36 protein-coding genes and 2 tRNA genes are annotated in these 47,002 nt (G+C 73.1%); 10 read left to right on the top strand and 28 right to left on the bottom strand.

Annotated features, from left to right (window positions below; all coding sequences use genetic code 11):
- Nucleotides 1–28 precede the first annotated feature (28 nt).
- Nucleotides 29–102 (bottom strand) — tRNA-Met (locus ACWGE1_RS15000).
- 47 nt (nucleotides 103–149) lie between these two features.
- A complete protein-coding gene (locus ACWGE1_RS14995; protein WP_453420919.1) occupies nucleotides 150–764 on the bottom strand; it encodes a TetR/AcrR family transcriptional regulator in 615 nt (204 codons plus the stop codon).
- 89 nt (nucleotides 765–853) lie between these two features.
- Between ACWGE1_RS14995 and ACWGE1_RS14990 the strand changes: the two genes are divergently transcribed.
- Nucleotides 854–1,930 carry an FAD-dependent oxidoreductase gene (locus ACWGE1_RS14990; protein WP_453420918.1) on the top strand — a complete coding sequence of 359 codons (1,077 nt, stop codon included), beginning with the start codon at nucleotides 854–856 and terminating at the stop codon, nucleotides 1,928–1,930.
- 210 nt (nucleotides 1,931–2,140) lie between these two features.
- On the opposite strand, the gene ACWGE1_RS14985 is transcribed toward ACWGE1_RS14990, so the two are convergent.
- From ACWGE1_RS14985 to ACWGE1_RS14975, 3 genes are all read right to left on the bottom strand, one after another.
- Nucleotides 2,141–4,003: a tetratricopeptide repeat protein gene (locus tag ACWGE1_RS14985; RefSeq protein ID WP_453420917.1), complete on the bottom strand. Its 1,863-nt coding sequence runs from the start codon at nucleotides 4,001–4,003 to the stop codon at nucleotides 2,141–2,143.
- Nucleotides 4,004–4,204: 201 nt separating this feature from the next.
- Nucleotides 4,205–4,278, bottom strand: a tRNA-Met gene (locus ACWGE1_RS14980).
- 64 nt (nucleotides 4,279–4,342) lie between these two features.
- On the bottom strand, nucleotides 4,343–7,225 hold the full coding sequence (locus ACWGE1_RS14975; RefSeq protein WP_453420922.1) for a UPF0182 family membrane protein: 2,883 nt from the start codon (nucleotides 7,223–7,225) through the stop codon (nucleotides 4,343–4,345).
- Nucleotides 7,226–7,352: 127 nt separating this feature from the next.
- On the opposite strand from ACWGE1_RS14975, the gene ACWGE1_RS14970 reads away from it, so the two are divergent.
- Nucleotides 7,353–7,922 (top strand): PPA1309 family protein, encoded by a 570-nt coding sequence (locus ACWGE1_RS14970; RefSeq protein ID WP_453420916.1) that lies wholly within the window; start codon nucleotides 7,353–7,355, stop codon nucleotides 7,920–7,922.
- A 42-nt stretch (nucleotides 7,923–7,964) separates the two neighbouring features.
- On the opposite strand, the gene ACWGE1_RS14965 is transcribed toward ACWGE1_RS14970, so the two are convergent.
- From ACWGE1_RS14965 to ACWGE1_RS14950, 4 genes are all read right to left on the bottom strand, one after another.
- Nucleotides 7,965–9,056, bottom strand: coding sequence for a YlbL family protein (locus tag ACWGE1_RS14965; RefSeq protein ID WP_453420915.1), 1,092 nt, complete (start codon nucleotides 9,054–9,056; stop codon nucleotides 7,965–7,967).
- 126 nt (nucleotides 9,057–9,182) lie between these two features.
- On the bottom strand, nucleotides 9,183–9,395 hold the full coding sequence (locus ACWGE1_RS14960; RefSeq protein WP_453420914.1) for a hypothetical protein: 213 nt from the start codon (nucleotides 9,393–9,395) through the stop codon (nucleotides 9,183–9,185).
- Between the two features lie 145 nt (nucleotides 9,396–9,540).
- On the bottom strand, nucleotides 9,541–10,002 hold the full coding sequence (locus ACWGE1_RS14955) for a molybdenum cofactor biosynthesis protein MoaE (protein ID WP_030010759.1): 462 nt from the start codon (nucleotides 10,000–10,002) through the stop codon (nucleotides 9,541–9,543).
- A 146-nt stretch (nucleotides 10,003–10,148) separates the two neighbouring features.
- Nucleotides 10,149–11,315, bottom strand: coding sequence for an SDR family oxidoreductase (locus ACWGE1_RS14950; protein ID WP_453420913.1), 1,167 nt, complete (start codon nucleotides 11,313–11,315; stop codon nucleotides 10,149–10,151).
- Nucleotides 11,316–11,507: 192 nt separating this feature from the next.
- On the opposite strand from ACWGE1_RS14950, the gene ACWGE1_RS14945 reads away from it, so the two are divergent.
- Together ACWGE1_RS14945 and ACWGE1_RS14940 are read left to right on the top strand one after the other, a co-directional pair.
- Complete coding sequence (locus ACWGE1_RS14945) at nucleotides 11,508–12,914, top strand: zinc-dependent metalloprotease (RefSeq protein WP_453420912.1); 1,407 nt, start codon at nucleotides 11,508–11,510, stop codon at nucleotides 12,912–12,914.
- The gene (locus tag ACWGE1_RS14940; RefSeq protein WP_453420911.1) at nucleotides 12,911–13,441 is read left to right on the top strand and encodes an NUDIX hydrolase; all 531 of its coding nucleotides are present in this window, start codon (nucleotides 12,911–12,913) and stop codon (nucleotides 13,439–13,441) included. Before ACWGE1_RS14945 ends, ACWGE1_RS14940 begins: the two co-directional genes overlap by 4 nt.
- Nucleotides 13,442–13,510: 69 nt before the next feature.
- Here ACWGE1_RS14940 and ACWGE1_RS14935 read toward each other — a convergent pair whose 3' ends face one another.
- The 4 genes from ACWGE1_RS14935 to ACWGE1_RS14920 all read right to left on the bottom strand — a co-directional run bounded on the left by ACWGE1_RS14935 (nucleotide 13,511) and on the right by ACWGE1_RS14920 (nucleotide 17,312).
- The gene (locus ACWGE1_RS14935) at nucleotides 13,511–14,266 is read right to left on the bottom strand and encodes an AIM24 family protein (protein WP_453420910.1); all 756 of its coding nucleotides are present in this window, start codon (nucleotides 14,264–14,266) and stop codon (nucleotides 13,511–13,513) included.
- A gap of 17 nt (nucleotides 14,267–14,283) precedes the next feature.
- Entirely contained in the window at nucleotides 14,284–14,964 is a 681-nt protein-coding gene (locus tag ACWGE1_RS14930; protein ID WP_327419403.1) for an AIM24 family protein, read from the bottom strand.
- Between the two features lie 20 nt (nucleotides 14,965–14,984).
- Entirely contained in the window at nucleotides 14,985–16,634 is a 1,650-nt protein-coding gene (locus ACWGE1_RS14925; protein WP_453420909.1) for a TerD family protein, read from the bottom strand.
- Between the two features lie 138 nt (nucleotides 16,635–16,772).
- A complete protein-coding gene (locus ACWGE1_RS14920) occupies nucleotides 16,773–17,312 on the bottom strand; it encodes a M48 metallopeptidase family protein (RefSeq protein WP_453420908.1) in 540 nt (179 codons plus the stop codon).
- Between the two features lie 245 nt (nucleotides 17,313–17,557).
- Between ACWGE1_RS14920 and ACWGE1_RS14915 the strand changes: the two genes are divergently transcribed.
- Together ACWGE1_RS14915 and ACWGE1_RS14910 are read left to right on the top strand one after the other, a co-directional pair.
- Nucleotides 17,558–18,721: a ThiF family adenylyltransferase gene (locus ACWGE1_RS14915; protein WP_453420907.1), complete on the top strand. Its 1,164-nt coding sequence runs from the start codon at nucleotides 17,558–17,560 to the stop codon at nucleotides 18,719–18,721.
- A 41-nt stretch (nucleotides 18,722–18,762) separates the two neighbouring features.
- Nucleotides 18,763–20,091: an ABC1 kinase family protein gene (locus tag ACWGE1_RS14910; protein WP_453420906.1), complete on the top strand. Its 1,329-nt coding sequence runs from the start codon at nucleotides 18,763–18,765 to the stop codon at nucleotides 20,089–20,091.
- Nucleotides 20,092–20,103: 12 nt separating this feature from the next.
- Here ACWGE1_RS14910 and ACWGE1_RS14905 read toward each other — a convergent pair whose 3' ends face one another.
- The 5 genes from ACWGE1_RS14905 to ACWGE1_RS14885 all read right to left on the bottom strand — a co-directional run bounded on the left by ACWGE1_RS14905 (nucleotide 20,104) and on the right by ACWGE1_RS14885 (nucleotide 23,954).
- Nucleotides 20,104–20,310, bottom strand: coding sequence for a hypothetical protein (locus ACWGE1_RS14905; RefSeq protein WP_453420905.1), 207 nt, complete (start codon nucleotides 20,308–20,310; stop codon nucleotides 20,104–20,106).
- A gap of 97 nt (nucleotides 20,311–20,407) precedes the next feature.
- A complete protein-coding gene (locus ACWGE1_RS14900) occupies nucleotides 20,408–20,737 on the bottom strand; it encodes a hypothetical protein (protein WP_453420904.1) in 330 nt (109 codons plus the stop codon).
- Nucleotides 20,734–21,105 carry a WhiB family transcriptional regulator gene (locus tag ACWGE1_RS14895; RefSeq protein WP_453420903.1) on the bottom strand — a complete coding sequence of 124 codons (372 nt, stop codon included), beginning with the start codon at nucleotides 21,103–21,105 and terminating at the stop codon, nucleotides 20,734–20,736. The genes ACWGE1_RS14900 and ACWGE1_RS14895 overlap by 4 nt, the downstream gene beginning before the upstream one ends.
- A gap of 183 nt (nucleotides 21,106–21,288) precedes the next feature.
- Nucleotides 21,289–21,612, bottom strand: coding sequence for a hypothetical protein (locus ACWGE1_RS14890; protein ID WP_453420902.1), 324 nt, complete (start codon nucleotides 21,610–21,612; stop codon nucleotides 21,289–21,291).
- 167 nt (nucleotides 21,613–21,779) lie between these two features.
- Nucleotides 21,780–23,954 (bottom strand): ATP-dependent DNA helicase UvrD2, encoded by a 2,175-nt coding sequence (locus ACWGE1_RS14885; protein ID WP_453420901.1) that lies wholly within the window; start codon nucleotides 23,952–23,954, stop codon nucleotides 21,780–21,782.
- A gap of 170 nt (nucleotides 23,955–24,124) precedes the next feature.
- Here ACWGE1_RS14885 and ACWGE1_RS14880 point away from each other — a divergent pair, with 170 nt between their 5' ends.
- The gene (locus ACWGE1_RS14880; RefSeq protein ID WP_031151539.1) at nucleotides 24,125–24,385 is read left to right on the top strand and encodes a mycoredoxin; all 261 of its coding nucleotides are present in this window, start codon (nucleotides 24,125–24,127) and stop codon (nucleotides 24,383–24,385) included.
- A 65-nt stretch (nucleotides 24,386–24,450) separates the two neighbouring features.
- Here ACWGE1_RS14880 and nudC read toward each other — a convergent pair whose 3' ends face one another.
- The 5 genes from nudC to ACWGE1_RS14855 all read right to left on the bottom strand — a co-directional run bounded on the left by nudC (nucleotide 24,451) and on the right by ACWGE1_RS14855 (nucleotide 35,040).
- Nucleotides 24,451–25,407 (bottom strand): NAD(+) diphosphatase, encoded by a 957-nt coding sequence (gene nudC / locus ACWGE1_RS14875; protein WP_453420900.1) that lies wholly within the window; start codon nucleotides 25,405–25,407, stop codon nucleotides 24,451–24,453.
- A gap of 52 nt (nucleotides 25,408–25,459) precedes the next feature.
- Nucleotides 25,460–26,866 (bottom strand): dipeptidase, encoded by a 1,407-nt coding sequence (locus tag ACWGE1_RS14870; protein WP_453420899.1) that lies wholly within the window; start codon nucleotides 26,864–26,866, stop codon nucleotides 25,460–25,462.
- A gap of 9 nt (nucleotides 26,867–26,875) precedes the next feature.
- Nucleotides 26,876–30,913: a UvrD-helicase domain-containing protein gene (locus ACWGE1_RS14865; protein ID WP_453420898.1), complete on the bottom strand. Its 4,038-nt coding sequence runs from the start codon at nucleotides 30,911–30,913 to the stop codon at nucleotides 26,876–26,878.
- A gap of 44 nt (nucleotides 30,914–30,957) precedes the next feature.
- The gene (locus tag ACWGE1_RS14860) at nucleotides 30,958–34,497 is read right to left on the bottom strand and encodes an ATP-dependent helicase (protein ID WP_453420921.1); all 3,540 of its coding nucleotides are present in this window, start codon (nucleotides 34,495–34,497) and stop codon (nucleotides 30,958–30,960) included.
- A 183-nt stretch (nucleotides 34,498–34,680) separates the two neighbouring features.
- Nucleotides 34,681–35,040 carry an MGMT family protein gene (locus tag ACWGE1_RS14855; RefSeq protein ID WP_453420897.1) on the bottom strand — a complete coding sequence of 120 codons (360 nt, stop codon included), beginning with the start codon at nucleotides 35,038–35,040 and terminating at the stop codon, nucleotides 34,681–34,683.
- Between the two features lie 158 nt (nucleotides 35,041–35,198).
- On the opposite strand from ACWGE1_RS14855, the gene ACWGE1_RS14850 reads away from it, so the two are divergent.
- From ACWGE1_RS14850 to ACWGE1_RS14840, 3 genes are all read left to right on the top strand, one after another.
- Nucleotides 35,199–38,012, top strand: coding sequence for a flippase-like domain-containing protein (locus ACWGE1_RS14850; RefSeq protein WP_453420896.1), 2,814 nt, complete (start codon nucleotides 35,199–35,201; stop codon nucleotides 38,010–38,012).
- 101 nt (nucleotides 38,013–38,113) lie between these two features.
- Nucleotides 38,114–39,388, top strand: coding sequence for an SUKH-4 family immunity protein (locus ACWGE1_RS14845; protein WP_453420895.1), 1,275 nt, complete (start codon nucleotides 38,114–38,116; stop codon nucleotides 39,386–39,388).
- A 70-nt stretch (nucleotides 39,389–39,458) separates the two neighbouring features.
- Nucleotides 39,459–41,054: an alpha/beta hydrolase gene (locus tag ACWGE1_RS14840; protein WP_453420894.1), complete on the top strand. Its 1,596-nt coding sequence runs from the start codon at nucleotides 39,459–39,461 to the stop codon at nucleotides 41,052–41,054.
- Between the two features lie 60 nt (nucleotides 41,055–41,114).
- Here ACWGE1_RS14840 and moeZ read toward each other — a convergent pair whose 3' ends face one another.
- The 5 genes from moeZ to pelF form a co-directional block, all read right to left on the bottom strand.
- The gene (moeZ, locus tag ACWGE1_RS14835; protein WP_453420893.1) at nucleotides 41,115–42,293 is read right to left on the bottom strand and encodes an adenylyltransferase/sulfurtransferase MoeZ; all 1,179 of its coding nucleotides are present in this window, start codon (nucleotides 42,291–42,293) and stop codon (nucleotides 41,115–41,117) included.
- Between the two features lie 63 nt (nucleotides 42,294–42,356).
- A complete protein-coding gene (locus ACWGE1_RS14830; RefSeq protein WP_453420892.1) occupies nucleotides 42,357–43,112 on the bottom strand; it encodes a spherulation-specific family 4 protein in 756 nt (251 codons plus the stop codon).
- Nucleotides 43,100–44,110, bottom strand: a complete 1,011-nt coding sequence (locus tag ACWGE1_RS14825) for an NAD-dependent epimerase/dehydratase (protein WP_453420891.1) — start codon at nucleotides 44,108–44,110, stop codon at nucleotides 43,100–43,102. Before ACWGE1_RS14825 ends, ACWGE1_RS14830 begins: the two co-directional genes overlap by 13 nt.
- A 134-nt stretch (nucleotides 44,111–44,244) precedes the next feature.
- Nucleotides 44,245–45,225, bottom strand: coding sequence for a hypothetical protein (locus ACWGE1_RS14820; RefSeq protein ID WP_453420890.1), 981 nt, complete (start codon nucleotides 45,223–45,225; stop codon nucleotides 44,245–44,247).
- Nucleotides 45,222–46,841, bottom strand: coding sequence for a GT4 family glycosyltransferase PelF (gene pelF / locus ACWGE1_RS14815; RefSeq protein ID WP_453420920.1), 1,620 nt, complete (start codon nucleotides 46,839–46,841; stop codon nucleotides 45,222–45,224). Before pelF ends, ACWGE1_RS14820 begins: the two co-directional genes overlap by 4 nt.
- Nucleotides 46,842–47,002 lie beyond the last annotated feature (161 nt).

Genomic DNA, 47,002 nt, shown 5'->3' with positions numbered 1-47,002 from the left:
CCATTGGATCCGGGCCCTGAGTCTTCAGTAGCGGGGACAGGATTTGAACCTGCGACCTCTGGGTTATGAGCCCAGCGAGCTACCGAGCTGCTCCACCCCGCGTCGGTAAACCCAACGTTACGTGAAGGCCCCCGGCAGATGCAAATCGGTTAACCGGCCAGACCCCGGTGCAGGAGAGCCGTCAGCGTCTCCACCACCTCGTCGTCATCGAGCCCGGCCCCGCCGGTCAGGGCGGCGTACCCCAGCATCGAGATCATCGCCCCCATCGCGGCGGCGACGAGCTCGGGATCCCCGGGCAGCTCACGGCCCTGTTCGCGCATGTACGCGAGGTGCTCGCGCAGCGGCGCGGTGTCCCCGACGAGACGCCCCCAGGCCTGCCCCGAGCCGGGCGGTTCGGCCATGGACTTCTGGAAGAGGGCGACGACGACGGGCAGATGGTCCCGGAAGGCGTCCCAGGCGACCGCCACATGCGTCCGCAGCTGCGCCCGGTCGGAAAGGTCGTGCTCGCGGGGGTGATCGTGGGCGCCGACCTCCGCGTCCACCTGGGCCCCCATGTCCGCGAGCAGCGCGTCCAGCAGCTCGTCCTTGCCCGCGAAGTGCTCGTAGAAGGACCCGGTGGACCGGCCGGCGGCCTTGGTGATGTCGGTGATCTTCGTCTGGGCGTAGCCGCGCTCCAGGAAGAGCGCCCGCGCAGCCTCCTTGAGCGCCGCCTCCGTGCCGGCCGCCCGCTCCTTGCGCACTCCCACCGCGATCCCCGCTCCCACTTGACTCCGCCTTTTCGGCCTCATCATACTGAACCGAGTTTCACCGAATCAAAGTTCAGTGAATACTGATTCAGCGAAAGGGGTCGGGCATGCGTGTGTCAGTCATCGGGGGCGGAGTCGCCGGAGCGGCGAGCGCGATCGCCCTGCGCCGGGCGACCGGCGCGGAGGTCACGGTCCACGAGGCGTACGAGGATCCGGCCGGGCAGGTGGGCTCGCACCTCAGCCTCGCCGTCAACGGGCTGCGGGGGCTGGAGACCCTGGGCTGCCTCCCGCAGGTACAGGCCGCCGGGTTCCCGGTCGCCCTGCAGCGGATGTGGTCCTCCTCGGGCAAGCTCCTCGGGGAGGTGCCGCGCGGCCGGCTCGCCTCGGACGACCTGCACAGCACGACGCTGCTGCGCGGGCGGCTGGTGGAAGTACTGCGCGCGGAGGCGGCTTCGGCCGGGGCCCGGATCGAGACGGGGCGGCGGGTGGACCCGGCGGACCTGGACGCGGACCTGGTGGTGGCGGCCGACGGCATCTGGTCCGCCACCCGCTCGGCGCTGGACCCGGCGGCGCCACAGGTGCAGTACGCCGGGCTCTACTGCGTGTCGGGGGTCTCCGAAGGCGTGCACCTCCATCCGGGCACCTACCACTTCGTCTTCGGCCGACGAGGTACGTTCCTCTGCGTCCCGGCGGCGGACGGCACGGTCTGGTGGGCGGCCCAGGTGCCCGCCCCGGAGCCCCCGGACCCGGCGGAGGTCACCCGGGCCCTGCTGGCGGAGCTGTACGGCAAGGAGGAGCTGCCGCTGTCCCTGATCCGGGCGGCCACCCGCGTCGACCGCTCGATGCCGATGCACCGGCTGGCGGACGTACCCGTCTGGCACGACGGGCGCACCGTCCTGATCGGCGACGCGGCCCATCCGGTCGGGGCCGGGCAGGGCGCGTCGATGGCGATCGAGGACGCGGTGGCCCTGGCCAGGTGCGTGGCATCGGTTCCGGGCGTGGACCGGGCCCTGGCCGAGTACACCCGGCTGCGCCGCCCGCGGGTGGACCGGATGAACCGGTCCGCGGCGACGAACCGCGCCGCGAAGACCCCGGGCACGGTGCGGCGCCGGGTCAACGACCTGCTGCTGCCGATCGCCTTCCGGCACGCCTACGCCCGCTCCACCTCCTGGCTCTACCGCTAGGGAGTGTCCGCAAAGTAGCGCCGGCGCCCGGAGGGCGCGGCCCGCGGCGTCCGGCGCGGTGCATCGCAAGGCGGACAAGCGCAGCTCGTACCTGTTCGTACTCGCGCACTTCGACAACGCGGCGAGGCACCGTGCCGGGCGCCGTGCCGGGCGTCGCGGGCCAGGCGGGACTTTCGCCCACCCCCCAGGGGGTGGGCGCCCCGCCGGGGCTCAGGCCGAGAGTTCCTCGGCCAGGGCCTCGCGGAGCCGGGCGGCGCGTTCCGAGACCTCGGCCGGGCCCAGTTCCATGGCTCGGACGCACCACTTCTGGCCCTCCGCGAGGTCCCCGTGGCGGGCCGCCAGCAGGCCGAGGCGCAGGGCGGCGCGGCCGTGGCCCGCCACCGCCGCACGGGTCCACCACAGGGCGGCCTCCGGCTCGTTCCCCTCGCGGGCCAGCAGCAGCCCGAGGTTGAAGGCCCCGTTGCGGGAGCCGGCCTCGGCCGCCTCCCGGTACCAGCGCGCGGCGACCGCCAGGTCACCGCGGGCGGCGGCCAGCATGCCGACCCGCACCTGGGCCCGGCGGTGCCCCAGCTCGGCGGCCCGCTCGTACCACTCCTCGCTCTCGGTGCGCGGGGCGCCGCCCACCGGCTCGCCCAGGGCCACCGGCTCCGGCGGCGGGGCCAGCGACTCCAGCAGCGCGGCCAGGCGGAAGGCCGCCTCCGCGCTGCCGCCGCCCGCCGCGCAGCGCAGGTGCCGCTCGGCGGCGCGGTCCTCCCCGTCCCGCACCAGCGCGATGCCGACCTGCAGCGCCGCGTCGGTGTGGCCCGCCGATGCGGCGCGCTCGTACCACTTCAGCGCCGTGCGGTCCTCGTCCCGGCTGGCGAACAGGATCCCGAGGTTGAAGGCGGCGTCGACGCTGCCCGCCTCGGCCGCCTTGGAGAACCACGGCTCGGCGCCCGCCGCGTCCCCGACCTGGAGCAGCATGATGGCCAGCGCGTTGGCCGCCTCGCGGTGCCCGGCGTAGGCGGCGCGCCGGTACCACTGCTCGGCCTGCGCGGTCCGGTCCTGTGCGACGCACAGCAGAGCAAGGTTGTACGCCCCGTTTTGATCGCCCGCGTCCATGGCGGTCCGGTACCAACGCTCCGCGGTCTGGGTCTCGCCGCGCGCGGCGTGCAGCGCGCCCAGCGCGTTGGCGGCGTTGCCGTCACCGTCCTGGGCAGCCCGGTGCCACCACACGGCCGCACTCTCCTCGTCGCCCGCGTCGCGCAGCAGGAAGCCGAGCGCGCACGCCGCCCGCGCCTCCCCCTGCTTGGCGGAGGTCAGGTACCAGCGCCCGGCCTCCTTGAGCTCGCCGCGCGCCTCCAGCAGGGCGCCCAGGTGCAGCGCGGCGCGCCGGTGCCCGCGCGCCGCGGCCTGCCGGTACCACTGCTCGGCCTCGGCGGGGTCGCCCTTGCGCAGGTGCCTCGCGAGCCGGTACGCGGCTTCGCGGTGCCCCTGTTCGGCGGCGGCGCGGAACCAGCGCTCGACGCCCTTGTCCCCGCGGTGCTCCAGCAGGTCGGCCAGTCCGTACGCACCCAGCGCGTGGCCGGACTCCGCGGCCTGCCGCATCCAGTACTCGGCGGCGGGCTCGTCCCCGCGCTCGCGGAAGTAGCGTCCCAGCGCGTGGGCGGCGGGGGCGGAACCGGCGACGGCGGCGACGCGCCACCAGCCGGCTGCCTCCTCGGGGTAGCCCCGCTGGTGCAGCAGCACACCGAGGTTGTTCGCGGCGGCGCGGTCCCCCTCGCCGGTGGCTCCCCGCAGGTACGGCTCGGCGCCGTCGAGGTCGCCGCGGCGCAGCAGCAGCGCACCGAGCACGCTCATGGCGCCCGGGTCGCCCTTGTCGGCGGCCACCCGGTGCCGGGCTTCCAGCTCGGCGTCGCTCGCCGCGTCGGTCTCGGCGAACATGTCCTCCGCGCTGTGCTTGTCCAAGAAGTCCGCATCGGTCAGCGCGGTCTGCGCGTCGACGACCGGAGCCGCCCCCTCGGCCTCTGCGCCCGTCACGGACTCCGCCCTCACAAACCGCCCTGTCTCCAGCAGAGTTGACCTGTCCCCCATAAATCCCATCGTCGCATCACCTGCTACCCGCGTACACCTGGTATGTCGCAGCCAGTGAGGTCACTACAGCGTTTTGTCGACATGCCCACAGTGGGGTAAGTCAAACACGCTCCACCGCCAACTCACCCTCCCTGGCTACCGCGTGTCCGCCCCGGGCACGACGAAGGCCCGGATCCCATGGATCCGGGCCTTCGTCTTCAGTAGCGGGGACAGGATTTGAACCTGCGACCTCTGGGTTATGAGCCCAGCGAGCTACCGAGCTGCTCCACCCCGCGTCGGTGAAACCACAGTATCACGACGCGGGGTGGAACCATTACCCAGCGATCACCGGCCCGTTGATCACTGGCCCGCCGGCTTGGGCGCCGTCAGCTTCGCCTCCGCCTCGATCGCACGCTTCAGCGCTTCCTTGATCTCTTCCTGGGCCTTGCCGAAGGCCGCCCAGTCGCCGGCCTGCCGGGCCTTCTCGGCATCCTCGACGGCACGCTGCGCGTCGGCGAGCGCCGCCTTGACCGTCGGGTCCGTGATGGTCGGCGGCGTGACGGTGCCGTCACCCGGAGGCTGGACCGGGGGCACCGGCGTGGTGGGGGCCTCGGCCCCGAAGACCACGTTCAGCGCCTTCTCCAGCGTGTCCTCGAAGGCGGTCTGGCCGCCGTAGGTCACGAGCACCTTGCGCAGCAGCGGGTACTTCAGGCCGGAGCTGCGGACGTAGACCGGCTCCACGTAGAGCATTCCGCCGTCGAGCGGCACCGCGAGCAGGTTGCCGTACTCGATCTCCGAGTCACCACCGCGCAGCAGGCGGATGGACTCGGCGATCTTCGGCTCGGACTGGAACTTGCTCTGCACCTGGCCGGGGCCGTCCGGCGGCTTGCTGGTCGGCATCTTCAGAATGCGGATCTTGCCGTAGTCCGGGGTGCCCGGATCGGCGTTGACCGCCATGAAGGCACTCAGGTTGGGCCGCTCGTTCGGCGTGAACGTCGTGGTGAGCGAGAAGACCTGGTCCTTCTCCTTCTGGCCCGGCATCTTCATCGACAGGTAGTACGGCGGAACGGCCGTACCGGCCTTGGTCGTCGGGTCGTCCGGGACGGCCCAGGCCTCACTGCCGCTGAGGAAGGTCTGCGGGTCGGTGACGTGGTACCGCGTGAGCAGCTCGCGCTGGACCTTGAAGAGGTCCTGCGGGTAGCGCAGGTGGTCCATGAGCGGCTTCGCGATGTCGCCCTTGGGCTTCACCGTGCCCGGGAACGCCTTCATCCAGGTCTTCAGGACCGGGTCCTTGGTGTCCCACTGGTACAGGTCGACCGAGCCGTCGTACGCGTCGACGGTGGCCTTGACCGAGTTGCGGATGTAGTTGACCTGGTTCTCCTGGGCCACCACCGCGCGCTGGCTGTTGGTCAGCGAGTCCGCGGTGCTCTGGCCCAGCGTGGTGCGCGAGGCGTACGGGTAGCCGTTGGTGGTCGTGTACGCGTCGACGATCCACTTGATCCGGCCGTCGATCACCGCCGGGTAGGGCGCGCCGTCGATGGTCAGCCACGGGGCGACGGCCTCGACGCGCTGCTTGGGCGTGCGGTTGTAGAGGATCCGCGAGCCGTCGCCGATGGCGCCCGAGTACAGGATCTGCGGCTCGTTGAAGGTGAGCGCGTAGGCGGCCCGGTTGACCGGGTTGTCGAGATTGACCCCGGAGTCGCCCTGGTAGCTCGTCTCCTTCTCGCCCTTGTCGTCCGAGTAGTCGAGCTCCTTCTGCGGTCCGCCGACGATCGAGTACTGCTTCGTCTGCTCGCCGTAGTAGATGCGCTGCTCGAAGTCCGTGCCGAACATCCCCTTGGAGGGCAGGTCGGACTGGGTGAAGTCGGGGGCTCCCTGGTCACCGACCGTGGTGCCCTTGGCGGCGACCACGCCGTAACCGTGCGTGTACTTGAAGTGGTCGTTGATCCAGTTGTTCTTCGGGATGCCGCCGATGTTCAGCTCGCGCAGGCCGATGACCGTGTCCTGGCCGCTGTACCGGTCCACGGCGAGCGTGGACGGGAAGGCGTAGTAGCCCTTGACCTGCTGGAGCTGCTGGAAGGCCGGCGAGACGATGTTCGGGTCGAGGAGCCGGATGCTGGCCGTGCTGTCGGCCTGCGGGCGGAGCTTGCCGCGGTCCTGCGTCTGCGGGGAGCCCGGGTAGTCCGTGACCTCGGAGGCGGCGATGCCGTAGGCGTCGCGCGTCGCCTTGATGTTCTTCTGGACGTACGGGGATTCCTTGGCCTGCTCGTTCGGCTGGACCTGGAACTTCTGCACGATCGCCGGGTAGAGCCCGCCGATCAGGATCGCCGAGAGCACCATCAGGCCGAAGCCGATGACCGGCAGCTGCCAGGTGCGGCGCCACAGCGTCGCGAAGAACAGCACGGCGCAGATCGCAGCGATGGCGACGAGGATCGTCTTCGCCGGGAGATAGGCGTTCGCGTCGACGTAGCGCAGGCCCGTCCAGTTGTCGGCGGCCTTGAAGTCGCTGGACTTCACGGCGAGGCCGTAACGGTCGAGCCAGTAGGCGACCGCCTTGAGCGTGACGAAGAGGCCGAGCAGCACCGACAGGTGGCCGGTCGCGGCGGCGGTGGCGCGGGCGCCCGGGCTGGTCACGCGCAGTCCGCCGTACAGGTAGTGCACGACGGCCGCGGCGATCACCGACAGCACGACCGCGGCGAAGCCGAAGCCGAGCAGGAAGCGGTACCAGGGCAGGTCGAAGGTGTAGAAGGACACGTCCATGTGGAACTGCGGGTCCTTCGTACCGAAGGTCACCCCGTTCACGTACATGAGCCAGGTCTTCCACTGACCGGCCGCCGAGGCGCCCGCGATCAGGCCGACGAGGACGGCGATCCCCAGCAGCAGCCACTTCTTGTACGGGGCGATGCTCATCCGGTAGCGGTCGAGGCTCTGCTGTTCCATCGACATCGCGCTGAGCGGCGGCCGCAGCCGGTGGGCCAGCCAGATGTTCAGCCCGACCGCACCGGCCATCAGCAGACCGAACACGGCGAAGAGGCCGATCTTGGTCCACAGGGTGGTGGTGAAGACGGTCGAGTACTTCACGGAGCGGAACCAGAGCCAGTCAGTCCAGAAGCCCGCGAACATGATGAAGAGCATGGCCAGGACGGCCAGCACGCCCAAGGTCATGAGGAGAGTTCTCGCCCGCCGGGAGGGGCGGCCGACTCTCATCCGTGGCCCGGAAGGGCCTCCGCCGCGGTCCGGCATCTGGAAAGCCAAGGTGCGCACCTCGAAAGCTGAGTCTGGTAATGAACGGGCCCCCGATCGTAGAGCCCACTCATGCAACTTACTGAGGCTTCGGTCAGTTCCCGGTATCGGGTGGAAAGGAGGCAGGATGTTGCCCATGTCCAACCTTTCGCCTTCCCCCGGCACCCCCATGGCGGCCAGTCCGCTGACCCGCGCCTGCCTCGAGATCGACGAGTACGCGGCCGGTCTCGGCTGGGACAAGCCCGCGCGGCTCTTCGCGCTCGTCGACACCGCCCGGCTCAAGAAGCAGGAGCCGCGGCTCGCGAGCCAGCTCGGTCTCGACCAGGACGACGCCGGCAAGTCCTCCCTCACCCCGATCGAGCAGGACGAGGTCCCGGCCGGGACCCCGCTCGACAAGTTCCTGGGCACCATCGCCTGGCCCGACGCCGTCGTCGGCTGTGCGCTCACGGTGGAGCGGCTGATGCTGCCGCCGTCGGCGGAGGCCTCCGTACCGGAGGGCCTGAACGACAAGCAGCTGTCGAAGTGGGTCGCCGGTCACCCGGAGCGGCAGGAGGTCCGCCTCACGGTGGCCGTGCTGCGCGACGGCTCGCGCGAGTCGGCCGTACGGCTGCGCGAGAAGGACTCCTCGACGGAGGTCCTCACCGGTGCGGGCCTGGTGCCCGGCCTGGCCGAGGCCCTGGCGGCGACCTTCTCGTAGGTCCGGCCCGGCGCGGGTCCGGCCGTCAGGGGGGCGGAGCGGTCAGGGCTTGGCGCTGCACTGCGGCAGCCCGGCCGTGTCCCCCTTGCTGATCTTCTCCAGCGCCTTCGTGGCGTCGCCGATGGTGGCGACCTTCACCAGGGTCAGCCCGTCGGGCACGTTCGAGGCCGCGGAGGCACAGTTCTCGACGGGCGTCAGGAAGTACTCGGCGCCGGCCTGGCGGGCGCCGATGGTCTTCATCTGGATGCCGCCGATGGGTCCGACCTTGCCCGCGTCGTCGATGGTGCCGGTGCCCGCGACGAACTTCCCGCCGGTCAGGTCCTCCGGGGTGAGCTTGTCGACGATGCCGAGGGCGAACATCAGACCGGCGCTCGGGCCGCCGACGTCGGCGAGCTTGATGTCGATCGTGAACGGGAAGGCGTGGTCGGAGCCGGCCCGGATGCCGACGATGGCGTGACCGTCGCCCTCCGCCTTCCCCGCGGTGATCGTCACCTTCGAGGAGCCGGGCGCCTCGTTGTTGGCCTTCGCCGCCTCGGCCGCCTCCTTGGCGGGCACGATGGTGAATTCCACCGGCTCGCCCGGCTTGTGCTTGGTGACGAGCTTGGCCACGTCCTCGGGCGCGGTGACGGCGGTGCCGTCCACGGCCTTGATCACGTCCCCGGCGTGCAGCCGGCCCTCGGCGGGGCTGGCCTTGACGACGGAGGAGACGATCACCCGGGCGGTGACCGGGATGCCGAGCTGCTTCAGGGCCGCCACCTTGGCGCTCTGCTGCGACTGGCTGAACTCCTCGGCGTTCTCCTGGGTGGACTCGGCGTCCGTCTTGCCGTTCGGGTAGAGGTTCTCGTGCGGGACGACGATGTTGTCGCCGGCCAGCCACCCGTACACCGCTTCCACCAGGCTCATGTCGTAGTCCGCGCCGGTGACGCGGACCGTCGTCATGTTGAGGTGGCCGCTGGTCGGGTACGTCTTGCGTCCCGAGATGTTGAGGACGGGCGCGCCGTGCGAGTCACCGAGCGTGTTCACGGTCGGGCCGGGGCTCATCTCGGAGTACGGGACCTTGATGAACAACCCTGCGCAGAGCAGCGCGAACAGCACCAGGGTGGAGGCGAGCATCGTCGCGGTGCGGCGTGGCATGGATCCGACAGTACGGGACGGCCATGGCGGGCGGCCCTCGGGGCCGGTCCGTACGGGGGCCGTACGCGAAACTCTCAGCGGAATCTCACGGACGGCGGCGCACCGGAACGGGACGGACGCGGAGCGTCAGACGGCGTCGGAGGCGGAGTGGGAGTGCGAGGAATGGACGTCCGCCTTCACCCTGGCCTGGTCTGCACCGGCCATGGCTTCACGGAACCGTGCGTAGCCCGCGAGCTCGGATATGTCACCCTGTGTGCGGTCGCGTGCCGCCCAGCTGCCCCATATCGCCGCTCCGATCGCGGCGAAGAGCGGAATCAGCAACCACGCCAAAGACGCCATGGGCGTGCCTCCCTACCCCGAAGTACGTTTCGTTGGTGGCTTCAACGCTCGTGCCCGTGGGGGGGTTACGCAAATCGAGGGCGTGTTGCGCGGCCGAACGGGTGCGAGGTTACCGCCTTCCGGGTACCGCTCCCCGACCGGGGGTTCAGCAGGCGCCGACCCACTCCTCCGTGCCGTCGCTGAAGGTCTGGTGCTTCCAGATCGGGACCTCGTGCTTGAGGTCGTCGATCAGCATCCGGGCGGCCTCGAAGGCCTCGCCGCGGTGCGGGCAGGACACGGCGACGACGACGGCCAGGTCGCCCACGGCCAGGTCACCGACGCGGTGCACGGCCGCCAGGGCGCGGACCGGGAACTTGGCCACGACGCGCTCGGCCACGCGGCGCATCTCGGCCTCGGCGGTCGGGTGGCAGGAGTAGCCGAGCGAGTCGACGTCCGCGCCGCTGTCGTGGTTGCGCACCGTGCCGACGAAGAGCGTCGTGCCGCCCGAGGCGTCGTCGCCGACGGCCTGGAAGACCTCGTCGATCGAGAGGGCGGTCTCGCGGATCTGGAGCAGCCGGATCGGGTCCGAAGCGGCCTGCTCACCGGGGTGGTCGAAGTGCGGTGCCATGCCTTCATCGTGCCCTAGCCGCTGACCCGGCGAAATAGCAGATTCGCCCGGGGCGGGCCCGCGGTCTTGGGAGCCTCCTACAGGACGGGGCCCGCGGATGCCCGCGGTCCGCCCGGCGGACGGCACGTGCGGCGCCGCGGGTCCGGTCAGATCCCGCGCCGCTTGCGCGCCAGGCGGACCGCGGCGGCCGCGCCCAGGAGGGCCACCGTCGCGCCCGCCGCCCCGGCCGCGGTGGCGGCGTCCCGGCGGCCCAGCCGGCGGCCGGCGACCGTGTGGCGGCCCGAGACCTCCTGGAGGAGCTCGGCGAGCACCTCCTCGTTGGTCCAGCGCGGCCGCCAGCCCGCCGCGTGCAGCCCGCTGACGCTGACCACCCAGGGGTGCATCGTGTAGGCGAGGTCCCCGGCCGGGGACGGGGTCAGGCCGATCCGGTGCAGCCGGGCCGCGGCGCCCAGGGCGACCGCGGAGGGGAGCTCCATGCGGCGGATGCCGCTCAGCTCCTCGACCTCCTCCTGCTCCAGCCATCCCTCGCAGCCCACGGCCAGCTCGCCCTCGACCTTCTCCAGGGCCGCGTACTCCAGGGCGCTGACCAGGTCGTCCACGTGGCAGAACTGCCAGGTGGGGCGGGATCCCGCCACCACGAGCAGCCGCGGGGACTCGAAGTACCGGGTCAGGGCGGTGTCCGTGCCGCCGACGAGAACGGCCGGGCGGATCACGGTGACGTTCAGTCCGGGGTGCGCGCGGGGGGCCCGGCGGCCGAGGCGCTCGATCTCCAGCAGGTCGCCGACACCGGTCGCCTCGGCGGTGGCCCGCAGCTCGGAGTCCTCGGACAGGGGGATGTCGTTGTCCGGCAGGGCCCCGTAGACCATCGCCGAGGTGCAGAGCACGACCCGGTGCACGCCGGCCGCCGCGGCGGCCGTCAGGACGGTCTGGGTACCGCGCACGTTGTACGCCGTACGGGCCGCCGGGTCCGTCTCCAGGTCGAGGTCCAGCGCGAGGTGGACCACGACGTCCGCGCCGCGCAGCTTCTCGGCGATCGCGGGGTCCCGTACGTCGAGGATGTACCACTGCGCGGCGGCGCAGTCCCCCCGCCGCTCGTCGATGGCGACGACCTGCTTGACCTCGTCGGAGGCGGCCAGGCGGCTCACCAGCGCGGCGCCGACGCCCGAGGCGGCGCCGGTCACGGCGATCACGGGGCTGCGCCGGCGGTCGGCCGCCGGGTTTCGCGGCTGGCGAACGCCGGGGGCGCCGTCACCGTGCTCTGAGCTGTTCTCGTCGTCGGGCATCGCGCGAAACTGCGGATCTGGGGAACTCACCGGGCGTCTCCAGCGGTTGTCTTCAGTAGGGACGCGCCGTGACGCGTGCCCACCAGGTGATGTCCATCCTGCCGCAGCCCAGGAGTCGGCGGAGCACCGAGCCCGGATGCGGGTGCGGTGTCTACGCTGGGTGGTGTTGTCGGACCATTGCCCGTCGGCACCCGCCGGCGGCCCTACGAGCCGAGGAAACCCGTGAGCGACACCCCATTCGGATTCGGCCTTCCGCCGGAGGAGCCGGAGAACGGCGACGAAGGCCAGAAGAAGGGCAACCAGGGCGGTCAGGGCGGCCCGGCGAATCCCTTCGGGTTCCCCGGCATGGGCCTGCCGGGCGGCGCGGGCGCCCCCGGAGCGGACAACCCGTTCGCCGCGATGTTCGGTTCCATGAACCCGAACGACCTCGGTGCCGCCTTCCAGCAGCTCGGCCAGATGCTGAGCTACGAGGGCGGTCCCGTGAACTGGGACATGGCCAAGGACATCGCGCGGCAGACCGTCGCGCAGGGCACCGCGGACGGCGTGAAGGACGCGAGCGTCGGCATCGCCGAGAAGTCCGCCGTCGAGGAGGCCGTGCGCCTCGCCGACCACTGGCTGGACGGTGTGACCTCGCTGCCCTCGGGCGCCACCACGGCCGTGGCCTGGAGCCGCGCCGAGTGGATCGAGGCGACCCTCCCGGTGTGGAAGGAGCTCGTGGACCCGGTCGCGGAGCGGGTCGGTGCGGCCATGGGCAGCGTCCTGCCCGAGGAGATGCAGGCCATGGCGGGCCCGCTGCTCGGCATGATGCGCTCCATGGGCGGCGCCATGTTCGGCCAGCAGATCGGCCAGGCCGTCGGCACCCTCGCGGGCGAGGTCGTCGGCTCGACGGACATCGGCCTGCCGCTGGGCCCGGCCGGGAAGGCCGCACTGCTGCCGCTGAACATCGAGAGCTTCGGCAAGGACCTGGGCGTGCCCTCGGACGAGGTGCGGCTCTACCTGGCCCTGCGCGAGGCGGCGCACGCCCGGCTCTTCGCCCACGTGCCGTGGCTGCGCTCGCACCTGTTCGGCGCGGTCGAGGGCTACGCCCGCGGCATCAAGGTCGACACCTCGAAGCTGGAGGACGTGGTCGGCCAGCTGGACCCGTCCAACCCGGAGCAGTTGCAGGAAGCGCTCCAGGGCGGCATGTTCCAGCCGCAGGACACCCCCGAGCAGAAGGCCGCCCTGGCCCGCCTGGAGACGGCGCTCGCGCTGGTCGAGGGATGGGTCGACGCGGTGGTGCACGAGGCCGCCAAGCCCCGGCTGACCTCGGCGGACGCGATGCGCGAGACCATGCGGCGGCGGCGCGCCTCGGGCGGGCCGGCCGAGCAGACCTTCGCGACGCTCATCGGCCTGGAGCTGCGCCCGCGCCGGCTGCGGGACGCCTCGCGGCTGTGGGCCTCGCTCACCGACGCCCGCGGGGTGGACGGCCGCGACGGCCTGTGGGAGCACCCGGACATGCTGCCGACGGCCTCCGACCTGGACGACCCGGACGGCTTCGTGCACCGCGAGCAGCTGGACTTCTCCGAGATCGACAAGATGCTCGGCGAGGCCGCCGAGAAGCGCGAGCAGGACGGCGACGAGAAGAAGTGAGCCTGCACGAAGACGCGGTCCTCGTCCTGAAGGCGTACGAGGACCAGCCGGAGCTGCGCGATCTCTACCTGGAGCACCTGGCGGCCCACCCGGACGGGGTCTACAAGCCGTGCGGGGCCGGGCACATCACGGGCAGCGCACTGGTGATCGACCCGGTGCGGGGGCGCGTGCTGCTGACGCTGCACAAGAAGCTCGGCATGTGGCTCCAGATGGGCGGCCACTGCGAGCCCGGTGACCGGACCCTCGCCGACGTGGCGCTGCGCGAGGGCCGCGAGGAGTCGGGCATCGTGTCGGGGCTGACCCTGCTGGAGGGCGGACCGGTGCGCCTGGACCGGCACCCGATCCCGGCTCCCTGCCACTGGCACCTGGACGTGCAGTACGCGGCGCTGGCTCCGGCCGGCGCGGTGGCGGAGATCAGCGAGGAGTCCCTGGACCTGCGCTGGTTCCCGTACGAGGAGGTGGCGGCGGTGGCCGACACGTCCGTCGTGCGGCTGCTGGAGGCGACGCTGGCACGGCTCGGCGGCTGAGCGCGCCGACGCGGACGCGGCGAAGGGGCGGTCCCGTGCGGGGCCGCCCCTTCGCCGTGCTCGGAACCGTCAGTTCCAGGCGTTGTTCTGGTTCTGCGCGTGCGAGCCGTGCTGGCCCATGCCGAACTGCGCGGCGACGCCCTGACCGAGCTGGGCGTTCTGCGGCGGCAGCACCTCACTGGGCTGCACCAGCGCGAAGCCGGTGCCGAGGAAGCTCAGCTCCCAGCCCTCGCCGGTGTTGCCGCGCCGCCGCCACACCCCGCTGGAGTGCGTCTGGGCCTGCATCTGCACCCGCAGCGAGGTGGACCAGGCGACGATCGCGTCCGCGTCGACGTTGACGTACTTGTCGGGCGTGACGTGCATCATCAGCGGCTGCCCGGAGGTCATCAGGGCGACCTTGCCGCGGCCGGAGATGTTGAGCTGGTACTTGCCCGAGCCGGAGATGCCGTACTGGCTGTCCACCGCGATGACCTCGGTGTGCAGGGTGGAGTCCAGGGCCAGCACGTAGCTGCTGTCGACCGTGAGGCCGTCCTGGTCCACGTCCACGACGTGCACGTACTGGGCGAGGTTGGCCAGGTAGACCGTGCCCTGCCCGGAGCAGCGCATGAGGTCCAGGCCCTCGCCGGTGCGGCGGCGGGCATTGCGCTGGCTGGTGGTCTGGTACTCGCCGTCGAAGTCGATGAGCCCCTGGTAGGCGACCATCGCGCCCTTGCGGGCGAGTACGTCGTCGGAGCCGGTCAGCGAGACCCGCAGCAGCTGCGGGTTCTGGATGGCGTACCGGTCCTGGGACTGCGCCTCGGCGTGGGCGAAAAGTGCGCTCTGCATGATGTGTCCGCTCCCCCTCAGCCCCGGACCCGGAGCCGGTCGGTGCTGTCCTCGCTGGGCTGTACGACGACGATGCCCTGGCCGGAGAAGGCCATCTGGTAGGCCTCCCCGCTGCCCCGGCCGATCATCGACGAGGCCTTGAAGCTGCGCTTGCCCTTGACCTTGAGATTCGGCGACCAGGCGACGAGCGCGTCGGGGTCGACGTACGTCTCGTCCTCGCCGCGGCCGCAGTCGACCACGATCGGGGTGCCGCGGGAGGTCAGGGCGACCCACCCGGTGCCCGCGATCTGGACGTTGAACAGGCCCTGACCGGCGAACTTGGCCAGCCCCTTGACCCGCTCGACGCCCCACTGGAGGTGGGCGTCGAAGGCGAGCAGGTTGGTGCCGTTGACCGAGAGCGAGTCGTTGTTGAGGTTGATGACGACGACGTCGGCGCCGTAGTCGGCGAGGTAGAGCAGGCCGTCGCCGGTGCACTTCATCAGGGGGGCGCCTTCGCCGGTGACCCACTGCGAGGCCATCTGACGGACGGCCGGCGGGTTGGGCTCGTACTGGACGAAGCCCTCGTAGGCGACCATCGAGCCGGTGCGGGCGAAGAGGTCCTGGCCGCTCTGCATGGCGACCTTGAGCATGGCCCGGCCGTGGTTCTCCATGCGGGCCGTGACGGGGGTCGGGGCGTAGCCCGCGAGTTGCTGGTTCATTGCGTTCATGTCGGGCTCCCTCAGACCTCGTACGGCTGGACGACGATGAAGTTGCCGGGAGCGCCGCGGAACTGGAGGTTCACGGTCTCCCCGCTGTGGCCGGGGTAGGCGTTGCGCCGCAGCCGGACCTGGCTGGAGATGATCACCTGCGAGGCGGAGGACCACGCGACGATGGCGTTGCTGTCCGCGAAGGTGGTCGGGGTGACGGGCAGGACCACCGGGACGCCGTGCGTCTTGACGATCACCGTGCCGGTGCCCTGGAACTGCATGGTGAACAGGGCGCCGCCGGGGATGCCGTGGCCCTCGATGCGGCGGACCTCGTGCTGGAGCGACTCGTCGAAGGCGAGGACGGCCTCGGCGGAGACGCAGATCCCGTCGCCCTGGAGCTCGATGGCGTGCAGGTGGGCGCCGTTCTCCGCGAGGAAGACCTGGCCGCGGCCGGTGCAGCGCATGAGCTGCATCTCCTGGCCGGTGGCGTTGCCGACGATGCGGCCGGCGAAGCCCGCGCCCTTGTAGCTGAAGTCGACCTTGCCCTGGTACAGGACCATGCTGCCCTGGCGGGCGAGGACGGCCTGGCCGCCCATCGCGAGGTCGACCCGCATGAGCTGCTGGTTCTGCGGGGTCCAGCGGGTGCCGGTGGGGGCTTCCTTGTACGGCTGGAGCGCGGCGGCGAGGCCCGCTCCGGCGGCTGCCTGCTGCGGCTGCTGCGCGTACTGCGGCGGCTGCTGGCCGAAGGCGGGCTGCTGCTGCCCGTACGGGGGCGGCTGCTGGCCGGGGACCTGGCCGTAGGAGGGCTGCTGCGGCGGCTGCCCGTAGGGCGCGGGGGCCGGCGCGGGCGGCGGCACCTGACCGTACGAGGGCTGCTGCGGCGGCTGGCCGTAGGGCGCGGGGGCCGGCGGGGCGATCGGCGCGGCCATGGTGGGCGCGGCGTGCACCGGGGCCGGGGCCGCGGGCTGCTGGTACTGCGGCTGGGCGGGGGCGCCGGGAGCGGGCGCGGGCGCGCCGAAGGACGGCGCGGGGGCCGGGGCCTGCGGAGCCTGCTGGGCCGGGGCGCCGAAGGACGGGGCCGGGGCGGCCGCCTGCGGCGGCGGGGCGAATCCGGGCGAGGCGGCGGCCGGGGCCTGCTGCTCCGGCTGCGCGTCCTCGGCGACCTCGCCGCCGAAGTTCCGCAGCAGCGCGTCGAGCCCGCCGTCGAAGCCCTGCCCGACGGCGGCGAAGCGCCACACGTCCTTCAGGTAGAAGTCGCCGAGCATCACGGCCCGCTCGGTGGTGAACTCCGACCCGGTGAAGGCGTACCGGACGACCTCTTCGCCGCCGGCGACGATCCGGATGTAGCCCGGGCCGATCTGCGACATCTGTCCGGCACCGTCGATGGTGGCGGTGAAGGACAGTTTGTGGATGGATGCCGGAATGCGGTCCAGCGTCACCCGGAAGGATTCGGTGTCGCCCGACTGGGCACCGAGTTGCTGAATGGACTCTTCCGGCGACTTCGGCTGATTGAAGAAGACGAAGTAACGGTCGTCCGACAGCTGCTCATTGGCGTCGAGGCCGAAACAGCTGATGTCGAAGGCGAGTCCTGACCCGGAGATCTGGACGCCCACGTACAGATCGGTGCCCGCCGTGAGATCACTGATCTTGGCCTTGTGGCCGCGTTGGAATTCCCTGGCCATACGTACGACCGTCCCCCATCCCGACTGTGAATGCGTGCCGCTCAGGCTAACGGCAACTGCCGACATCCGGCCAAGCCGGTACCGACCCGGTACAAAACACTCTGCGTGACGTGACGGGCGGGCGGCCGGCCCCCGGGCTCATTCCTCGCGGGCGGCGGGGACCTTGGGCAGCCGCTCGGCCGCGACCACGCCCTCCAGGTAGCCGCGGGCCCGCTCGGTGCGCGGGTACGCCTCCAGCAGGGCCCAGAAGCGGGGTCCGTGGCCGGGTACGAGGAGGTGGGCCAGCTCGTGCAGGAGCACGTAGTCGACGACGTACTCGGGCATGCCCTGCAGGCGGTGCGAGAGCCGGATGCTGCCCTCGGCGGGGGTGCAGGAGCCCCAGCGGGTGTTCTGGTTGGTGACCCAGCGGACCGTGCGGGGGCGGGCGCGGCCGTCGAAGTACTGCTCGGACAGCTGTCCGGCGCGCTCGGTGAGCTCCGCGTCCCCGAAGGTGCGTCTGCTCTCCTGGGCGGCCAGCTTGTCGAGCATGACGCCCACCCAGCGCTGCTCCTCGGCCTCGGACATCCGGGCAGGGATGAGCACGACCGTACGGTCACCCTCGCGGTAGGCGGATACGGTCCTGCGGCGGCGCGCGCTCCGGCGGACTTCGACGGCGCGCTGCGGTGGGTCGGCGGACACGCCACGACGGTACCCGTTGGCGGTCGCGGAAGTCCCGCCCGTCCGGGGTTCGAACACGAGGGATTCGCAGCCGATTTCCGGAACTCCATTTCCCTTCACCCTCCTTCACATCTCTTCCTCTCATATGCCTAATACCTCCCACCTGTGGACAAATTTCTGCACGGATTCCGGCGGACGGGCAGTGTTGCGGAAGAGCGGGAAACGGGCGGTGCGCGTGCGCACGGGAAATCGAGGGGGGATCGGACATGTATCCGAAGGTGAAACCGGCGTTGGCGCGGGCCTGGCGGGATCTCGAAACGGTTCAGTTCGGGGTGACACCGGCCCATGCGGTGGTGCTCGGCCCCGTGGACACGGCGACGGGTGCGCTGATCGACCGGATCGACGGGACCCGGGGGATGGACATGCTCCGGGCCGAGTCCTCGGCGATGGGGCTGCCGGACGGCCGGGCCGACGAGGTGGTCAGGACGCTGGCGGGAGCGGGTCTGCTCGACGACGCCACGGCGGGCGGACCGCGGGCCCAGGCCCTGCGGGCGCATCCGGGGACCCTGGAGCGGCTGGGGCCCGACCTGGGTTCGCTGTCCCTGGTCCACCGGGAGCCCGGCGGGGACTTGCGGGGGATGGCCGCGCGCCGGGCGATACGGGTGCGGGTGCGCGGGAGCGGCCGGGTGGGCGCCGTGATCGCCGCGGTCCTGGCGGGAGCCGGCGTGGGCCGGGTCGAAGTGCTCGACGGGGGCCGGGTGGAGGCGGCGGACGTGGCGCCGGGTGGGCTGGACACCGCCGGCGTGGGCCGGCTGCGGGCCGAGTCCGCGCGCAGACTGGTGCGCGGGGCGGCCCCGGGCCGCACCCCGCGGGCCGGGGAGGACGAGGGCGAGGAGCCGGGGCTGGCCCTGGTGGTGGTCGCGCCCCGGGACGGGCTGCACGCCTGGGCCCCCGATCCGGACACCGCGGCCGACTGGGTCGCCGCGGGCATCCCGCACCTGTATGCGGGGGTGTTGGAGGGGACGGGGCTGGTGGGGCCTCTGGTGCTGCCGGGTGCGACGGCGTGCGCGGGGTGCATGGAGCGCGACCGCGTGGACCGGGACGCGGCCTGGCCGAGGATGCTGGTGCAGTGGCGCTCGGCCCACCGCCGCCGCGCGGGCGCGGCATGCGACCTGGGCCTGTCCACGGCGGTGGCCGGGCTGGCCGCGGCCCACGCCCTGTCCTTCCTCGACGGCAAGCTGCCCGCTTCCACGGCCTCCCGCTGGGAGGCGGCTCTGCCCTCCCTCCACTGGGAATCCACCCCGGTTCGAGCCCATCCCGAGTGCCCCTGCGGGGCGGGAGGGCCGATGGAGCAGGAGGGGAGGACACCGGCCGGGAGGGCCATGACAGGATGCGTTGAGGCTGTCGGGTCGGCGGAGCCCGTCCTGTAAATGCCGCTCGCGGCGCAGCTGTCTGGGACCTGGAGGGGCGTATGTCTGATCTTCCCCGGAAGGCGGTCACCCGTACCGTCAAGCTGGCCGCGTTGCCGCTCGGCATCGCCGGTCGGGCCACGTGGGGGCTGGGCAAGCGGATCGGGGGCAAGTCCGCGGAGATCGTGGCGCGCGAGCTCCAGCAGCGCACCGCCGAGCAGTTGTTCCGCACGCTCGGGGAGCTGAAGGGCGGCGCCATGAAATTCGGGCAGGCCCTGTCGGTCTTCGAGTCGGCACTGCCCGAGGAGGTCGCGGGGCCCTACCGGGCCGCGCTGACCAAGCTTCAGGAGGCGGCCCCGCCGCTGCCCGCGGCGACGGTGCACCAGGTGCTGACGGACCGTCTCGGCGCCGACTGGCGGGACCTGTTCGAGGAGTTCGAGGACAAGCCGGCCGCGGCGGCCTCGATCGGGCAGGTGCACCGGGCGGTGTGGCACGACGGCCGGCAGGTGGCCGTCAAGGTGCAGTACCCGGGGGCCGGTGAGGCGCTGCTGTCGGACCTGAAGCAGCTGGGCCGGTTCGCGGGACTGCTCGGTCCGCTGATCCCCGGTATGGAGATCAAGCCGCTGATCAAGGAGTTGCGCGACCGGGTCGCCGAGGAGCTCGACTACGAGCTGGAGGCCGAGGCCCAGCGGACGCATGCGGACGCCTTCGTGGACGACCCGGACGTGGTGGTGCCGGATGTCGTCCACCAGGGCGACCAGGTGCTGGTGACCGAGTGGATGGAAGGGACCCCGCTGTCGGAGGTGATAGCCGACGGCACCCAGGAGGAGCGGGACCGCGCCGGACAGCTGCTGGCCCGGTTCCTGTTCTCCGGTCCCGCGCGCACGGGTCTGCTGCACGCGGACCCGCACCCGGGCAACTTCCGGCTGATACCGGGGGCGGACGGCCGGATGCGGCTGGGCGTCCTGGACTTCGGCACGGTCGACCGGCTGCCCGGGGGCTGGCCGAAGCCCATCGGCAGGTCGCTGCGGATGACGCTCGACGGGGACGCCGAGGGGGTCTACGGCCACCTGTGCGCCGAGGGGTTCGTGAAGGAGTCCATCGAGCTCGACCCCGATGCGGTGCTGGACTATCTGAAGCCGATCATCGAGCCCGCCGAGGCCGAGGAGTTCACCTTCACCCGGCCGTGGCTGCGCGGCCAGGCGGCGCGGATCGCCGATCCCCGCTCCCCCGCGCACCAGTTGGGCCGGCAGATCAATCTGCCGCCCTCGTACCTGCTGATCCACCGCGTGACGCTGAGCACCATCGGGGTGCTGTGCCAGCTGGGCGCGACGGTGCGGCTGCGGGACGAACTGGACACCTGGCTACCGGGGTTCACCTCCGCCGGGTGACGCCGCAGTGCGTCACCACCAGGAGGAGTCGAGTCTGCCCTCGATGGCCCGGAGGTTGGCGCGCGCGCAGTCGACGCAGAAGTACTGTCTGGTCCCGTTCTCCACCGAGCAGGTCCAGGTGGGCGGGATCTCGCCCGGGGCCCTGGTGCCACAGCCCGCGCAGACGACGGGCTGGGTCCCGGGTACCGACGGGCCGGGGTGGGGAGTCGGCTGGTCCACCTCCAGACGATATCCCCGTCCGGGGTGGACCGCCGCGCAACGCACCGGGGGACCGGTCCGTGCGGACCGGTCCCCCGGGTGATGCTGCTTTCAGTTCTCAGTGCATGACGGCCATGGCCAGCGCGCGCCGGGCGCGCATGGAGACGCGCTCGGCTCGCCGCTGCATGCGGCGGGCGGCGACCAGGCGCACGGCGTGACGCTCGGCGTCCGCCTCACGCATGCGGTCGTCCATATGGGCGCGAGCCAGGGCTTCTGGGATGAGTTGCATTTCGCGGGTCCTGTTCTGACGCGAGGTGATCGCGCCGGTGGTGATGAAGTCTGCGTGGGCGGCGCCGTGGGGCTGCTCGCTCGTGATGTGGGCGGTCATGAGGGCCTGCTTCAGGGGGTCGTGCGTCAGGGGGCGGTCGATGGTTCCGATGGCGGTCATGCCGCGACAACCGGGTTCTTGCGCGGACGGCCACGGGGACGCTTGCGGGCGACGACGACACCCTGGACGAAGAGCTCGCCACCCCAGACACCCCAGGGCTCGCGGCGCTCGGTCGCCCCGGCGAGGCAGGCCTCGACCAGCGGGCAGGTGCGGCAGAGCGACTTGGCGTACTCGACGTCGGCCGGGGACTCGGCGAAGAAGACCTCGGGGTCGAAGGTGCGGCAGGGGACGGGCACGCCGAGGTTCTCGATGGCGTCGTCGAGCGCGGTCAGCGCGGTGAGCGGGGTCAAGGTGTGGTCCTCCGGGACTGCGGGCGGGGAGATCAGTTGGGTCTGCGGTACGGACGGGGCGTGCGCTTCGAGTTGCACGGTGGTTTCTTCCTCGTCTTGTTCGGCTAGTCGTTCCGGCCGGTCGGCCGGGTTCGGCTGGTACCTGGTTCTGCCAGTCCCGAGGCCCCTTCGCTCCGTCATCCCCGGTTCGGGGACAAACAGAAGGGCCGCGGATCCCGGGTGGGGTTCCGCGGCCCTGAAGGCGCCGGCCTGATCATGCGATCAGGCTGGATCACTCCAGGGTTCGAGCCCACGGAAGGCCCACATCAGGTGGTGCTGCTGCTTCGTCTGCTTCTTCTGGGATCCGGCACCGGCTGCGGCAGCGAATCCATAGGCGCCATGCGTCTGCGCTTCTGCTGCCAGTACTGCCACCGGTGCCTGGGTCGGTCGCTCGTTGCGCTCACTGACCGGAAGGGTCGCCAGCAGGGCGGGGCGGTCGGCGGAAATCGCGGACACACCGGTACCCAGGAGGGAGACGGAACCGAGCAGGCAGGAGGCATCAACCGAGCGATCGGTCATTTTGGTGAAGGTCATGAAGCTGGTCACTGGTCTCGCCTCCTCTCGGCGTCTCGGGGACTCGGCCCGGAGGCCTGTCCCATGCGTATTCGGATAAGTACAGCACGGATCCAGGGCTTCGGAGAAGCCACCGTTTCCGTTGCTAAGAACCTATGGGTCTTCGCTGGGCATGTGCAAACTATTTTTCCGACGAGTTTCTACGCGTCGTCAGGATGCCCGGCCTCGACCTCCTGACCTGCGCAGATGGCCAGGACCTCGGCCCCGTACCGATCAAGCTTACGGCCACCCACTCCGGAGATCATCGAGAGCTCCCCCTCCTCGGAGGGCGCGGACTCCGCGATCGCCATCAGCGTCTTGTCCGTGAAGACGCAGTAGGCGGGCAGACCTTGCTCCTTCGCCTGGACCGCTCGCCACTCCCGCAGCCGCTCGTAGAGACCTTCGTCCATGTCGGACGGGCAGTCCTCACAGCGCATCAGCTTCAGCTCGCCGGCCTCGGTCAGGGTCTTGCCGCAGACCCGGCACAGCGCCGGACCGCGGCGCCCGCGCCCCCGCGCCCCTCGCTCGGCCTTGGAGCCCGGGCCCGCGCCCGGGGCCGCGGAGCCCGGCCGCAGGCCGTTCAGGAAGCGGCTGGGACGCCTGGAGGCCCGGCCGCCGGGGGCGCGGGAGAGCGCCCAGGAGAGGGTCAGGTGCAGCCGCGCCCGGGTGACGCCGACGTAGAGCAGCCGCCGCTCCTCCTCGACCTGCTCGTCGGTCTTCGCATAGGTGATCGGCATCATGCCGTCGGTGAGGCCGACGAGGAACACGGCGTCCCACTCCAGGCCCTTCGCCGCGTGCAGCGAGGCCAGGGTGACGCCCTGGACGGTCGGGGCGTGCTGGGCGGCCTTGCGCTCCTCCAGCTCGACCGTGAGGTCGGCCAGCGTGGCCCCGGGCCGGGCGCGGGCGAAGTCCTCGGCGAGCCGGACCAGCGCGGCCAGCGATTCCCACTGGTCGCGCACGGCGCCGGAGCCGGCGGGCGGCTCGGCGGTCCAGCCCGTGGAGCTGAGCACCGCCCGGACCTGGGAGCCCAGCTCCACGACGTCGTCGAGCAGCGGGTCGTTCCCGCCGGAGCGGGCGGCTCCGCGCAGCGCGAGGATCGCCTTCTGGACCTCCTGGCGCTCGAAGAACCGCTCGGCTCCGCGCAGCTGGTAGGGGACCCCGGCGTCGGCGAGGGCCTGCTCGTAGACCTCGGACTGGGCGTTGATGCGGTAGAGCACGGCGATCTCGCCGGCCGGGACGCCCGCGGCGATCAGGTCCCGGATCCGGTGGGCGACGCCCTCGGCCTCGGCGGGCTCGTCCGCGTACTCCGCGTAGACCGGGTCGGGGCCGGTCTCGCGCTGCGAGATCAGCTCCAGCCGGTGCTCGGCGGCCCGGCCCCTGGCCTGGTTCAGCAGCCCGTTGGCGAGGTGCACCACCTGCGGGGTGGAGCGGTAGTCGCGGACCAGCTTGACCACGGTGGCCTGTGGGTAGCGCGTGCGGAAGTTCAGCAGGTGGTCCGGGGTGGCGCCGGTGAAGGAGTAGATGGTCTGGCTGGCGTCGCCGACGACGCAGAGGCTGTCGCGCTCGCCGAGCCACAGGTCCAGCAGCCGCTGCTGGAGCGGGCTGACGTCCTGGTACTCGTCGACGACGAAGTGCTGGTACTGGGAGCGGATCTGCTCGGCGATGTCGTGGCGGTCCTGCAGGATCCCGACGGTCAGGAGCAGCACGTCCTCGAAGTCGATCATGCCGCGGTCGCGCTTGAGCTGCTCGTACGTCCCGTAGATCTGGGCGATCTCGGCCAGGTCCCGCGGAGCCTCGCGGCCGGACTTGAGGGCGGCCACCGGGTAGTCCGCGGGCACGGTCTGGGTGACTTTCGCCCACTCGATCTCGCCCGTGACGTCGCGCAGCTCGTTGCGGTCGAGGCGGATGCGGCAGCGCGCGCCCGCCTCGGCGACGAACTGGATCTTGCGCTCCAGCAGCCGGGGCACGTCCCCGCCGACCGCCCTGGGCCAGAAGTACTGGAGCTGGCGAAGGGCGGCGGAGTGGAAGGTGCGGGCCTGGACCCCGCCGGCGCCCAGGGTGCGCAGGCGTCCGCGCATCTCGCCCGCGGCGCGGTTGGTGAAGGTGACGGCGAGCACACTGGCCGGCATGAGCTGCCCGGACCGGACGCCGTAGGCGATCCGGTGGGTGATCGCGCGGGTCTTGCCGGTACCGGCGCCCGCCAGCACGCACACCGGCCCGCGCAGGGTCGTCGCGACCTCGCGCTGCTCCGGGTCGAGACCCAGGAGCACCGCGTCGGCCGAGTCGGCGGAGGCGGGGCCACCCGGGAACGATGAGGAGTGCGTTGCTGCTGTCACCCCGCCATGCTGCCAGGTCGCGTGGGCCGGGCGGGAAATCTGTCCACAGGCGGTGCCAATACGTCATATCAGTCACACCGGCGGTGCGGACGGGCACGGACGGGAATGGCCGTGGAGTCGCGTACGTTCGAGTACTCGGACCACCGAGCCTTCACGAAGGAGAGCGCAGCATGCAGGACACGGGCACCGTCACGATGTACAGCACGACCTGGTGCGGCTACTGCCGTCGGCTGAAGACCCAGCTGGACCGGGAAGGCATCGCGTACAACGAGATCAACATCGAGCTCGACCCGGAGTCCGCCGCGTTCGTGGAGAAGGCCAACGGCGGCAACCAGACGGTTCCCACCGTGCTCGTGAAGTCCTCCGCGGGCAACGAGTCCGTCATGACGAACCCCTCGCTCGCCCAGGTCAAGCAGGCTCTCGCCGTCTGATCGGGCCCCTCGACGCGACAGCAGAAGGCCCCCGCCGAGGCGGGGGCCTTCTGCTGTGACGGACGTTACGCCGCGGCCTTCGGCAGCGGCTCGCCGTACCAGAGCTCGACCAGCCGGGCGGCGATCGAGATGCCCGACGGCGGCAGCACCTCGCCCGAGGCGAACGCCGCGCGCAGCTCCTCGCGGGAGAACCAGCGGGCCTCCTGGATCTCCTCGCCGTCCACCGTGATCTCGGAGGTGGTGGCGCGGGCCGTGAAGCCCAGCATCAGGCTGTACGGGAAGGGCCACGGCTGGCTGGCCACGTACTCGACCTTCCCGACCCGGACGCCCGCCTCCTCCCACACCTCGCGGACGACGGACTGCTCTATCGACTCGCCCGGCTCCACGAACCCGGCGAGCGTGGAGAAGCGGCCCTCCGGCCAGTGCACCTGGCGGCCCAGCAGCGCGCGGTCGTGCTCGTCCGTGACGAGCATGATCACGGCCGGGTCGGTGCGCGGGTAGTGCTCGGCGCCGCAGCCCGGGCAGCGGCGGATGTGCCCGGCGGCCGCGACCACCGTGCGCTCCCCGCAGCGGGAGCAGAAGCGGTGCATCCGCTGCCAGTTCTCCAGCGCCACCGCGTTCACCATCAGCCCGGCGTCGCGGTCGTTCAGCAGCAGTCCGGCCTCGCGCAGGCCGGCCGGGCGGGCCGACTGGTCGATGCGGCCGGGCAGGGAGTCCTTCTGCAGCGCGAAGTACCGTACGCCGTCCTCGTCGGTGCCCAGGAAGTAGCGGTGGGTCTCGGTGACCGGGGCCTCGAAGGCCGGGGTCATCACGATGCCGGTGCCGCCGTCCGGGGTGTCGTCGATCAGGACCTGGCCCCCGGAGACGACGAAGACGCGGGTCGTCGGGTGGCTCCAGGCCGCGGCGAGCCACGCCTCGTCGAGACGGTGGTGCGCGGCGCGGTCGATCCCGCTGGGCGCGGCGAGCGAAAGAGGCCGCTCGGTGAGAGGGCGCTCGGTATGGGTGCTCACAGGTACTTCCAACTCCCCCGGTGGTGGGACAGGCAGGCTCGGTACGACAGGTGTGTGCGGCGGGTCAGGCGGTGGTGCGGGGGGCGGCGGCCAGGTCTCCCCAGAGGTAGGCGGTCGCCTCGACGCCCTTGAGCAGCAGGTCCAGCTCGACCTTCTCGTTCGGCGCGTGCCAGCCGTCGGACGGTACCGAAATGCCGAGGAAGAGGACGGGCGCGTCCAGGACGTCCTGCAGGTCCGCGGCGGGGCCGGAGCCGCCCTCCCGTGTGAAGCGGATCTTCTGGCCGAAGGCGCGGCCCATGGCCCGTACGACGGACTGCAGGGCCGGGTGGTCCAGCGGGGTCAGGCACGGGCGGGTCGGTGCGCCGAAGGTGATGGAGTGCCGGATCCCGTCGGGGATCCCGGCCGCGACCCAGTCCCTGACGGCGGCCTCGACCTCGTAGGGGTCCTGCCCGGACACCAGGCGGAAGGACAGCTTCAGGTGGGCGGAGGCGGGCACGATGGTCTTGCCGCCGGGGCCCTGGTAGCCGCCGCCGATGCCGTTGACCTCGGCCGTGGGCCGGGCCCAGACGCGCTCCAGGGTGGAGTACCCGGCCTCGCCCGCGGCCGCGTGGGACCTGGCCGTGCGCAGCCACTCGGACTCGTCGAAGGGCAGCTCGGCGATGAGCGCGCGCTCCGCGTCGGTGAGCTCGGCGACGTTGTCGTAGAAGCCCGGGATCATGACCCGGCCGTCGGCGTCGTGCAGGGCCGCGACCAGGCGTGCGGCGGCGGTGGCCGGATTGGGCACGGCCCCGCCGAAGGCACCGGAGTGGATGTCCTGGTCCGGGCCGTGGAAGTCGATCTCGCAGTCGGCGACGCCGCGCATGCCGGTGCAGACGGTGGGGGTGGTCTCGGACCACATGCCGGTGTCGGAGACGATCACGACGTCGGCGGCGAGCTCGGCGGCGCGGGCCTCGACGAGGGCGCGGAAGTTCGGGGAGCCGGACTCCTCCTCGCCCTCGATGAGGAGCTTGAGGTGCACGGCGGGAGCGGCGGCTCCGGTGGCGGCCAGGTGGGCCCGGACACCGAGGGTGTGGAAGAACACCTGCCCCTTGTCGTCGGCGGCGCCCCGCGCGTACATCCGGCCGTCCTGGACGACCGGCTCGAACGGGTCGGTGTGCCACCCGTCGGCGAGCGCGGCGGGCTGCACGTCGTGGTGCCCGTACACGAGGACCGTGGGGGCGTCCGGGTCCTCGCTCGGCCAGTGCGCGAAGACGGCGGGCGCGCCGGGGGTCTCCCAGACCTCGGCGACCGGGAAGCCGGTCTCCTTGAGCTTGGCCGCGAGCCATTCGGCGCTGCGGCGTACGTCGCCCGCGTGCTCGGGCTGGGCCGACACGGAGGGAATGCGGAGCCACTCGGCGAGGTCGTCGAGGAAGGCGGCGCGGTGCGTGTCGATGTACGTACGGACGACGTTGTCCGGCGGGGTGTCGCTCATGCCCCGAGCCTAGCTGTCCGCCTGATGGTCACCGTCCGGGTCCGATTCGCCTTGGAGGATCCGCTCAAGGCGGGCGCGGTCGGGGAGGTTGCGGGGGCGGATCACGCGGCCGCTGCGCACGTGCAGGAAGGCGGCGGTGACCCGGTCGAGCGGGGTGTTCGTGGCCTCCGCCCAGGCCACGCGGTAGACGGCGAGCTGGAGCGGGTCGGCCTCGGTGGTCCGGCCGGTCTTCCAGTCGACGATCTCGTACGAGCCGTCCGGGTTCCTGTAGACGGCGTCGATCCGGCCGCGGACGACCCGGCCGGCGAGGGTGAGCTGGACCGGGGCCTCCATGCGGTGGGGAGGCCGGTCCGCGTACGGGCTGCGCTCGAAGGCGGCCTTGAGGGAGTCGAGGTCGGCCTCGTCGGCGATCTCCTGGTCGGAGGCGGCGCCGGGCAGGTCGGTGACGGGGTCCAGGACGTCGAGGAACGGCAGCGGCAGCTCGTCGAAGCGGGACTCGACCCAGGCGTGGAACCGGGTGCCCTGGCGGGCGGCGGGCTGCGGGGGCCGCGGCATGGGGCGGGCGAGGTCGCGCACGAAGCCCTGCTCGTCGGCGGCGAGCCGGAGCAGCTGGCTGGCGGACAGGGCGGAGGGCAGCTCGACGTCCCGGACGGCCGCGCGGGCACGGCGGAGCTCACCCTCGAGGGCGTCGAGATCGCGGTCCCAGGAGGCGACGGCCCGCGCTTCTTCCGGAACGAGGTCGCCTCCGGCGGGGGCGTGCCGCGGGGTCCGGCCGGGCGCCGCCGGGTCGGCGGCCCAGGCCTCGTCGGCCCAGGAGGTCCCCCCGGCGGGTACGCCCGCCCCCGGGCGCGGGGTCGGCGCAGCCGCGCCGGAGCCGGTGGTGGCCTCCACGGCCCACAGGTCGTCGCCCTCGGGGAGGGGCTGCTCCCCGGCGGGTACGCCGGCCCCCGCGGCGGGGGTGGCCGGGGTGGGTTCGTCCCCCGCCCCGGCCCTTCCCGAGACCGGGGCGCTGCCCCGGGGCCCGTGGGGGGCGGGCGTGGTCTCGTCGCCCCCGGGCAGGGCCTCGGCCGCCCAGGGGTCGTCGAAGCCCGTCCCGGAGACACCGGCCGTCCCGTGCCCCGGGCGTGCCCGGGCTTCACCGGACCAGGGGTCGTCGGAGTCCGGGCCGGCGGTCTCGGCCGGCCCGGCGGGGCGCCGGGTCCCCGGGGATGCCCAGGCTTCGCCCGCCCAGGGGTCGTCGAAGTCCGGCCCCGCGGCGGCGGCCGCGGCGGGGTGGTGGTGTGCGGGGGCCTGCGGCGGCCGGGCTTCGCCGGACCGGGCTGCGGTTGCGGGCCTCGTGGCGGCCGGAGCGGTACCGGGGCCGTCGGCGCGGCCCGAGGGCCGGGTGCCGTCGGCCGGGGCCGTGGGCTGCGCGGGCCGTGTGGCGGCCGGGGCCTCCTGGGGCCGGGGGCCGTCGGCGGGGTCCGGCTCCCAGGGGTCCTCGTCCGGCCACGGCTCCTCGCAGTCCGGGGGCCACAGGTAGGAGTCGTCCTCCTGCGGCGGCGGGGCCGCGAGGTAGGACTCGACCAGGGCGGCCGCCGCGCGGCGCAGGGTGAGGGAGTACGGGTCGAGCGGGAGGGGCCAGGAGTGGTCCGGGGTGGATTCGCCGGACAGCGCCGGGTTCTCGGCGGTGGGGTCGGGCTCGTCCGCCCAGGCCTCGATCTCGCCGAAACCGGCCGCGCAGTGCTCGTACAGCTCCTGCAGGAACTGCGACGGGCCGCGGCGCTTCTTCTGGCTCGGCCCCCACCAGTGGCCCGAGGCCAGCAGCAGGGAACGCGGCCGGGTGAAGGTCACGTAGCCGAGGCGGAGCTCCTCCACCGACTTGTGCTGCTTGAGCGCGGCCTTGAAGGACTTCAGCCCGGCCGAGGTCCAGGCCGGATCCACGGGCAGGGTGGGGGCGTCGCCGCGGAGCGCGTACGGGAGCACCTTCGCGTACGAGGTCCAGGCCTCCGGCGGCTTCTCCTTCGGGAAGGCCCCCGCGCACAGGTCCGGGACCACCACCACGTCCCACTCCAGGCCCTTGGACTTGTGGGCGGTGAGCACCTTGACCGTGTTCTCGCCGCCGGGCAGGGAGTGGTCCAGGCCCTTCTCGTACTGGGCGGCCGTGCGCAGGAACGCCAGGAAGGCCAGCAGCGTGGCCTCGCCGTCCAGGGCGGCGAAACCGGCCGCCACGTCCATGAAGTTCGACAGCGTCTCGCGGCGGCGGGCCGCCAGCGCGTGCGGGGAGGCCGACAGCTCCACCTCCAGGCCGGTGGCGGTCAGCACCCGGTGCAGCACGTCCATCAGCGGGTCCGCGAGGGAGCGCCGCAGGTCGCGCAGCTCCTGGGCGAGGTGCGCGAAGCGGACCCGGGCCTCCGCCGAGAAGGGGAGGTCGTCCGGGGCCTGTCCGGCGCCGTCGAGGAAGGTCTCCAGGGCGTCGGCCAGGGACACGATCTCGGCCGGGTCCACGCCCTCCACGGCCGCCTCCAGCCGCTCGTCCGGGTCGGTCCCGGCGGGCGAGCGGCCCACCAGGAGCCGCGCCCGGCGGCCCAGCAGGGCCAGGTCGCGCGCGCCGATCCGCCAGCGCGGGCCGATCAGGAGCCGGACCAGGGAGGCGTTGGCGCCGGGGTCCTGGAGGACCTCGCAGACGGCGACGAGGTCGGCGACCTCGGGCAGGTGCAGCAGCCCGGAGAGGCCGACGACCTCCACCGGCACGTCCCGGTCCACCAGCACGGCCTGGATCTGCGCGAAGTCCCCGGCGGACCGGCACAGGACGGCGATCTCGCGCGGCTCCGTCCCGGTGCGGACCAGGTGGGCGACGGAGTCGGCGAGCCAGTCGAGCTCCTGCGCGTGGGTCTCCAGCAGGGCGCACCGGACCTGCCCGGCGGCCTCCGCGCCCGGCGCCGGACGCAGCGCCTCGACGCCCTCGTGCATGGCGCGCAGCGGGGCGGCGAGGCCGTTGGCCAGGTCCAGCAGGCGGCCGCCGCTGCGCCGGTTCTCGCTGAGGGAGAGCCGGGTGGCGGGGCTGCCGTCGGCGTGCGGGAAGTGCTCCGGGAAGTCGTCGAGGTTGGCGACGGAGGCCCCGCGCCAGCCGTAGATCGCCTGGCAGGGGTCGCCGACGGCGGTCACGGCATGGCCGGAGCCCGCGCCGAAGAGGCCGGACAGCAGCAGCCGCTGCGCGACGGAGGTGTCCTGGTACTCGTCGAGCAGGACCACCCGGAACTCCTCGCGCAGCAGCGCGCCCACCTCGGGCCGGGTGGTGGCGAGCTGCGCGGAGAGGGCTATCTGGTCGCTGAAGTCGAAGAGGTCGCGGGAGCGCTTGGCGGCGCGGTAGCGGACGACCAGTTCGAGCAGTTCGAGGCGGCCGCGCACGGCCTCCGGGACCTTGCGGAGGTCTTCGTTGGTGAGCTTGGTGCCGGCGAGCACGTCGAGCAGGCCGGTGTCGTACAGGCGCAGCCGCTCGGGCTCGACCAGGTGCTCGGAGAGCTCCCCGTCGAGCGCGAGGAGGTCGCCGACCAGGTCGGGGACGGACTTGGTGAGCGAGGGGTACGGGCCGGGGGCCTCGCGCAGCACCTTCGCGGCGAGCTGGAAGCGGGTGGCGTCGGCGAGCAGGCGGGAGCTGGGCTCCAGGCCGATGCGCAGGCCGTGGTCCTTCAGGAGCTGTCCGGCGAAGGCGTGGTACGTGGAGATGCGCGGCTCGCCGCCGGCCGCGTCGGCGTCGGCCGGGGACGGGTCGGGGTCGGTGATGCCGGCCCGCGCGAGGGCCTTGCGCACGCGCTCGGACAGCTCTCCGGCGGCCTTGTTCGTGAAGGTCAGGCCGAGCACCTGCTCGGGCGCGACCGCGCCGGTGCCGACGAGCCAGACCACGCGGGCGGCCATGACGGTGGTCTTGCCGGATCCGGCGCCCGCGACGACGACCTGCGGGGCGGGCGGGGCGGTGACACAGGCCATCTGCTCGGGCGTGAAAGGGATCCCGAGGAGCTCCTTGAGCTGCTCGGGGTCGGAGAGGGCGGGCGGACGCGCGGGCACCCAAAAAGGCTAGCCGCCCCCACCGACAACCCCGACCGCCCTGCTCACTCCACCGTCTGGCGGCCCTCCGGGCGGGCGCTGCACGAGCTGCGGAAGGAGCAGTGGTCGCAGTGGCGGCCCGCGGCGGGCGCGAACCGCTCGTCCAGGACCCGGCCGGCGGCGGTGGCCAGCAGGTCGCCGACCCACTCCCCGTCGAGCGGCTGCTGGGCCTGGACCTTGGGCACCGCGTCCCCGCCCTCGCGCTGCGCGGCGCCCTGGCGGAGCTGGACGAGCTCGGCGCCGCCGGGGACGGGGCGCAGGCCGTCGAAGACCTCGTCGACGGCGCCCTCGCGCACGGCGAGCTGGTAGACGGCGAGCTGGGGGTGGCGGGCGACCTCGTCCCGGGTGGGTGCGGACTTGCCGGTCTTGAAGTCGACGACGTACGCACGGCCCTGCGGGTCCGTTTCGACCCGGTCCATGGATCCCCGGATGCGCACGGCGACGTCACCGGCTTCGAGTGTGACGTCGAACTCGTGCTCCGTGGCCACGGCCTCGCGGCCCCCGCGGTCGGTGGTGTGCCAGCGCAGGAAGCGCTCCAGGGCGGCGCGGGCGTTGTCCTTCTCCTGGCGGGACTTCCAGGGCGCGTCGAAGGCGAGGGCGTCCCACACCGAGTCGAGGCGTTCCATCAGGACGGCCAGGTCGGCGGGGGTGCGGCCGGAGGCGACCTCGTCGGCGAGGACGTGGACGACGTTGCCGAAGCCCTGGGCGGCGGTGGAGGGGGTGTCGGCCTTGACCTCGCGGCCGAGGAACCACTGGAGCGAGCAGGTGTTGGCGAGCTGCTCCAGGGCGCTGCCGGACAGGGCGACGGGCCGGTCCCGGTCGCGCAGCGGAACGCTGCTGCGGGTGGGCTCGTACAGGCCCCACCAGCGCTGCGGGTGCGCGGCGGGGACCAGGGGGCGGTCCTCGTCGTCCGTGAGCGCGGCGAGGCGGGCCAGGCGCCGGGCGGCCGCGTCGCGCAGGGCGGGCGAGGCGTCGGGGTCGACGGTGGTGGCGCGCAGCTCGGCGACGAGCGCGGCGACGGCGAGGGGGCGGCGGGGGCGGCCGGTGACGTCGCGCGGGGGGACGCCGAGCTCGGTGAGGAAGCGGGAGGGCTGGTCGCCGTCGTCGGCGGGGGCCTTGACGGCGGTGACGACGAGGCGCTCGCGGGCGCGGGTGGCGGCGACGTAGAAGAGCCGGCGCTCCTCGGCGAGCAGCGCGCCGGGGGTGAGGGGCTCGGCGAGACCGTCACGGCCGATGCGATCGGCCTCCAGGAGGGAGCCGCGGCGGCGGAGGTCGGGCCACAGGCCCTCCTGGACGCCCGCTACGACGACGAGGGACCACTCCAGTCCCTTGGAGCGGTGGGCGGTCATCAGCCGGACGGCGTCGGACCGGGTGGCGCGGGTCGTCAACGTGTCGGCGGCGATGTCCTCCGCCTCCAGTTGTTCGAGGAAGTTGAGGGCGCCGCTGCCGCCGGTGCGCTCCTCGGCGCGGGCGGCGGTGTCGAAGAGGGCGCAGACCGCGTCGAGGTCGCGGTCGGCGTTGCGGCCGGCCGCGCCGCCGCGGCGGGCGCTGCGCTCCAGCCGCTGCGGCCAGGGGGTGCCGTCCCAGAGGACCCAGAGGGCCTCCTCGGCGGTGCCGCCGCCCTGGAGCAGCTCACGGGCCTTGCGCAGGAGCAGGCCGAGGCGCTGCGCGCCGCGGGCGTAGGCGGGGTCGTGCGCGGTGAGCCGCTCCGGCTCGGCGAGGGCGCGGGCGAGCAGTACGTCGGAGGGCGCGGGCACCTTGACGCCCGCGGCGCGCTCCTCGTCGCGCAGGGCGCGGCCGAGACGCCGCAGGTCGGCGGCGTCCATGCCGCCGAGGGGGGAGGCGAGGAGGGTGAGGGCGGCCTCGACGGTGACGCCGAAGTCCTCGGGGCCGGCCCCGGCACCCGGCTCGACGCCGTCGTGCTCGCCTCCGGCAAGATCCGCGGCCGGTGCCGGGCCGTCGGCGGGCGGCTGCCCCGGGACCGCGTCACCTGCGGTGGGCTGCGCCTCGGCCGCCGGGCCGTCCAGCGGGGACCGGTCCTCCGGACCGGCCGGGGCGACCGGCAGGCCGCCGCCCACAACGGGCTGACCCGCAGGATCCGTGGCCGCTCCCGCGGGGTCGGCCGGGGCCTGCCCCGCGCCCGCGTCGCCTGCGGGCGGCTGCGGGGCGGTCGGCGTGGGCCGGGGTTCGGGGGTCGTGGAGGCGGCCGAGGTGGCCGTTACGCGCAGGGCCGTCAGGAGGGGGGAGACCGCCGGTTCGTGGCGCAGGGGGGTGTCCGTGCCGTCCGTTTCGACCGGGACCCCTGCCGAGATCAGCGCGCGGCGCATCGCCGGGAGGGTGCGGCCGCCGGCGCGGACCAGGACGGCCATGTCCTGCCACGGCACGCCGTCCTCCAGGTGGGCCCGGCGCAGGATGTCCGCGATGTTGTCCAACTCGGCGCCCGCCGTCGGGTACGTGAAGACCTCCACCCGGCCGCCCTCCCGCACCGGTGCGAGGTTGCGGTGGGCGCGGACCGCCTCGGCCGGCAGCCGCGGCACCGGCATCCGGGTGGTGAGCAGCCGGGTGGCTGCCAGGAGGGCCGCGCCCGAGCGGCGGCCGACGGTCAGCGCCCTGACCCGCGCGCCCGGGAAGGCCGACTCGAAGTCCAGGATGTTGTTGATGTCGGCGCCACGGAAGGCGTAGATCGACTGGTCGGGGTCGCCGAAGGCGATCAGCGTGCCGCCCGGGCCGGTCAGGGCCCGCAGCAGCCGCAGCTGCGAGGCGTCCGTGTCCTGGTACTCGTCGACGAAGATCGCGTCGTAGGCGGAGGCGAGGGCCGGCGTGCGTTCCGCGAGGAGCACCGCCCGGTGCAGGAGCTCCGCGTAGTCCAGCGTGCCCTGCATGTCGAGGACGTCGAGGTATTCGGAGAGGAAGGCCGCCGCCGCCTTCCAGTCCGGGCGGCCGATGCGGTCGGCGAAGTCGGCCAGGGCGTTCGGGCCCAGGCCCAGCTCGCGGGCGCGGGCGAGGACCGCCCTGACCTCGTCGGCGAACCCGCGCGTGGTCAGCGCGGCCCTCAGGTCGTCCGGCCAGCGGATGGAGCGGATCCGGCGCTGGCCCTCCAGGAGGGTGCGGACCATCACGTCCTGCTCGGGGCCGGACAGCAGCCGCAGCGGGTCGGCGAAGAGGTCGGTGTCCTGGTGGGCGCGGACCAGTCCGTAGCAGAAGGAGTGGAAGGTGGTGGCCTGCGGTGCGCGCGCGCCGCCGAGGCGCAGGGCGGCCCGGTCGCGGAGTTCCACCGCGGCCTTGCGGCTGAAGGTGAGGATGAGGATCCGGGCGGGGTCGGCGCCCGCTTCCACCCGGGCGGTCACGGCCTCGACCAGCGTGGTCGTCTTCCCGGTGCCCGGTCCGGCGAGGACCAGCAGCGGTCCGCGGGTGTGGTCAACCACGGCCCGCTGCGCTGCGTCCAGCACAGGAGGATCCACCCGCTGCGACCCGGTGCGCACGAGGCGGTACGCGTCGGGGGTCCGCGTACGCCGCCGTTCGGTGCGGTCCGAGGAAGAGGTGATCACGTGGGGTGCCGGTCCTGGTGTGTCTGCGGGGTGTGGCGGTGCCGGCGTGACCGCTCTCGCGGAAGCCGAAGGGGCAACGCTACGCCAACCGGACCGCGCCGCGCAGTCCCCCCGGGTAGCCCGGACGGGCGTTCGGATCGTCGCTCGATCGCCCGTCCGGGCCCTGCATGGCCGAAGCTGTCAGGTGTGAGCCTCGTCGCGCCCGCCGTCCTGTCCGGGGGATCCGTCCCAGCGCGCCCGGCGCATGTCCAGCCGCGGCTCGCCGCCCGTCGTCAGGCGCAGCGGGGTGGCCTCGGTCCGGTAGTGCTCCAGGGCGCGCGGCTCGCTGCCGGGCAGCGGCAGGCCGTCCGCCCGCACCACCCGCCACCAGGGCACGGCTCCCCCGTACAGGGCCATGACACGCCCGACTTGACGCGGCCCTCCCTCGCCGAGCCACTCGGCGACGTCCCCGTATGTCATCACCCGGCCGGGCGGAATACGCTCGGCCACCTCCAGCACGCGCTCCGCGTAGGCGGGCAGCTCCTCACTCATTCGGCACATGGTGCAGTACTCCGGCTCCGCTCCGGCGGAGATCGCGCTTCTGTATCGGCGCGCACCCTGATGCCCCGAGGGCCCGCCTGTCCGTGCCACCATCTTCCGGGCGGTGACTGGTGATACGTGATCAAGAAGAGACGGATGTGACGACGAAGGAGCAGGGTGTGAGCCCTCCGGACGGCGCGGCGACCGATGACGGCGCACGCCCTGACGACGGCCCCGCCTCCCGCCGCGAACCCGTCCCGGAGCCCCGCCCCGAGCCCCCGCGCCCCGACGGCCGGGCCGACCCGGCCGACGAGTCCCGCGCCGCCCGGGCCCCGGACGCCGAGGTCCCCGGCGCCCAGGCCCCGGACGCCCAGGCCCCGGAGGCCGAACCCGCGAACGGTCACGCCTCCGCGCCCGCCGACCGGGTCGAGGTCGACGAACCACTGCTCGCCGCCCGCGTGCACCGGCCGTCCGACCTCGTACGCCTGCTCGTCGGCATCCTCGGCATCGCCCTCCTCCTCGGCATCACCGCCTTCGCCCACGGCACCACCGTCGGCCTGGAGGAGGACATCAGCAAGGGCACCGGCCAGGCGCCCGCCTTGTTGATCAAGGTCGCCGCGCTGGCGTCCAGCATCGCGGTGCTGCTGCTGCCCGTCGCCTTCGCCATCGAGCGCCTGATCAAACGCGACGGGCTGCGCATCGCCGACGGCGTGCTCGCCGCCGTCCTCGCGCACGGCGTCACCCTCGCCACCGACCTGTGGGTCTCGCAGGCCGCCCCCGACACCATTCAGGACGCCCTCACCCGCTCCGCGGGCGGCGGGACCCTCACCGATCCGGTCCACGGCTACCTCGCGCCCGTCATCGCCTACATGACTGCGGTCGGCATGACCCGCAGACCCCACTGGCGCGTCGCCCTGTGGGTGGTCCTGCTGCTCAACGCCCTGGCCATGCTGGTCAACGGGTACACCACCCCCTTCTCGATCATCCTCACCGTGCTGATCGGCTGGAGCGTCGCCTACGGCACCCTGTACGCCGTCGGCTCGCCCAACGTGCGCCCCACCGGGCAGCACCTCCTCGCGGGCCTGCGCCGCGTCGGCTTCCAGCCCGTCAGCGCGATGCGCGCCGAGCTGCCCGAGGGTCCCGAGCCGTCCGAGGCCAACGACCGGGGCCGCCGCTACCACGTGACCCTGGAGGACGGGCCGCCGCTCGACGTCACGATCGTCGACCGCGAGCAGCAGGCGCACGGCTTCTTCTACCGGGTCTGGCGCCGGCTCACCCTGCGCGGCATCACCACCGGCCGCAGTCTGCAGTCGCTGCGCCAGGCGCTGGAGCAGGAGGCGCTCCTCGCGTACGCGGCCATCGCGGCCGGGGCGAACGCGCCGAAGCTGATCGCCACCTCCGAGCTCGGTCCGGACGCGGTGATGCTCGTGTACGAGCACCTCGACGTCCGCACGTTCGACGCCCTCGCCGACGAGGAGATCACCGACGAGCTGATCCACCACACGTGGGAGCAGGTGCGGGCCCTGCAGTCGCGGCGGATCGCGCACCGCCGGCTCACCGGGGACGCCCTGGTGGTGGATCGTTCCGGCAATGTCATCCTGACCGACCTGCGCGGCGGTGAGATCGCCGCGGGCGATCTGGTGCTCCGGATGGACATCGCACAGCTGCTGACCACGGTCGGTCTGCGGGTCGGCGCGGAGCGCGCGGTGGCCTCGGCCGTGTCGGTGCTCGGCCCGGACGCGGTGGCGGACTGCCTGCCGCTGCTCCAGCCGATCGCGCTGAGCCGTTCCACCCGGGCGACCCTGCGCAAGCTGGCCCGGGAGCGGGCCGAGCGGCAGCGGGAGGCCGTACTGGAGTCCTCGCGGGCCGCGAAGGCGGCGCGCGAGGCGGAGTCCGCCCACGGCACCGCCCCGGTCTCCGCGTCGGCCGCGGCCGACCGCAAGGCCGAGAAGAAGGCCCTGGAGGATGCGCTGGACGGGGCGCGCGAGGAGGATCTGCTGACCCAGATCCGCCACCAGGTGCTGCTGATCCGTCCGCAGGCGCCGGTGGAGCCGGCCCGGCTGGAGCGGATCCGGCCGCGCACGCTGGTCTCGTTCATCGCGGGCGCGTTCGGCGCGTACTTCCTGCTCACGCAGCTCGCCCACGTGGACTTCGCGACCGTCATCGGCGAGGCCCAGTGGGGCTGGGTCGGGGCGGCCCTCGCCTTCTCGGCGCTGACGTACTTCGCGGCGGCGATGAGCCTGCTGGGTTTCGTTCCGGAGCGGGTGCCGTTCCTGCGGACCGTGGTCGCGCAGGTGGCCGGGTCGTTCGTGAAGCTGGTGGCTCCGGCGGCCGTCGGCGGCGTCGCCCTGAACACGCGGTTCCTGCAGCGGGCGGGGGTCCGGCCCGGCCTGGCGGTCGCGAGCGTGGGCGCCTCCCAGCTGTTCGGTCTGGCCAGCCACATCGTGCTGCTGCTGTCCTTCGGCTATCTGACCGGAACCGAGAAGACGCCGGAGATGACCCCGTCCCGGGCGGTCATCGCGGGTCTGCTGACGGTGGCCGTACTGGTGCTGGTGGTGACGGCGGTCCCGTTCCTGCGGAAGTTCGTGGTGACGCGGGTACGGGCGCTGTTCGCGGGCGTCGTGCCGCGCATGCTGGACGTGCTCCAGCGGCCGAAGAAGCTGGTGACCGGCATCGGCGGAATGCTGCTGCTGACGGGCTGCTTCGTGATGTGCCTGGACGCGTCGATCCGCGCGTTCGGGGGCGGCGAGGCCATCAGCTACGCGAGCATCGCAGTGGTGTTCCTTGCGGGCAACGCGCTGGGGTCGGCGGCGCCGACACCGGGCGGTATGGGCGCGGTGGAGACCACGCTGACCCTCGGGCTGATCGCGGCGGGCCTGGAGAAGGAGGTCGCGATCTCGGCGGTGCTGCTGTTCCGCCTGATGACCTTCTGGCTGCCGGTGCTGCCGGGGTGGATCTCGTTCAACTTCCTGACCCGCAAGGAAGCCATTTAGCCTCCGGCCCGGCCCGCGGATCCGGCCCCGGCCGGTAGCGACGGCGCCGGTGAGAACCGTCCGGCGTGGGCGGTGTCCGACCCGGGTGACAGCATGCGGCCATGAGAGCGGCCAGGAGAGAAGAGCACGACAGCCACCCGCCGTTGGACGATCCGGCCGCGGTGCTGGGCGCGGACCGCGCCGCGCTGCGGAGCGGGGCCGTCGGGCAGGACGGCATCGGGCGTGAGGTGTTCACCCAGGCCGAGGCCGTCTTCGGACGGGCGGACGTGGGACGGGCGGAGTTCGCCTCCTGGTTGCACTTCGCCGCGACCGTGCTCGGGCACCACGACTACGCCGCCCGCGTCGCCGAGGCCGAACCCGGGCTGCCCTGGCGGACGGTGTGGGCCTGGTGGCGGCCCGTCGGCGCGTACGTGGCGGAGCCGAACCTCAGTGGCGACCACACCGCCGAGGTGTACGAACTGGACGGGCGCGCGGCCTTGAAGGTGTGGGCCCTGTGGTGCGCGGACGCCTGGTTCGACCTGGGGACGGGACGCCGGCTGCCCGCGCCCGCCGACGGCGAGGCGGTGGAGCGGGACGAGGCGGAGCCGGACGGCCCGTGGCTCTTCGACGGGGACGAGGAGGGCTGGGCGCTGCACTGCCCCGGCACCTGGGAGGAGCCGGTCCCGCTCGGCGGCGGCCGCTACTTGTTCTCCGAGGCACGCGGCATCGTCGTGGTGGAGGAGAACGCCGCGGCCCTCGCCCACTGGCCCCGGGGCGCTGCCGACACCTCCTCGTGGGAGTCGGCCGGGGGCACCGCGTGGTTCCGCCCGGGCACGCGCGGCTCCGGACCGCTGACCGCGGCCGCCCTCGGCCGGACCTTCGGCGACGCCCGGGTCACCCGCGTCCCGCGCGAGGAGCTACCGGACGCGCTGGAGCACCCGGCCACCCGGGAGTTCCTGAGCGGGGTCGGGCTGCCGCGCCACTGGGCCGCGGGCGTCAGCTCGTTCGCCGTCGCCCCGCAGCTGCTGCGGCCGGCGGGCGCGCAGGCCCCGGAAGCGGGCGACGACCTCCTGCACCTGGGGACCTTCGACTTCGGTCACACGGCTCCGGGTCCCGTCTTCGTCCACCGCCTCACCGGCCGGGTCCACCTGTCCCAGGGGGCCGGGTCCGTCGTCCCGTTGGCCCGGGACGTGGCGGCGTTCGTCGGGCTGCTCGACGGCGTGCGCCGGTACATGGGCGCCTGCTGGTCGTCGTACCCGGCCGAGGACGGGGTCCGGGCCTTCCTCGACGCCGTGGAGGCGATCGATCCCGGGGCGACGGCCGTCGGTTCCCCCGCGGCGGAGGTCTGGGAGCACCTCTTCGCCGCCATCACGGAACTGAGCGTGTACGGCTACTGACGCCCGCGCGCGACCCCCCGTTCGGGTCAGCGCGCGGGCGGGGTCGGCGGAGGGCCCACAGGATGGGGACATGCCGACACACGCCTGGCGGGTCACCACCGCCGCCGCGATCTCCGCCGCGCTGCTCGCCACGGCCGCCTGCTCCGACGACGGCGACGGGCAGAAGACGGCGGCCGACGGCACCCCGGAGGTCAAGCCCCTGAAGTGGGGTGACTGCGACGCCCCGACCGCCGCCCAGGGCGGTGGTCAGGCCCCGCCCAAGGACTGGCAGTGCGCCACCCTCGACGTTCCGCTCGACTACGCGAAGCCCGAGGGCGAGACGATCCCGATCGCGCTGATCCGGGCCAAGGCGCGCGACCAGAAGAACCGGCTGGGCTCGCTGGTCTTCAACTTCGGCGGCCCCGGAGGCTCCGGGATCAGTACGCTTCCCGGCGCCGCCAAGGAGTACGAGGCCCTGCGCGCCCGGTACGACCTGGTCAGCTTCGACCCCCGCGGGGTGGGCGGCAGTTCCCCGGTCCTGTGCGAGAGCGACAAGGAACTGGACCAGTACTTCACCGAGGACTCCTCCCCCGAGACCCCCGAGGAGGAGAAGGCCTTCATCGACAACATCAGGAAGTACCAGGAGGCCTGCAAGAAGAACTCGGACAAGCTCCTCGCCCACGTCGGCACCGAGAACGCCGCCCGCGACCTGGACCGCATCCGCCAGGCCCTCGGCGACGAGAAGTTGAACTACTTCGGCATCTCCTACGGCACCGAGCTCGGCGGGGTCTACGCCCACCTCTTCCCCAAGAACGTCGGCCGGGCCGTCTTCGACGCCGTCGTGGACCCGACCAAGACCTCCGAGGAGAGCGCGCTGGCCCAGGCCAAGGGCTTCCAGCTCGCGCTCAACAACTTCGCCCAGGACTGCGTGGACCGCGGGGACGAGTGCCGGCTCCGGGGCAGCACGCCCAAGGAGATCGAGGCCGACATCATCAAGCTGCAGCAGTCCCTGGCCGCCAAGCCCATCCCCGGCATCGGGGACCGGAAGCTCACCGAGACCCAGGCGACCGGCGGCATCGCGCAGGCCCTGTACTCCAAGGAGTTGTGGCCGCTGCTGGAACAGGGCCTCGACGAGGCGGAGGGCGGTCAGGGGCAGCTGCTGATGGCCCTGTCGGACGCGATCAACGGCCGGGACCAGCAAGGGCGTTACAGCAACCTCGGTGCGGCCAACGCCGCCATCAACTGCGTGGACGACAAGAATCGCTACACCCTGGAACAGACGAAGGCCGGACTGCCGGCCTTCCGCGCGGCCTCGCCCGTCTTCGGGAACTACATCGGCTGGGCCATGCTGGGCTGCACCGGCTGGCCGGTCCCCGGCCTCTCGGACACCCCCGACGTCTCCGCGCCGGGCTCCGACCCGATCCTGGTCATCGGCAACACCGGCGACCCGGCCACCCCGTACGAAGGTGCGCGCAAGATGGTGGAGCGGCTCGGCCCGGGCGTGGGCACGGAGCTCACCTACAAGGGCGAGGGACACGGCGCGTACAACAGCGGCGACCCGTGCGTGCAGGAGAAGGTCAACACCTACCTGCTGGACGGGAAGACGCCCGCGGCGGGCACCGTCTGCACCGCGGGCCCGGACGCCACGGGGACCCCGGTGGCGCCGGAGCCGCCGACGGGCGCCTGATCCGGCGAACGCCGACGGGGCCGTACCCCGCTCGCGCGGTACGGCCCCGTCGGGTGACTGCTAGTAGACCGGCTTGTCGGGCTCGATCTGGTGGACCCAGCCGATGACGCCGCCGCCGACGTGCACCGCGTCGGAGAAGCCCGCGGACTTCAGGACCGCGAGGACTTCCGCACTGCGGACACCCGTCTTGCAGTGCAGGACGATGCGCTTGTCCTGCGGCAGGTCCTGCAGGGCGGTGCCCATCAGGAACTCGCCCTTGGGGATCAGCTTCGCGCCGGGGATCGAGACGATCTCGTACTCGTTGATCTCGCGGACGTCGATGATCTCGATGGGCTCGTCGGTGTCGATCCACTCCTTGAGCTGCTTGGGAGTGATCGTCGAACCGGCGGCCGCCTCCTGGGCCTCCTCCGACACGACGCCGCAGAAGGCCTCGTAGTCGATGAGCTCGGTGACGGTCGCGTTCGGACCGCAGACCGCGCAGTCCGGGTCCTTGCGGACCTTGACCTGGCGGTACTGCATCTCCAGGGCGTCGTAGATCATCAGACGGCCGACCAGCGGCTCGCCGACACCCGTGAGGACCTTGATGGCCTCGGTGACCTGGATGGACCCGATGGACGCGCAGAGCACGCCCAGCACGCCGCCCTCGGCGCAGCTCGGGACCATGCCCGGCGGCGGGGGCTCCGGGTAGAGGCAGCGGTAGCACGGGCCGTGCTCGGACCAGAAGACCGAGGCCTGGCCGTCGAAGCGGTAGATCGAGCCCCACACGTACGGCTTGTTCAGCAACACGCAGGCGTCGTTCACCAGGTAGCGCGTGGCGAAGTTGTCCGTGCCGTCGACGATGAGGTCGTACTGGCTGAAGATCTCCATCACGTTCTCGGCCTCGAGCCGCTCTTCGTGAAGGACCACGTTCACGTACGGGTTGATGCCCAGCACGCTGTCGCGGGCCGACTCGGCCTTGGAACGGCCGATGTCCGCCTGGCTGTGGATGATCTGGCGCTGCAGGTTCGACTCGTCGACCTCGTCGAACTCCACGATGCCCAGCGTGCCGACGCCGGCCGCGGCAAGGTACATGAGGGCGGGCGAGCCGAGGCCGCCCGCGCCCACGGCCAGCACCTTGGCGTTCTTCAGGCGCTTCTGGCCGTCCATCCCGACATCCGGGATGATCAGGTGGCGGGAATACCGACGGACCTCGTCAACGGTGAGCTCAGCAGCTGGCTCGACCAGGGGTGGCAGCGACACGGGGACTCCGTAGATGGTTACGTCTTAACGGTGGTTCTCTCCGTAACACTGCCACGCCCGTCTTCATTCCAAGACACCTGTCCCGATCCTTGAGACGATTTCGTCCCAGTAAGCGGGCATTGACGCCCACGGGTCACTGCCGCGCGCCCCGATCCGGTCGGTGAACCAGATCGTGCCCGCTCCCTGCCACCGGGCGACCCTCATCGCCTCTTCCAGATGCGTGCGCGGCACCCCGTGGACCAGGTGGCAGAAGCGCTCCGCCGGATGGTCGGCCGTCCACTCCGCCACCTGCGACCAGCGGTAGTCGGACCAGCTCCCGGAGAAGGTGACCAGCTGGTCGGCGACCTCCGCATAGCCCTCGTACGGGTGCGTGCCGTGCCCGAGCACGATCCGCAGGTCCCCGCCCAGGCTGCGCAGGGTGTCGACGACCCGCTGCACCGGGGCCAGCTGCGCCCTGCCCGCCGGGGCCCCGGCGAGGTAGAAGCCGCCGACCCCGTACCAGTCGCGGAAGCGGTGCGCGTCGGAGATCAACTCCCCGAACGACCGCGACCCGTGTCGCATCGCGAGATGACCGAGGACCGTGCTGCCGGCGCGCCGCAGCTTCGCGGCCGCTTCCGTGCAGTGCGGATCGGGCCGCCCGCCCGGGCCGTCCGCGACGTTCAGCACGGCCCAGTGCAGGGGGGTGCCGGGGCGGGTCAGCTCGGCCCACTCGACGGGGGCGAGCAGCGGGTGCGCGTAGCCGGGGATGCCCAGGCCGAGGCGGCCGGCCTCGGTCGAGGCGGCGGTCATGGCCCCCGGCGGGGTCGTCAGATGCGGCACGCCGCCTCCATCCAGATGTCCGCGAGGGATTCCTCCAGGTTGATCCGGGGCCGCCAGCCGAGCCGGTCCCGGGCGGTACGGACGTCCGCCTGCTGCCAGGCCCCGCAGCCGTCCGGGTAGGGGTACGGCTGCGGGGCCGCGGCGGCGATCTGTTCGGCGGTGGCCTCGGAGCGGGGGGAGCCGATGGTGGCGAGCCCGGTCGGGCGGCCCGGGTGCCCGTGCGACTGCTGGGGTCCGCCGTGCGGTACGTCCAGCTCGTGCAGGGCCCCTCCGTACCCGGCGACCCGGGCCAGCACCGCGGCCGCGTCGCGCAGCCGGACCGCCCGGCCGGTGCCGATGTTGACCACGCCCTGGGCGGCGGACAGGGAGGCGGCGTGCACGGCGCGCGCCACGTCCCGCACGTCCACGAAGTCGCGCTGCACGCCGAGCCCGCTGAGCTTCAGCTCGCCGTCGCCCGCCTGCATCGCGCGGCGCATGGCCTCGGCGAGCCGACCGAGCGGGGATCCGGCGGGGGTGCCGGGGCCGACGGGCGAGAAGATCCGCAGGACGACGGCATCCAGTCCGGAGCCCAGGACCAGCTCGGTGGCGGCCAGCTTGCTCACCCCGTACGGCCCTCCGGGTCTCGGCACGGCGTCCTCGGCCGTGGACGATCCGGGCTGGCTGGGCCCGTACTCGGCGGCGCAGCCCAGCTGCACCAGCCGGGCCCCGCAGCCGCTGCGGCGCAGCGACTCGCAGATCGTCGCGACGGCGACGGTGTTGTGCCGGGTGAGTTCCCGGGCCCCGCCCCGGGTGGCTCCGGCGCAGTTGATGACGACGCCCGGGTGGACGGCGTCGAGGAAACGGGTGAGCGCACCGGGACTGCCGGTGGCGAGGTCGAAGCGGACGTCGGCGTCGTCGCCGCGGCCGAGCGCGGTGAGCTGGACGGCGGGGTCGGCGAGCAGCCGGTCGGCGACGTAGCGGCCGAGGTATCCGTTGGCTCCGATCAGCAGCACCCTCATCGCGTGACCCCTTGGTTGGTTGGCTGGCCGGTCATGTCTGTTTCTCCTTGCGGGCGGGTGGACGGACGGGTGGGCGGGGTACGGGTAAAGCGCCTCGGCGTCGGCTCCGAAGGTCTGGGGACGTCCCGGGGACGTCAGGGCCGCGCATGCGCGGACGCGCGGGCCAGGGCGAGCACGGCGTGTACGAGGAGTCCGGCCGCGGCGGCGGGAGCCGCCGCCGGGACGGGGATCAGGGCGAGGGCGAGGGCGGCCGCGACGGGTGCGCGGTGGGCACCGTGGCGGAGCAGCAGCCGGGTCAGGAACAGCAGCAGGGCGAGCGGCACGGCCACCGGGATCGGTGTTCCGGCGAGCACGGCAGCCCCGGCGGCGGCCCCGGTGAACACGGCGACGACCGCCAGCAGGAGCGGGCGGGCCCGGTCCGCGAAGTCCTCCAGGACGCGGCTCCCGTCGATGCGGGCCCTGGCCCCGGCGGCGAAGGCGACCGCGGCCAGGTGCCCGGGGGCGACGGCCAGGGCGAGGCCCACCGCGAGAGCGGTGCCGTGCCGGTGCACGGCCCAGCCGACGACGGCCGCGGCCAGCAGGTGCGCCGCGTAGGGGAACCGACCCCCGGCCACCCGCCCGGGCCGCACCAGGGCGGCGACGACGGCGGCCGCGGCTGCGGCCCCGGCCCATGCCTGCCCGGTGGCGGCCGCGGCGCAGGCGAGGGCGCCGGGCAGAGTTGCGTAGCCGAAGGCTCGTAAGGCGGACGGGCCGGCCGGGACCAGGGTGGGCGCGGCGGCGGCGACCTCCTCGTGGGGGCTGCGCGCGTACAGCTCCTCGGCGAGCGAGAAGACGTCCCGGTGGCGGAACCGGGCGGCGGTGCGGTCGGTGATGCCGCGGGCCTCCAGCCCGGCGGCGATCTCCAGCGGGTCCACGGCCCGCTCGCACAGGTCCCGGTGCCGGTGCAGCAGGGCCTTGACGGGATCCCCGCCGCCCCGCCGCCGGGTCGGCTTCACAGCCGCCCCGCCGGCAGCTCCGGCCTCGTTGCCGGGGGTGACGCCCCCTGACGCCCGCGCCTCCGACGTCGGCGGGGCCGGGTTCGGCGGGGCCGAGATCTCGGGATCGACGGTGGTCATACGGCAGCCTCCGAGGTCGAGTCCGGGACGGGCTTGGCCCAGGTCGGGCTGGTCCAGTGGCCGGGCACCCGGGCTTCCGGGGGCCGGGCGAAGGGGATCCCGCCGTCCGGTCGCGCGGAGCCCCTGGCCAGCAGCCGCAGGTAGATCTCCTGGAAGGCGGCCACGTTCTGCTCGACGGTGAAGAGCTCCAGGGCCCGCGCCCGGGCGGCGGCGCCGAGCCGCTGCGCCCGCTCGGGGTCCTGCAGCAGGGACAGGCATGCCTCGGCGAGCGCCCGGGGATTGCGCGGCGGGACCACGAGCCCGGTGCCCCCGATGACCTCGCAGACCGCGCCGACGTCGGTGGAGACGGTGGCGCGCCCGCAGAGCATCGCCTCGGCGAGGGTGACGGGGAAGCCCTCGATCACGGAGGACAGCACGACGACGCGCCCGGCGCCGTACGCCTCGGCCGTGGTGGGGGCGTCGGGTCCGCCGATCTCCTCGAAGGTGACCGGGTTCTCCCCGGCGGTGACCGAGTCGGCCGCCTCGTCGGGGAACAGCTGGGCCGCCAGGGACCGGCAGTCGGCGAGGTAGCCGGGAGCCACGGCGGTCGCGAAGATCCGCAGCCGGGTGTCCGGCGCGGCCCGGCGGACCTCGGCGAAGGCGTGCAGCAGGGCGATGAGGTCCTTGGCGGGCTCCACCCGGCCGACCCACACCAGCGTGTCGGGGTCCCCGCAGTCCGCGGCCTCCCCGACGGTGGCGAATCGGTCCGCCTCCATCCCGGGATAGACGGTCCGCAGCCGTTCCCGGGGGGCGCCGCACCGCTCCTGCCAGCGCCGGGCGTGCGCGTTCCCGGGGGTCAGGAAGTCGGCGCGGGTGTAGATCTCGGTGGCCAGCCGCAGGTGGAAGGCCGCGAGCAGGGCCCGTACGGCGGGGCGGGTCTCCGGCTCGCTGCGGGTGTCGAGCTGCGCCAGGTAGTGGGCCCGGAGCTGGACCCCGTACTCGGTGACCAGGAGCGGGACCCCGAAGAAGCGTTTGGCCAGGAGTCCGGGGAGCGCCGCCACGCCGCCCGCGGCCGCGTGGCAGATGTCCGCCTCGCCGAGACCGCCGGCCTGGGCGTTCTCCTCGTACCAGTCGAGGGACAACGGCCGCAGCATGGCTTCCAGTTCGTCGACGAACTCCAGCAGGTCGCCCACCTGCGCCGTCCGTACGGTGCGTGCCGCGCCCGGCGCCCGGCAGGCGGCCTCCAGGGCCCGCACCGCGGACTCGGAGCGCAGTGCGGCGTACATCCCGCCCTGTTCGCGGGCGAGTCCGGCGAGCCCGTACAGCCCGGCGGCGAAGGGCTGCGGCTGACCGGCGCAGATCCCGTGGACCAGCTCCCGGAAGGATTCGACGAACCGCCGGCGCTCACGCCGGGAGTGGGTCCGACCGTCGTCGGCGGGGGCCCACAGGGGGGCCGTGCGGACCCGGATGACGTGCTCGGGCAGGAGGATCCGTGCGCGCTCCTGCTCGGCGCTGCGGCTCAGTGCGTAGATCTCGAACTCGTGCTGCGGGAGCCCGCGCACGAGCCGGTCGCACCACAGCCTCGCCTCTCCCGTCGCATACGGATAACCACCTTCCGTGAGCAGTCCGATCCGCACGAGTGGCACCCCCGTTCTCCCGTTCAGGCGGTCGCCATTCGGTCAGGCGACCCGCCGCGGGAGAACTCAAGCGGATATGCCGAAGGGGGGGCGGGCGGGGGTGCCTGGCGCCCCCCCGAGGGGGGTAGAGTGGCTGTGTAGTTTTAAAAAAAGAAACAGGC

The organism is Streptomyces sp. NPDC054932 (assembly GCF_053610205.1).
Note: the sequence above shows the minus strand (reverse complement) of the source record. Positions and strands in the feature narration are given on the sequence as shown.

Excerpts from the sequence above, each read along its gene's own strand:
- ACWGE1_RS14840 (WP_453420894.1), top strand. The coding sequence starts at position 39,459 with ATGCCGACACACGCCTGGCGGGTCACCACCGCCGCCGCGATCTCCGCC.
- ACWGE1_RS14880 (WP_031151539.1), top strand. The coding sequence starts at position 24,125 with ATGCAGGACACGGGCACCGTCACGATGTACAGCACGACCTGGTGCGGC.
- ACWGE1_RS14975 (WP_453420922.1), bottom strand. The coding sequence starts at position 7,225 with ATGCCGGACCGCGGCGGAGGCCCTTCCGGGCCACGGATGAGAGTCGGC.
- ACWGE1_RS14900 (WP_453420904.1), bottom strand. The coding sequence starts at position 20,737 with ATGACCGCCATCGGAACCATCGACCGCCCCCTGACGCACGACCCCCTG.
- ACWGE1_RS14870 (WP_453420899.1), bottom strand. The coding sequence starts at position 26,866 with ATGAGCGACACCCCGCCGGACAACGTCGTCCGTACGTACATCGACACG.
- ACWGE1_RS14990 (WP_453420918.1), top strand. The coding sequence starts at position 854 with ATGCGTGTGTCAGTCATCGGGGGCGGAGTCGCCGGAGCGGCGAGCGCG.
- ACWGE1_RS14935 (WP_453420910.1), bottom strand. The coding sequence starts at position 14,266 with ATGCAGAGCGCACTTTTCGCCCACGCCGAGGCGCAGTCCCAGGACCGG.
- ACWGE1_RS14820 (WP_453420890.1), bottom strand. The coding sequence starts at position 45,225 with ATGACCACCGTCGATCCCGAGATCTCGGCCCCGCCGAACCCGGCCCCG.
- ACWGE1_RS14965 (WP_453420915.1), bottom strand. The coding sequence starts at position 9,056 with ATGCCACGCCGCACCGCGACGATGCTCGCCTCCACCCTGGTGCTGTTC.
- ACWGE1_RS14825 (WP_453420891.1), bottom strand. The coding sequence starts at position 44,110 with ATGAGGGTGCTGCTGATCGGAGCCAACGGATACCTCGGCCGCTACGTC.
- ACWGE1_RS14955 (WP_030010759.1), bottom strand. The coding sequence starts at position 10,002 with ATGGCACCGCACTTCGACCACCCCGGTGAGCAGGCCGCTTCGGACCCG.
- ACWGE1_RS14855 (WP_453420897.1), bottom strand. The coding sequence starts at position 35,040 with ATGTGCCGAATGAGTGAGGAGCTGCCCGCCTACGCGGAGCGCGTGCTG.
- ACWGE1_RS14925 (WP_453420909.1), bottom strand. The coding sequence starts at position 16,634 with ATGGCCAGGGAATTCCAACGCGGCCACAAGGCCAAGATCAGTGATCTC.
- ACWGE1_RS14985 (WP_453420917.1), bottom strand. The coding sequence starts at position 4,003 with ATGGGGGACAGGTCAACTCTGCTGGAGACAGGGCGGTTTGTGAGGGCG.
- ACWGE1_RS14970 (WP_453420916.1), top strand. The coding sequence starts at position 7,353 with ATGTTGCCCATGTCCAACCTTTCGCCTTCCCCCGGCACCCCCATGGCG.
- ACWGE1_RS14930 (WP_327419403.1), bottom strand. The coding sequence starts at position 14,964 with ATGAACCAGCAACTCGCGGGCTACGCCCCGACCCCCGTCACGGCCCGC.
- ACWGE1_RS14845 (WP_453420895.1), top strand. The coding sequence starts at position 38,114 with ATGAGAGCGGCCAGGAGAGAAGAGCACGACAGCCACCCGCCGTTGGAC.
- ACWGE1_RS14960 (WP_453420914.1), bottom strand. The coding sequence starts at position 9,395 with ATGGCGTCTTTGGCGTGGTTGCTGATTCCGCTCTTCGCCGCGATCGGA.
- ACWGE1_RS14915 (WP_453420907.1), top strand. The coding sequence starts at position 17,558 with ATGTATCCGAAGGTGAAACCGGCGTTGGCGCGGGCCTGGCGGGATCTC.
- ACWGE1_RS14910 (WP_453420906.1), top strand. The coding sequence starts at position 18,763 with ATGTCTGATCTTCCCCGGAAGGCGGTCACCCGTACCGTCAAGCTGGCC.